General features: G+C 53.0%; 37 protein-coding genes and 1 pseudogene (1 of these 38 running past the window's edge). 33 read left to right on the forward strand and 5 right to left on the reverse strand.

The window, feature by feature from the left end:
- Window positions 1-208 precede the first annotated feature (208 nt).
- The 17 genes from AC50YL_RS33690 (at window position 209) to AC50YL_RS33770 (ending at window position 31,124) form a co-directional block, all read left to right on the forward strand.
- Window positions 209-634: a hypothetical protein gene (locus AC50YL_RS33690; protein ID WP_494837753.1), complete on the forward strand. Its 426-nt coding sequence runs from the start codon at window positions 209-211 to the stop codon at window positions 632-634.
- 313 nt (window positions 635-947) lie between these two features.
- Complete coding sequence (locus tag AC50YL_RS33695; RefSeq protein WP_494837754.1) at window positions 948-2,072, forward strand: ABC transporter ATP-binding protein; 1,125 nt, start codon at window positions 948-950, stop codon at window positions 2,070-2,072.
- A complete protein-coding gene (locus AC50YL_RS33700) occupies window positions 2,069-5,110 on the forward strand; it encodes an extracellular solute-binding protein (protein WP_494837755.1) in 3,042 nt (1,013 codons plus the stop codon). The genes AC50YL_RS33695 and AC50YL_RS33700 overlap by 4 nt, the downstream gene beginning before the upstream one ends.
- Entirely contained in the window at window positions 5,107-6,075 is a 969-nt protein-coding gene (locus AC50YL_RS33705; RefSeq protein WP_494837756.1) for a carbohydrate ABC transporter permease, read from the forward strand. Before AC50YL_RS33700 ends, AC50YL_RS33705 begins: the two co-directional genes overlap by 4 nt.
- A gap of 4 nt (window positions 6,076-6,079) precedes the next feature.
- Window positions 6,080-6,937, forward strand: coding sequence for a carbohydrate ABC transporter permease (locus tag AC50YL_RS33710; RefSeq protein WP_494837757.1), 858 nt, complete (start codon window positions 6,080-6,082; stop codon window positions 6,935-6,937).
- 26 nt (window positions 6,938-6,963) lie between these two features.
- Complete coding sequence (locus tag AC50YL_RS33715) at window positions 6,964-8,979, forward strand: SMP-30/gluconolactonase/LRE family protein (RefSeq protein WP_494837758.1); 2,016 nt, start codon at window positions 6,964-6,966, stop codon at window positions 8,977-8,979.
- A 70-nt stretch (window positions 8,980-9,049) separates the two neighbouring features.
- Window positions 9,050-11,197 (forward strand): DUF5696 domain-containing protein, encoded by a 2,148-nt coding sequence (locus AC50YL_RS33720; RefSeq protein ID WP_494837759.1) that lies wholly within the window; start codon window positions 9,050-9,052, stop codon window positions 11,195-11,197.
- Complete coding sequence (locus tag AC50YL_RS33725) at window positions 11,194-12,090, forward strand: carbohydrate ABC transporter permease (RefSeq protein WP_494837760.1); 897 nt, start codon at window positions 11,194-11,196, stop codon at window positions 12,088-12,090. Before AC50YL_RS33720 ends, AC50YL_RS33725 begins: the two co-directional genes overlap by 4 nt.
- Window positions 12,087-13,064 (forward strand): carbohydrate ABC transporter permease, encoded by a 978-nt coding sequence (locus tag AC50YL_RS33730; protein WP_494837761.1) that lies wholly within the window; start codon window positions 12,087-12,089, stop codon window positions 13,062-13,064. The genes AC50YL_RS33725 and AC50YL_RS33730 overlap by 4 nt, the downstream gene beginning before the upstream one ends.
- 119 nt (window positions 13,065-13,183) lie before the next feature.
- Window positions 13,184-14,611, forward strand: coding sequence for an ABC transporter substrate-binding protein (locus tag AC50YL_RS33735; RefSeq protein ID WP_494837762.1), 1,428 nt, complete (start codon window positions 13,184-13,186; stop codon window positions 14,609-14,611).
- A 305-nt stretch (window positions 14,612-14,916) separates the two neighbouring features.
- Entirely contained in the window at window positions 14,917-16,485 is a 1,569-nt protein-coding gene (locus AC50YL_RS33740; RefSeq protein ID WP_494837763.1) for an extracellular solute-binding protein, read from the forward strand.
- A 100-nt stretch (window positions 16,486-16,585) separates the two neighbouring features.
- Window positions 16,586-18,232: a response regulator transcription factor gene (locus AC50YL_RS33745; RefSeq protein WP_494837764.1), complete on the forward strand. Its 1,647-nt coding sequence runs from the start codon at window positions 16,586-16,588 to the stop codon at window positions 18,230-18,232.
- Window positions 18,225-20,012, forward strand: a complete 1,788-nt coding sequence (locus tag AC50YL_RS33750) for a cache domain-containing sensor histidine kinase (protein WP_494837765.1) — start codon at window positions 18,225-18,227, stop codon at window positions 20,010-20,012. Before AC50YL_RS33745 ends, AC50YL_RS33750 begins: the two co-directional genes overlap by 8 nt.
- A gap of 321 nt (window positions 20,013-20,333) precedes the next feature.
- Window positions 20,334-29,045, forward strand: coding sequence for an immunoglobulin-like domain-containing protein (locus AC50YL_RS33755; protein WP_494837766.1), 8,712 nt, complete (start codon window positions 20,334-20,336; stop codon window positions 29,043-29,045).
- 190 nt (window positions 29,046-29,235) lie between these two features.
- Entirely contained in the window at window positions 29,236-29,718 is a 483-nt protein-coding gene (locus AC50YL_RS33760) for a DUF6526 family protein (RefSeq protein WP_494837767.1), read from the forward strand.
- 354 nt (window positions 29,719-30,072) lie between these two features.
- The gene (locus AC50YL_RS33765; protein WP_494837768.1) at window positions 30,073-30,492 is read left to right on the forward strand and encodes a DoxX family protein; all 420 of its coding nucleotides are present in this window, start codon (window positions 30,073-30,075) and stop codon (window positions 30,490-30,492) included.
- 164 nt (window positions 30,493-30,656) lie between these two features.
- A complete protein-coding gene (locus AC50YL_RS33770) occupies window positions 30,657-31,124 on the forward strand; it encodes a hypothetical protein (RefSeq protein WP_494837769.1) in 468 nt (155 codons plus the stop codon).
- 162 nt (window positions 31,125-31,286) lie between these two features.
- Here AC50YL_RS33770 and AC50YL_RS33775 read toward each other — a convergent pair.
- Window positions 31,287-31,468: pseudogene (locus AC50YL_RS33775) on the reverse strand (transposase); the annotation flags it as partial.
- Between AC50YL_RS33775 and AC50YL_RS33780 the strand changes: the two are divergent.
- Both AC50YL_RS33780 and AC50YL_RS33785 read left to right on the forward strand, forming a co-directional pair.
- Window positions 31,466-32,584: a serine/threonine protein kinase gene (locus AC50YL_RS33780; RefSeq protein WP_494837770.1), complete on the forward strand. Its 1,119-nt coding sequence runs from the start codon at window positions 31,466-31,468 to the stop codon at window positions 32,582-32,584. The pseudogene AC50YL_RS33775 and the gene AC50YL_RS33780 overlap by 3 nt on opposite strands.
- A 499-nt stretch (window positions 32,585-33,083) precedes the next feature.
- Window positions 33,084-33,764 carry a serine/threonine protein kinase gene (locus AC50YL_RS33785; RefSeq protein WP_494837845.1) on the forward strand — a complete coding sequence of 227 codons (681 nt, stop codon included), beginning with the start codon at window positions 33,084-33,086 and terminating at the stop codon, window positions 33,762-33,764.
- A 257-nt stretch (window positions 33,765-34,021) separates the two neighbouring features.
- Here AC50YL_RS33785 and hxlR read toward each other — a convergent pair whose 3' ends face one another.
- The gene (gene hxlR / locus AC50YL_RS33790) at window positions 34,022-34,390 is read right to left on the reverse strand and encodes a transcriptional activator HxlR (protein WP_494837771.1); all 369 of its coding nucleotides are present in this window, start codon (window positions 34,388-34,390) and stop codon (window positions 34,022-34,024) included.
- Between the two features lie 224 nt (window positions 34,391-34,614).
- On the opposite strand from hxlR, the gene AC50YL_RS33795 reads away from it, so the two are divergent.
- The 4 genes from AC50YL_RS33795 (at window position 34,615) to AC50YL_RS33810 (ending at window position 41,053) form a co-directional block, all read left to right on the forward strand.
- Entirely contained in the window at window positions 34,615-39,279 is a 4,665-nt protein-coding gene (locus AC50YL_RS33795) for a DUF7402 domain-containing protein (protein WP_494837772.1), read from the forward strand.
- A gap of 482 nt (window positions 39,280-39,761) precedes the next feature.
- On the forward strand, window positions 39,762-40,403 hold the full coding sequence (locus tag AC50YL_RS33800) for an HAD family hydrolase (protein ID WP_494837773.1): 642 nt from the start codon (window positions 39,762-39,764) through the stop codon (window positions 40,401-40,403).
- A gap of 46 nt (window positions 40,404-40,449) precedes the next feature.
- Window positions 40,450-40,587 (forward strand): hypothetical protein, encoded by a 138-nt coding sequence (locus AC50YL_RS33805; protein WP_494837774.1) that lies wholly within the window; start codon window positions 40,450-40,452, stop codon window positions 40,585-40,587.
- Between the two features lie 49 nt (window positions 40,588-40,636).
- Window positions 40,637-41,053, forward strand: coding sequence for a hypothetical protein (locus tag AC50YL_RS33810; protein WP_494837775.1), 417 nt, complete (start codon window positions 40,637-40,639; stop codon window positions 41,051-41,053).
- A 53-nt stretch (window positions 41,054-41,106) separates the two neighbouring features.
- On the opposite strand, the gene tgl is transcribed toward AC50YL_RS33810, so the two are convergent.
- Window positions 41,107-41,811: a spore coat transglutaminase TGL gene (tgl, locus tag AC50YL_RS33815; RefSeq protein ID WP_494837776.1), complete on the reverse strand. Its 705-nt coding sequence runs from the start codon at window positions 41,809-41,811 to the stop codon at window positions 41,107-41,109.
- A 264-nt stretch (window positions 41,812-42,075) separates the two neighbouring features.
- Between tgl and AC50YL_RS33820 the strand changes: the two genes are divergently transcribed.
- The 6 genes from AC50YL_RS33820 to AC50YL_RS33845 are packed head-to-tail and all read left to right on the forward strand — an operon-like array spanning window position 42,076 to window position 47,214.
- Window positions 42,076-43,557: a class I adenylate-forming enzyme family protein gene (locus tag AC50YL_RS33820; RefSeq protein ID WP_494837777.1), complete on the forward strand. Its 1,482-nt coding sequence runs from the start codon at window positions 42,076-42,078 to the stop codon at window positions 43,555-43,557.
- A complete protein-coding gene (locus AC50YL_RS33825; protein ID WP_494837778.1) occupies window positions 43,554-44,705 on the forward strand; it encodes a thiolase family protein in 1,152 nt (383 codons plus the stop codon). The genes AC50YL_RS33820 and AC50YL_RS33825 overlap by 4 nt, the downstream gene beginning before the upstream one ends.
- Window positions 44,702-45,082 carry an FAS1-like dehydratase domain-containing protein gene (locus tag AC50YL_RS33830; RefSeq protein ID WP_494837779.1) on the forward strand — a complete coding sequence of 127 codons (381 nt, stop codon included), beginning with the start codon at window positions 44,702-44,704 and terminating at the stop codon, window positions 45,080-45,082. Before AC50YL_RS33825 ends, AC50YL_RS33830 begins: the two co-directional genes overlap by 4 nt.
- Window positions 45,079-45,429 carry a MaoC family dehydratase gene (locus AC50YL_RS33835; protein ID WP_494837780.1) on the forward strand — a complete coding sequence of 117 codons (351 nt, stop codon included), beginning with the start codon at window positions 45,079-45,081 and terminating at the stop codon, window positions 45,427-45,429. Before AC50YL_RS33830 ends, AC50YL_RS33835 begins: the two co-directional genes overlap by 4 nt.
- Window positions 45,422-46,243: an SDR family NAD(P)-dependent oxidoreductase gene (locus AC50YL_RS33840; protein ID WP_494837781.1), complete on the forward strand. Its 822-nt coding sequence runs from the start codon at window positions 45,422-45,424 to the stop codon at window positions 46,241-46,243. Before AC50YL_RS33835 ends, AC50YL_RS33840 begins: the two co-directional genes overlap by 8 nt.
- Entirely contained in the window at window positions 46,240-47,214 is a 975-nt protein-coding gene (locus AC50YL_RS33845; protein WP_494837782.1) for an NAD(P)H-dependent flavin oxidoreductase, read from the forward strand. Before AC50YL_RS33840 ends, AC50YL_RS33845 begins: the two co-directional genes overlap by 4 nt.
- Window positions 47,215-47,629: 415 nt before the next feature.
- On the opposite strand, the gene AC50YL_RS33850 is transcribed toward AC50YL_RS33845, so the two are convergent.
- Window positions 47,630-48,631 (reverse strand): quinone oxidoreductase family protein, encoded by a 1,002-nt coding sequence (locus AC50YL_RS33850; RefSeq protein ID WP_494837783.1) that lies wholly within the window; start codon window positions 48,629-48,631, stop codon window positions 47,630-47,632.
- A 126-nt stretch (window positions 48,632-48,757) separates the two neighbouring features.
- On the opposite strand from AC50YL_RS33850, the gene AC50YL_RS33855 reads away from it, so the two are divergent.
- A complete protein-coding gene (locus AC50YL_RS33855) occupies window positions 48,758-49,144 on the forward strand; it encodes a MerR family transcriptional regulator (RefSeq protein ID WP_494837784.1) in 387 nt (128 codons plus the stop codon).
- A gap of 750 nt (window positions 49,145-49,894) precedes the next feature.
- On the forward strand, window positions 49,895-53,035 hold the full coding sequence (locus AC50YL_RS33860; RefSeq protein WP_494837846.1) for a DUF4832 domain-containing protein: 3,141 nt from the start codon (window positions 49,895-49,897) through the stop codon (window positions 53,033-53,035).
- Between the two features lie 153 nt (window positions 53,036-53,188).
- Here AC50YL_RS33860 and AC50YL_RS33865 read toward each other — a convergent pair whose 3' ends face one another.
- The gene (locus AC50YL_RS33865; protein WP_494837785.1) at window positions 53,189-53,338 is read right to left on the reverse strand and encodes a helix-turn-helix transcriptional regulator; all 150 of its coding nucleotides are present in this window, start codon (window positions 53,336-53,338) and stop codon (window positions 53,189-53,191) included.
- Window positions 53,339-53,467: 129 nt separating this feature from the next.
- Between AC50YL_RS33865 and AC50YL_RS33870 the strand changes: the two genes are divergently transcribed.
- Entirely contained in the window at window positions 53,468-57,322 is a 3,855-nt protein-coding gene (locus AC50YL_RS33870) for a hypothetical protein (protein WP_494837786.1), read from the forward strand.
- Window positions 57,306-57,671, forward strand: partial view of a Hint domain-containing protein gene (locus AC50YL_RS33875; protein WP_494837787.1) — the start only. The gene runs 1,842 nt beyond the window's last position; the window shows 366 of its 2,208 coding nt (coding positions 1-366); its start codon is at window positions 57,306-57,308; its stop codon lies off the right edge, out of view. The genes AC50YL_RS33870 and AC50YL_RS33875 overlap by 17 nt, the downstream gene beginning before the upstream one ends.

The raw sequence follows: 57,671 nt of genomic DNA on the forward strand, positions 1-57,671 counted from the left end.
AACGACCGATTGCAAGCAAAACTAAACGGCCTTAGTCCGATGGAATACCGGAACAAGGCCGCCTAGTTACTTATATTATTTCCACTGTCTACTTGACGGGGTGCAGTTCACAAGATAGATCGGCTGCCTCTGTTCAGCTAACGGGAGGTTAACGCAACTTCCGTTATTCATTAAGCGTCTTACTATGAAGATAAGGAGTGGATAAAATTTGCAACGTACTTTCCATTTATTGATATTCATGGTTATGTTTGCGTCCCTTACAATTCTTGCGGGTTGCCAAGGAGAACGCAGTAAGGATACTTTTCCTGAAGTCGGGCAAAAGTTGTCCGAGAGTATAAAACAGATTGATAAACAACCTGGCATAGTTTTAACTGCGTTCGCTTCCAAATCAAAAGAGAAATTATTTAAAGTTGGAATTGAATATGACTTGAATCAAATAAGCAGTGAACAATTAAAACGAATTGTTACAGATTATCTCAGCCATGCTGCTTCAAATTCACCGCCTTCTAACAATTGGAAAGAGATGCTTAAACCGTATCAATTGCGCATTGAAAAGTTAGGTGACGCGAAAATATTTCCTGTGATAGCTGAAAAAGACATCGGATCAACAGAAATAAAATGGTTATTTGAATAAAGTAGCACCGCAAGCGAATTAAACTAACGGGTACGAGATAGCTCAATAAACGAATCGTAGCTGCCGGCATTGCCGGCAGCTTGTTTTATTTGTTGTACGCCTAGCGGAGGCATACAGCCATAAGGAGCTTGCCATTGTTCAATGGTTAAGCTCTTTTTTTTATGCCTTTCAATCGGCCATTGAAACCAGTCAGATCAATGAAGCCAAATTTTTACTCTAAAAGCTAAATCTCCCTTATTATTGTCGCGCCGCCTTTACGATAACATGAAATCTAGCAAGCCGCTGAAGAGTAAACGCGAAAGGTGAGGTTTCGGTGGGAAGAATTACGTTCAACCACGTGTTCAAGAGATACAAGGGCGAATCCCGCCCGGCTGTGAACGATTTTCACCTGTCCATTGAAGAAGGAGAATTTCTGGTGCTGGTCGGGCCTTCCGGCTGCGGCAAATCGACGACGCTGCGCATGCTGGCAGGCCTCGAAGAGATCAGCAGCGGAGAGCTGTATATCGACGATAAGTATGTCAATTACGTCTCTCCCAAGGATCGGGATATCGCGATGGTATTTCAGAATTACGCCTTATACCCGAACATGACGGTATTCGAGAATATCGCGCTGGGCCTCAAGCTGCGTAAGACGGCCAAATACGAAATCGACCTGCGGGTGAACCGAATCACCAAGATTTTGGAAATCTCGCATCTGCTCGACCGCAATCCGAGCCAATTATCCGGCGGACAGAAGCAGCGGGTCGCCTTGGGACGCGCGATCGCAAGAGAGCCGCAAGTGTTCCTGATGGACGAGCCGTTATCGAATTTGGATGCCAAGCTGAGAGCTCAAACAAGGGCGGAGATCATCAAGCTGCAGAACGATTTGAAGCGGACGACGGTCTATGTCACCCACGATCAGGTAGAGGCAATGACGATGGGAACGCGGATCGTCGTCATGAAGGACGGGGTGATCCAGCAGGTGGCTCCGCCGTGGCAATTGTATAACGAGCCCGCCAACCTGTTCGTCGCCGGTTTTATCGGCTCGCCGCAAATGAACTTTATCGCGGGAAACGTGATTCGGGATGAAGGCCGCTTCTACTTTACGAACCGGCGGATGAAGCTGCTGCTCCCGGAAAAGTTCAATGCCCGATTCGAGCGAATGGCGAGACAGGTGCGAAATGTCGTGCTTGGCGTGCGGCCCGAGCACGTCGTGCTGCAGCAAGAGCTGCCGGCGGAGGGCGAGGAGGGATTCGTTCCCTCGATCGTGCTCATGACAGAAGTGACGGGCGCGGACTCCTACGTCCATGCCGCGTTCGGAGAGACCAAGATCATCGCGCGTACCGATCCGGAGGTCGTCTATAGCGCCGAGGATTCATTGGTCGTCGGCTTCAATCCGAACAAGCTCCACTTCTTCGACGAGAATACGGGCATGGCGGTCGGAGGAGAAGAGGGATGAAGCAGCCGGGGAATAATCGCCTCAAGCGCCTATTTCAATTCTTTCGTTTCAAGCGCTTCAAGCCTCTCAATCATCTCTATCGTCTCTATCGCGGCTCCAAATCCACTCGTATCGCGTTTCGGCTCGTTCTGATCATCGCGCTCCTATTCGGCGCCATGCATTGGTTTTCCGGCAAGGATACCGTCATTTATGCTTCGAATGCAGACGCTTCGCAATTATTGAACTTTAAAGAGAAGACCGCTGAGCCGTCTTATGCCATGGCGATGCTGGATCATCCCGAAGCGGGCGCGGAAGCAGCGGAAGCGAAGCCGATCCCGATCGTTCCGGCCGATTACGCGCAGGCTGGGCCGGGAACGAAGCTGGCGTCGGGCCAAGCGGTCGGCGAATTGGATTGGCAAAGCGAAGACGGCTGGGTGGAATGGCAATTCCAAGCTCCGCAAGCCGGCTGGTACGAGCTTCATCTGGATTACAAGCCGCTTCCCGGCGGCAAGGTATCCGTTGTTCGGGGGGTTCAGATCGACGGGGGTTATCCCTACCTCGAATCGGAGCACCTGGAGCTGGAGCGGCAATGGAAGGACGCCAAATATCCGTACGACCGCAACGAGATCGGCATGCAGGTTCGTCCGCAACAGACCGAACTAAGCGGATGGGCGTACAAAGCGCTGAGCGATTATTCGGTCTCCTCCAGGCCGCTGCTGTACCATCTGGAGCAGGGGGAACATACGCTGCGGCTCGTCGGCGAGAGAGAACCGGTCGCGCTGCGCGCCATATCGTTCCAACCGCAGGCGCCGATCGTTCCCTATAAGGAATACGCGGCATCGCAACCGGCCGCAACCGCCGAAGCCGAAGCCAGCTGGTACGCGATGACCGAGGCGGAGCAGTTTCAGCGCAAATCGAGTCTGACCATCCAGACGGACCATTGGGCGGAGCCTTACATCTCGCCGGATCCGGAAGGCCGGGTCACGTACAACGTGCTCGGAGGGAACCAATGGAAGAATCCGGGCGAATGGGTCGAATGGCAGCTGGCGGTGCCAAGCGATGGCTGGTACGAGCTTGATCTGAAAAACTACCAAAATTACCGTCCGGGCTTCAAAGCTTACCGCACCATCGAGATCGACGGAAGGACGCCGTTCAAGGAATTGCTTCATTACGAATTCGATTACCATAAGGAATTCGAGATCACGACGCTGGCGGATTCGCAAGGCAAGCCTTTCCAGTTCTATATGCGGAAGGGGACGCACACGCTCCGCATGACCGCGGATTCCTCGGTATTGGAGCCGATTAATCTGGCTCTGCAGGATACGCTCGCGCAGTTGGCCGACTATGACCGGCATATCCGCCTCATCACGGGCAACTACAGCAAGTCGGCTTTCGATGCGAACATCGATTCCACCCGCACTTGGGATATGGTCAAGTACGATCCCGACGTAGCCGCGAAGCTCCAAGGCTTCATTCAAAGACTGTCTGACATTAGGGATTACATCAACGGCGTGAACGGCCGGAACTCCGATTTGTCGCAGGCGATCGAGACGTCGATCGACATGCTGAACGATATGGTAACGGATGTGAACGAGGTTCCGAACAAGATCAACGACTTCTCGACCATCCAGAGCAATATCGGAACCTGGATGTCTACTTTGACGCAAGAGCCGCTTCTATTTGACTTCGCGGTCGTCCGAACGCCGGATACGAAGACCGGACTGAAGGTACCGACGGCGCTGGCGAGAGTTCCATACGCGCTCAAGGACTTCGGACGTTCCTTCTTCATGGATTACGACTTGAGCAAGGACAACAAGGACGACGCGCTGACGATCTGGATTCAGCGGGGACGCGATTACGCCGATCTGCTGCGCGAGCTGGTCGATCAAGATTTCACGCCGAAGACGGGCATTCAGGTCAATATCAACCTGATGCCGAATCCGAACATGCTCGTCCTGGGCAACGCCGCCGGCGACGTTCCGGATGTCGCGCTCGGCATCGGCGAGTCGACGCCGGCCGACTATGCGATGCGCAGCGCGGTGGAGGATCTCTCCAAGTATCCCGGGTTCGACGACGTTGCCAAACGGTTCATTCCCGGCGTCCAGCGAGCGCTGGCCTATAACGGCGGAACGTACGGGCTTCCGGAAGTGCAGAACTTCCAGATGCTGTTCTACCGGACGGACATACTGGACAACTTGCATCTGAAGGTTCCCGATACGTGGGACGATGTCTTCAATATGCTGCCGACGCTGCAGGAGAACGGAATGACGATCAATTTCCCGAAAGCCGACTTCTCCACCTTGTTCTTCGAGAACGGCGCCGAGCCTTATTCGCCGGACGGATTGCGATCCACCTTGACGAGCGAAGCCGGGTTGAAAGCGTTCAAGCAATGGACGGACCTGTACACGAAATACAATTTGCCGATCGACATTCCGGCGTTCTTCCAGCATTTCCGCGACGGGGACATTCCGATCGGGGTCGCCGACTTCAATACGTACGTGCAATTGCTGGTCGCCGCGCCGGAGATTACCGGGCATTGGAAAATCGCGCCGCTCCCCGGCGTCAAGCAAGCAAGCGGAGAGGTGGCCCGTTGGTCGCAGCAAGGCTTGTCCGCCGCGATGATCATGAAGAAGAGCGAGCACAAGGATCAAGCATGGCAGTTCCTCGAATGGTGGACCTCGGCCGACGTACAGGCCCAATACGCCAATGACATCGAATCGTTCTATGGCATGGAGTTTCGTTGGAACACGGCGAACGTCGAGGCGATGCAATCGCTAAGCTGGCCGAGCGACGACCTGAAAGCGATCCGGGAGCAAGCCCGCTGGGCGAAAAACATGCCGGTCGTGCCGGGTTATTACTTCCTTGGCCGGGAGATGGATTTCGCGTGGAACCGCACGGTGTTCGACAATATGCCCGCGGAGGAATCGCTTGAGGAGGCGGAGCTGTCGCTCCAGCGCGAGATGAATCTACGGCAGAACGACTTCGGCATCAAGCGCGACGCGGACTTGCGCGTGCCGCAAATCGTAAAACCTTTTCAATGGGAGGAGGGGCGAAGATGAGAACAGAGCTGTCTCCCCATTTGAGCGCGAGACGATCAACCACCATGCGATTGAAATTGAACCGCTTCTGGGCGGATATTCGGCGCGACGCGTTCTGCTATCTGTTCCTGGCGCCGTTCCTGATCTGCTTCGTCGTCTTTATCGTCGTCCCGGTCGTAATGGCCGCAACGCTTGGCTTCACTTCCTACAACGGCTTCGGATCGCTGCATTTTATCGGCTTCGATAACTATATCGCGCTGTTCACGCAGGATATCGTGTTCCTGACGAAGGCTTTGCCGAATACGTTCCTGTTCGCCCTGATCGTCGGGCCTGGCGGCTATGCGCTCGCTTTCCTGTTCGCTTGGTTAATCCATCAGCTGCCGATCAAGATTCGGGATTATTACACGCTGGCCTTCTATGCGCCTTCGATGGCCGGCGCCGTCGCGTTATCCGTCGTGTGGATCGCCGCCTTCAGCGGCGACCGCGTGGGCTACGTCAATCATCTGCTGCTTTCGATGGGCTGGCTCGACGCGCCGGTCGTTTGGCTGCAGGATCCGAAATATTTGATGAAAATCATGATCACGGTCTCCTTGTGGGTGAGCTTCAGCGTCGGCTTCCTCGCCATGCTGGCAGGTCTGCAGACGGTCAACAAGGAGCTGTACGAGGCCGGCCGCATCGACGGCATCTCGAACCGGCTGCAAGAGGTGTTCTATATTACCATCCCTTCGATGAAGCCGCAGATGCTGTTCAGCGCCGTCATGACGATCGTCTCCACGCTGAAGGCCGGCAGCATCTCGACCCAATTGACCGGCATGGCGGTCACGCCCCAATACGCGGGGCATCTCATTATCAATCACATCGACGATTACGCGTTCATTCGCTTCGAGCTGGGCTACGCCTCGTCGATCGCGGTCATGCTGCTGATCGTCAGCTACTTCGCCATGCGGTTCGCCTACCGGCTGTTCGATTCGAAGGAGGAGCTGTAGACCGATGATTCGCAGACTTCGCAGAACGTCGCCGTTTCAATGGATTCTTGTCATCGTCTTTACCGCGCTTGCGGCTTTCATGTCGCTGCCGATCGTCTTCATTCTGAATCACGCCTTCAAGCCGCAGAACGAGCTGTTCTTGTTCCCGCCGCGATTTTTCGTGCAGCATCCGACGTTCGGCAATTTCGAGGCGCTCTTCCTGCATGCGGCGAACGCAACGGTTCCGTTCACCCGCTACCTCTTCAACAGCTTGGTCGTGGCGGCGATGACGCTGATCAGCGTCATCGTCGTCAGCACGATGGCGGCTTACGTCATCGCCAAGAACCGCTTTCATTTCAAGCACCTGATCATGGCCATGATTACGTTGTCGCTCATGTTCGCACCGGAGACGGTATCGATACCGCGTTATCTGATCATTAGCGGAATCGGTCTGAACAACACCTACTTCGGACATGTGCTGCCCGCTCTGGCCTCGCCGGTCGCGGTGTTTATGCTGGTCGGTTTCATCGCGCAAATTCCGAACGACTTGATCGAAGCGGCCAAAATCGACGGTTCGAGCCATTTCGGCATCTTCATCCGCTTGGTACTGCCCCTCTCCGTGCCCGCTATCGCGACGATCGCCATTTTCACGTTCCAAGGGGTATGGGGAGACGTGGAGACGTCCACCTTGTTCATGCAGAAGGAGACGATGAGAACGCTCGCTTTCTATGTGAACAGCTTGCTCAGCGGACTGCAAAACAACGTGGCCGGCCAGAATATGGCGGCAGCCGCGGGCTTGCTAATGTTCATTCCGAACCTGATCATCTTTCTGCTCTTCCAGCGGAAAGTGCTTGAGACGATGGTCCATTCCGGAATCAAGTAATTTCATCTGCAAAGGAAGTCGGAACGATGAAGAAATGGATTACGCTACTGCTGGCAATCGCGGCGTTCATGCTTGCCGAGCCCGGCAAGCTGTATGCGCAGCTCCCTTATACGACGTCTTATTACGACAGCAATCAAGCGAATTGGTTCCGCATCCAGCCGATCTACGCGCCGGCGGATGCTTATACCGCTCGCCTCGGAGAGCCGGTCGACCTGCAAGTGGGGCCGGATGATAGGGTGTACGTCGCGGATAAAGAGCTGAATCAAGTCGTCGTGCTGAACAATGACGGCTCGCTGCTGCGAACGATCGGCGATGCGAAGGGGCAAGGACAGCTCGATGCGCCTGAAGGCGTCTTCGTAACGCCGGACGGCAGCGTGTACGTGGCCGATTCCGGCAATCAGCGGATCGCCGTATTCGACGCGAACGGGAAGTTCGCGCGCGAATACAAGAAGCCGGCTACGAACTTGATGGATACCGAGCAATTCGTGCCGAACAAGCTGGTCGTCGATCGCCGCGGCGTCATGTATATCGCGTTGAACGCCTCCTATCAAGGACTCGTGCGGCTGAACGCGCAAGGGGAGTTCATGGGCTACTTCGGCGCCAATAAGGCGGAGCAGACCCTGCTGAATTGGCTGAAGAAGCACATGCTCAACAAGGAGCAATTGGCGAAGGAGAAAGCGAGTTTGCCGAGTCCGATTACGAACGTGTCCATGGACGACGACGGCTTTATCTATACGGCGACGGCGGGCGGCTTCGGCCAAGGGGCTGTCCGCAAGCTGAACGCAGGTGGCGTGGACGCCTTCAAGAACAAAACGCTCGAGCACGGCCACGGCATCGTGGACGTCGCGATCGACGCGGACGGCCTCCTGTACAACGTCGATCTGGATTCCGAGCGGATCAATCTGTACGACCGGACCGGCAAAGCGTTGTTCTCGTTCGGCTTGGTCGACAAAGATACCCAGCAATACGGCGTTCTCGGCTACCCGACCGGAGTCGGCGTGGATTCGCATGATTCCATCTGGATCTCCGACAGCCGGACCAAAACCTTGCATAAGTACGTGCGCACCGGGTTCGGCAACGATGTGCTTCAAGCGTTAGTGCTCTATGCAGACGGCAAATACGAAGCGAGCAAGTCGTACTGGGAGCGGGTTTATGCCCGCAACGATATGTACAACGGGACCTTCCAAGGCCTGGGGAAAGTGTATCTGCACGAGAACGATAACGAGACGGCGCTGACATTTATGAAGGCGGCTTACGATATCGAAAACTATTCCAAGGCGTTCTGGCAGATTCGACTGGAATGGCTTCAAAGCCACTTCGTCGCGCTGGCCGTTTGGCTGGCCGGGCTGTGGGCCGTCGTCCACTTCGGCTCGAAGGGCTTGCGCAGGCTGCTTAAAAGGCGACCCCTGCCGAATGCCTGGAACAAGCCGCTTACCGATTTGCGGAATTTCGGTTACGTCATGATTCATCCGTACCAAGGCTTTTATCGCTTGAAGGAAGCGAGAGTCGCGCCATGGATTACGATCGTGCTATTGGCGGCGGTCGTCGGAACCAAGCTGGCGTCCTTGTACGGGACCGGTTTCCTGTTCCATCCGGTCGATTTGGCCGCGATCAACCTGCGCAACGAGCTCGGACTGTTCGCGCTTCCGTGGGTGACCTGGATTATCGCGAACTATCTGGTATGCAGCGTCAAGGACGGAGAAGGCAGGCTGAGAGAAGTCATCCAGGGCAGCACGTTCGCGCTCGCGCCTTACTTGTTCTTCAGCATCCCGATCTTGCTGCTGTCCAATATCGTCACATTGGAAGAGAAGGTGATCATCGGCTCGCTGCACTCGGTGATGGTGCTGTGGCTCGCCGTCATGTTCTTCGTCATGACGCAGGTGATTCACAATTTCGATTTCGTGGAGACGATCAAAAATTCGGCCATCACCTTGTTCGCGATCGGAACGATCTGGCTGTTCGGATTCCTTATCTTCGGACTGTCCTATAACCTGTACGACTTTTTCTATCAGTTTTACAAAGAGGTGAGTTTCTATCATTAACGTTATCCGGCGCTTATCCCTTCGCGTAAAGCTGATTGCCGCCATCGTTACGGTTGCGATCGTTCTGCTGTTGATCCTGCTGTCCCGCGGCGGCGAACCGACCGCCGCGCAGACATTCGGGGAAGCGGGCATCGATGCGGCGGAGCCCGTCCATGCGCCATTGTACCCCGGCGAGCGGTGGAAACCTTCTCCGGACGCGGCGGGATACGCGCTTGTCGCCGCGAACGATAAATTTCGCTTGTACGTTCAGCCAGGCAATTTGCAAATCGCCGTAGAAGAGATCGGCTCCGGCTACCGATGGACCAGCAATCCGGCCTTGGAGCAATTAGCCAAGGAGACCGTCAAGGGACAACTGTTGTCTAATCTGAAGTCTCCGTTCGCGCTCACCTACGTCAAGACGAGCGGAACGGATCAGACCATCCGCGGGATGCTGAATGGAGAGAGTCCCGGCACCGAGGCGGTCTTGACCAAATCCGCCGTTGGCCTTCAGGTCGCTTACAGCTTCCCCGAGCAGAAGCTCGGCTTCGCGATCCAATACGAACTGACGGAAGGCGGACTGAAGGTTCGCGTGCCGACGGACGGCATTCGCGAAGAGGGAGACTATGCGCTCTTCTCCCTCGACATTCTTCCTTATTTCGGCGCCGCCGCGGCGAGCGAGGACGGGTATCTGTTCGTGCCTGACGGTCCGGGCGGGCTCATTAACTTCAACGTCGCCCATGCGGACATCTCAAGAGGTTATATCCATCAGGTGTATGGGACGGAGGTGTCGAACTCAAGCAACTGGATGCGGTCGGGAGAGCGGCGGGAGGATATCGCGTATCCCGTGTTCGGCATGAAGCGAGGGGACCACGCGTACTTAGCGATCCTGACCGAGGGCGACGATTCCGCCAACATCGCCGCGATGGCGCCCGGTGCCAAATCCTCCTTCTTCAACATTTATTCCAGCCAGATTTACCGCGAAGACTATTTGTACCAGATGAGCCGGCTGGCTGCTCCGACCAAGGCGATTCAGAAGCAGCGTCTGGATCGTGACCGCGAGCTGGAATATCGATTTCTGAGCGGGAAGGAGGCCGGTTATGTCGGCATGGCCAACGCTTACCGCGATTATTTGACGGAAGACGGGCAGTTGAAGGAGCCATTGAAGCCGGTCGATCATGTTCCGCTGTATTTGAAGATCATGGGCGGCAACTTCGAGAAGGCCTACGGACGGGTGCAATACGTGGCCGCTACGACATTTCCGCAGGCGTCGGATATCGTGGAGCGCTTGCGCAGCCAGGGAGTCGCGAACGCCAAAGTCATCTACTACGGCTGGCAGAATCAAGGGGATTACGACATGGAGAAGCGCTTCCCGATCGAATCGGCGCTTGGCGGCGAATCCGCGGCGAGGACGTTCGTGGCGAAGATGAAGGAGGAAGGCACGGACGTGCTCTTCCAGGACGACTTCCTGTGGGTCGACGAGCATTCGGCCACGTCGGGCAAAAACTACGCCATCCGCTCGATCGCCGGAACCGCGTTCATCGACGAAGGCTGGTATCTCTCGAAGCCGGCTCTGACCGTCGCGAACGCCGTCAAGACGATCGATAAGCTGAAGAGCATCGGCGTGTCGGGCATCCATTACAGCGGACTCGGCGAGATGCTGTTCAACGACTACGAGCCTTCGGGCATCGTAACCCGCCAATATACCAAGGAAGTCTATGACGGCTTGCTGGATTATACGAGGCAGACGCTCGGTTCGGCCGGCGTCTATCGGGGCAATGCCTATTCGGTCGGCGCTACGGATTATATCGATGCCTTCCCCGACGATTCGAGCCATGATTTTATGGTCGACGAGTCCGTCCCGTTCTACCCGATCGTACTTCATGGCTATGTGCCTTATTCCTTTACCGAAGGCAATCTGCGGGACGATATGGAGACCGAATTTCTCCGCGGCATCGAATACGGAGCCGTTCCTTCGTTCTTCGTCACCCATGACGATTCCCGCAAGCTGCTCAATACGGAATCCAACTTCCTGTACAGCAGTCGGTTCGGGAAGTGGGAGAACCGAATCGTGGACGAATACGGCAAGTTCGATACGCTTGCCGGCGTATTCTCGCAAAAGATCGTCAATCACGAGAAGCTGTCGTCGGACCGGTTTGCAACGACCTACGAGAACGGAACGAAAGTGATTGTCGATTACGGAGCGAAATCGTTCGAGGTGACGAAGGGAGGAGGCGCATGAGCAAGTTAAACGCGAACAAGAGGCAAGCGCGTCTCTATCACTCGAAGCGCTACGGGATCGGAATGTTGTTCATGCTGCCTTGGATCATCGGCTTCAGCGTGTTCGTCGCCATTCCGGTCGGCTGGTCGCTCTTCATGTCCTTTCATAAAGTGTCCGTCGTTCCGGGCGGATTCAAATACGTCTGGCTGGGCTGGCAAAATTACCGCGACGCCTTCGTGAAGGACAACGTGTTCCCGATCGAGCTGATTACGTACTTCGAGCAGATGCTGCTGATGGTTCCGATCATCGTTATTTTCGCATTGCTCATCTCGTTGATGCTGAATCAGCGTTTTCCCGGCAGGTTCCTGTATCGCGCGCTGTTCTTCCTGCCCGTCATCTTCGCGACCGGCCAAGTGCTTTCCGAGCTGTTCAATCAGGGGGCGGGGGACATCCCGTTCCTCGATCAATATAACCTGGAGCCGATCGTCCGGGAATATATCGGGGCCGAATTCGCCAAGACCGTCATGAGCGTTCTGGGCATCGTCATCCTCATCCTGTGGTACTCGGGCGTACAGATTCTTATCTTCATCGCGGGCTTTCAAACGATTTCGACTTCGATCTACGAGGCGGTGCGGATCGACGGAGCCTCGCCGTGGGACAGCTTCTGGAAGATCACGCTTCCGGCCTGCGTGCCGTTCATCAGCCTGAACATGCTGTACACGATTATCGATCTGTTCACGTTCCCGCTCAATCCGGTGCTGAAGCATGTCAAGGACAACATGTTCAAGATCGATACCGGCTATGGCTACGCCAGCGCGCTGGCCTGGATCTACTTCGCGTTCATCTTCGTGCTGATCGCGCTTGTCCTCTGGCTGTTCGAACGGAGCATGAAGACTAGGAGGGCTCGATCATGAGCAACGGATTATGGGTGGAGAAAGCAAGAGCCCACATGAAAGGGCTGCTCTGGAGCCGCGAGACCCAGAAGGTGAAGCATATCGTGTTGGGCCGCAGCCTGTCGGACGGCTTGCTCGCGAAGCTGGTCATTTATTTCCTGCTCTCGATCGTCGCGTATCTGTATTTGCAGCCGCTGCTGTACATGATCAGCACGATGTTCAAAAATATGAGCGATTTGCTTGATCCGACCGTCAAATGGATTCCCCGTCAGATTACCTGGGAGAATCTGTCCAAGGCGTACGAGGGCTTGCAGTATCCTGCAGCGCTGCGCAACACGGCGATGATCTCCGTAAGCTGCTCGCTTGTTCAGGTCATGATCTGCGCGATGACGGGCTACGCGCTGGCCCGTCTGGCCGTGCCGTTCAAAGGTCTCATTACGGCGTTCGTCATCCTGACGTTCCTCATTCCGCCGCAGATCATCATCATTCCGCTTTACGTCATTTTCAGCAAGCTCAGCCTGCTCAATACGATCTTCGTCTTCCTCGTTCCGGCGATCTTCGGACAGGGATTGAAGGGGGCGCTGTTCATTCTGATCTTCAGGCAGTTCTTCAACGCCCAGCCGCAAAGCCTGGAGGAGGCGGCGAAGCTCGACGGCGCCTCGACGTTCCGGCTGTTCTTCGGCATTATGCTGCCGCTCGCGCGTTCCGCCTGCTTGGTCGTGTTCCTGTTTTCGTTCATCTGGTACTGGAACATGTACTACGAGCCGTCGATGTTTCTCGCCAAAGGGTTCACGCCGTTATCGATCCGGTTGGACAATCTCGAGGACGTGCTTAATCCGTCGCTGCTCGGCCATACCGATTCCGTCCGCAATCCGGTCACGGAAAGCACGAAGATGGCCGGAGCGTTCCTGATTATATTGCCGCCCATCCTCGTCTTCATGTTCCTGCAGCGTTGGTTCGTCACCGGTATCGAGCGGACCGGGGTCGTCGAATAGCCGGACGCATCGCGATGAAGGGAGGGATGCCCGGACAGCGAAGGGCTGCATGCTCGGGAAGCGCATTTGCTTGGACAGGAATTGCGGGAAGGTAACCAAATTAGGGGAGGAAACACCGAATGAAAACCAAACGCGCGAGTACATTGGCGCTTAGCGGCGTGCTGGCATTATCCTGCATGCTGAGCGCTTGCAGCAGCGGGAGCAACGACAACAGTAACGGCAGCAATGGCACTAACAAGAACAACGGAAGCGCATCGGCTTCGGGCGGCGAGAACTCGAACGCCGACGGCGCCGCGAACGCCGCGAACGCCGCGGCCAACCAGCCGGCTTCGGGCGAGAATGATCCCGTCACCCTGAAGTTCATCTCTTGGAAGAACGGAGCCTATAATCAGCTGTACGATATGTTCCATAAGAAGTATCCTTGGATCACGATCGAGGAAGTGCCCGTTAACGGTCAGCCGGTCATGCAGGTCATCGCCGCCCTCGAAGCCGCCGGCACGCCGGCGGACGCAACGGAGATCGATACCGACCTGATCTCCTTCGACCAAGGAGGCTTGATCGAGGATTTGACGCCTTATATCGATTCGAGCCCGATATTCCAAGACACGACGCTCCCGCAAGGCTTCTTCGATACGATGACGTATAAAAACAAGAAGCTCGCCGTTCCGATGGTCGACGTGCCGATGTGGGTGCTGGTCAACAAGGACTTGCTTGCCAAGCATGGCGTCGATATGCCGAGCAATAACTGGACTTACGACGAATTCCGCGACATCGCGAAGCAAATAACGGACCCGGACGCCGGAGAATATGGCGTAACGACCCAACCCGAGATTCAAATGCGACTGCTGAGCACCAAGGCCGTTGCCGACGGACACGCGGCCAACCTGCAATATATGAACGAGGATCTTACGCAAAGCGTGATGTCCACGCCGGGCGTGATGGACGATATCAAATGGCTGCAGGAGTTCGTGACGAAGGACGGCTCGATGCAAAGCAACGCGGCCGCCGAGGCTTCCGGCAACGTCACGAAAGATTTCCTCAACGGCAAGACCGGCTTCGCGATCGGCGGCGACTGGGTGCTGCCTGACTTGAAGAAGAAGGCGCAATTCAACTGGGACGTTCTTCCGTTCCCGAAAGGCACGTCCAGCCAGCCGGGCTACTCGATTTACGGGCCGCTCTCGCTGCTTGCCGGTTCGAAGCACAAGAATGAAGCCTTCCTGTGGCTTAGCTTCCAGTTTACGACGGAAGCGCAGAAGTGGAAGATCGACCAAGGCGCGAACGCGTCCGTCGTCGATCCGGAGTTGAGCGCTTACTACGATCAAGCTCCGATCTGGCAGGGCAAGAACATCGAAGCGGTCAAAATCGCGCAGGAGAATGCGAAGATTCAACCGGGCGTTACCGTGCCTGCCTGGGGCGATTACAACTGGAACAATATTTTGAACGACGTTATTTTCGGCGACCGCAACCTCAACGACGTCATTCCGGAGACGGAAGCTTGGAACAAGAAAACGAAGGAATTGCAAGCAGCGACAGCCGCAGCCCAATAAGCAATCATGAGTGAAGACTGTCCGGGACGAATTGTCCCGGCGGTTTTTTTTTGATCATTCGGTTAAGATCTCGCTGTGTCCGCATGTCAATGGAAATGGGAAATAATCCCGATTGGACAAGAATGCCTTGTTTTGTTTTGGATCGTCTCATTGTCCATGGGCGACGGCGGCGATAAGATATGAGCGCAGAGATTAACGCGAAAACGAATCTTCGTATCGCCTCTCTATGAAAGCGCATACGCGAATTGACAGTGTAAACGTCGGCGGTGTTTTGAATTCGATCCATGCAATAGGGAGGGAAACGGATGGCCGGAAAACGTTTCGGGATCACGAAGGCGATCCCCATCGTACTATTGCTTCAGTTCGGGCTCTCGGCGTGCAGCGGCGACCGGAACATCGGAACCGCCGGTATGGAGGCCGGACCGGATGTATCGCCTTCGTCGACGTCGGTGGAGAGCAAGCCGCAAGAGCAAGAGGTGACGCTCAGCTTTTATTTTGGCGGGGACAAGAAGGCGGCGACGGACGAAGTCTGGTCCAAGGTCGGCGCGTATGTCAAATCCAAGGGCTTGAACGTCAATTTCTCCATCCATTACATTCCATGGCCCGACTATTCGAGCAAGCTGCTCGCCATGGCGGCTTCCGGAGACACGTGGGATATGAACTTCGATTCGGATAATTCGTTCCAGCAAATGGCGGCCAGAGGATCCTACTTGACGCTTAACGATTTGCTTCCCGAATACGCGCCGCACCTGTATGCCAAGTACCGGGATCGGAACACGCTTGCCTCGGCGACGGTAGATGGAGCGATCGTCGGCATGCCGTGGAATGTCAAGATGAATCAACGGGTATATGCCGGATGGCGCGAGGATTTGGCCGACAAAGCGGGCATTGTTCGCGCTCCGGGTTCGGTCCGGACGATCGGGGACGTCGATACTTTGCTGCATGATCTGAAGAAAGCGTATCCAAACGCCAAGCTGAGCCGAACGTCGGCGCTTCCGTTCTATATCGTGCGGGACGAGTGGGTGGATCTGGGCTTCCACGGGCTCGGCTTCTATCTGAACGATCCGGGCTTAACGGTCCGGGCGATCGAGCAGCAGCCCTTCTATGAAGAAGCGGCCCTGATGAGCAAGAGATGGTACGACGATCAAATCTTGAACCGAGATGTCCTGATGGACACGGATAGTGCGGCCGATCAATGGCGAAACGGCAAAATGCTTTTCACGATCACGTCCCACGAATGGGCGTACGCCGCCGATCCCGGGTTCGTCGATGCTTCGTACAAGCAGCAGATGTCGTTGATCTATCCCGAAAAGAAGTTCGTCAACCGCTCGTCCATCGCCAACGTTTTGGCGATCAACCGAAATTCCGATCGCGCCGACCGCGTATTGCGGTTTCTCGATATGATGGAGACGGACCGCACGCTGTACGATCTCGTGATGTACGGAATCGAGGGCAAGACTTACGTGCTGAACGGCAATTCCGCGCTCTATCCGGGGGACATGCAGTTCTCCACGAGCAATTATATGGATTGGGGAGGACAGTGGGCATTCTGGAATCCGCAATACATGCGGCCAACGGAGACGTATCCCGCGGGATTCTGGCAGGAAGAGACCAACTTCGCCGAACTTCCGACGAACGTACCGTCTCCGGTCGACGGCATCTTCCTGTCCGACAGCGCCATCGTGGACGAATTGGCCCAGCGGGATCAACTTTACGAGAATGCCGGGAAGGCGATCGAATACGGAACCGTGCCGCAAATCGGCCCGTCGATCGCCGCGTACATTCAGCATCAGAAGGCTGGCGGTCTTGGCTCGATCATTGCCAACGTCCAGAAACAGGTCGATCAATACATAGCCGCCCGTCATCGCGATTGAGCGGCAGGATTGTCAACGAATAGCTTATGAGTCAACGGATGGCTTAAACCGTTATCCAGGTAATATCGAGGTTGTAGACGTCTATCATCAGCGCGGGAAGGTGAAGGAATTGATCAGCGTTCTTATCGTGGACGATGAATATGAGATTCGGGAAGGGCTGCTAAAGCGGATTCCGTGGAGCGAATACGGGATCGCGGAAGTACTCGTCGCGGATGACGGAGATACGGCGCTAGAGATCGCGCGACAGACGAGACCCGACTTGATCGTCACCGATATCAAGATGAGCCGAATGTCCGGACTTGAATTTCTAGGTGAACTGCAGCAGATGAACGATTACAGCTATAAGGCGATCCTCGTCAGCGGTTACGACGACTTCGAACTGGTCAAGCATGCGATGCAGCTTGGCGCCATCGACTATCTATTGAAGCCGATTAATACGGGCGAGCTGGAGAGCATCGTGCGCAAAGCCGTCGACCTGATTATGCGGGAGAGTCTCGACAAGCACCATCATGCGCAGATGATCCGGGAGGTGCATTTTGCCACGCCCAAATTGCAGGAGGAACTGCTTCGCGAGATCGTCGAGCATGAGTATGATCCCTATCGCGAGACGAGAGTCTCGCATCGGCTGCATGCGCTCAAGCTGGAGTGGATGCAGGCGACTCCGCTCCTGCTTATGGTCGTGGAAGCCGACGACCTGAAGGCGATCGTTAACCAGAAGGGCAGCAAGGGCGAGAAAGATCTGGTCTTGTTCGGCATCGGAAACGTGGTCAGACAAACGCTGTCCGAAGAATGCCTCTTCCCGACAGCGTTGTTCAGCGATTCGCGCCAGAAGTGGGTGGCGGTGTTCGAGTGTTCGGGAGCCGAAGCGCCCGAACACTACTATTCGATCTCGCAAGTGTGCCTTCAGCGGATTAACGCATTCGTCAAAGTCAACGCGAGCATCAGCCTGAGCTCCGCGCCGAAGGAGATCAACCATCTTCATCGCCTGTACGACGAATGCTGCCAGCTGTTGGACCGCAAAGCGGCGTACGGCGGCAATCGGGTATTTACCGAAACGGAATGCGAGGCGGATAAAGAGCGGACCGAGCTTTCGATTCGGGAAACGGGCGAAGTGCTCGATCTGGTCAGGTACGGGTCGGACGAGGACATCGCCGAATCAATGAACGGGTTCGACGAGATGGTGAAGTCCTGGGAGCTCTGCAGTTTAAAAGACATCCAACAAAACATTTTCAAATGGCTGATGGGCATTTACCGCGGGGCTTCGGCGGCGGGATGGCCGGATCGGACATGGGAACGCAATCCGATCGCGCTCTGGGAGCAGCTGGAACAGTACGATAACCTCCAATCGTTGAAGGAGCAAGCACAGGATTGTCTGATGGCCATGGCTGCCGATTACCGTAAGCTGACGTCGATGTCGAGCCAGATCGTGCAGGAAGCCGAGAAGATCATTCGGACGAGATTTGCGGACAACTTATCCTTGCAGCTCATCACCGAAGAAGTGCATGTCACTTCGGTATGGCTGAGCAAGCTGTTCAAGAAGGAGAAAGGGAAGACGTTTCTTGAATTTCTAACGGAAGTTCGGATCATGAAGGCTAAAGCGATGCTTGGCGACGTCAAGCACAAGATCTATCAAGTTTCCTATCAAGTCGGTTACAAGGATCCGGTTTATTTCTCGAAGGTGTTCAAGAAGCAATTGGGCTTCACGCCGAAGGAGTATCGGAAACAACTGGGCATCACGGATGAATAAAGTTTCCTTGATGCTGTTCTCGTCGCTGCGCAACAAAATGATTCTGCTGTTCTTGGCGATCACGGTCTTTCCGTTCATCGTGTTCTCGTCGTATGCGCACACGAAGTCGGTCGAAGGGATTAAATTTGCCAATACGACCTTCTCGTTAAGCTATTTGGAACAGGCGAAAATTAACGTGGAGACGTACCTGGACCAAGTAAACGGCCAGATCAATGATCTGATCGGCAACAAGACGCTCCAGCAGCTGATGGCGCGCCCGCCGCGGAGCGCGCAAGAAGAAGGAGCTTTCGCGGTGAACATGCTGAGTATCGTCTATCAGAAAAAAATGCAATTCGATGCGATGCAGCTGCACGTCTATCCGCTCGATCCGTCCCTTTATCCAACCTATATGCGGACGCTCGGAGAGTCGCCGTTAATCGGCAAGGAAGCGTGGTTCCGGGAAGCCAAGGACAGCGTCGTGCCGTCGTGGCATCTGACGGAGAATCAGCGGAGAAACGCAAGTCCACTCCTTTCGTATGTCAAAACGTTTACGGGGCTGCACGATCGTACGCCCCGGGGCATCGTGGTCGTGGATTTGGCCGAAGATCATCTCAGGCGGTTCTTCACCCCGTCCGATCGGATGCAAGGCCAGCGGTTTCTGATCGTCGACCGGCAAGGCCTGATCTTGTTCGATTCTTCCCAGAATGAATGGACGGGCCAAACCATGCCTTCCCGGAAGCTGTTGGATCTCTACGATACGGAAACGGAAGGAACGGGGACGTTAGCCATTCATGGCGAGGACCAGTTGACGACGTTCGTTCGCATGGACAGCAAGCCGTGGACGATCGTCAGTTTGACCCCGATGGGCGCGCTCACGCATCCGGTTTCGGAGATGAACCGGGTGATGTTCCTGTTTCTGGTCGTCTATTTGATTTGCTCCATCGGTCTCGTCATCCATATCACGCTGCACTTTACGCAGCCCGTCTTCAGGCTTGTCCGTCTGATGCGGAAGCTGGAGGACGGCGACTTCGAGCTGACGATTCCGCACCAATCCCGCAAAGACGAGATCGGCTTGCTGTATCGCGGGTTTGGCCGAATCGTGCGGACAATCGAAAGCTTGATCGCGCAGTCCACGCAAGCGGAGCGCAACAAGAAGGAGCTGGAGTTCCAAGTGCTCAGCCATCAGATCAATCCGCATTTTCTATACAATACGCTGGAGTCGATCCGGTGGAAGGCGGAAAATCACGGACGATCCGACATCGGCGAGATGGTATCCTCACTCGGTAATTTGCTGCGCCTAAGCTTGAACCAAGGCAAGGACATCACGACGGTCGGACGCGAAGTCGAGCAGGTGAAGGCATACGTACAAATCGAACAAGCCCGGATCGGGAGACCGCTCCGGGTGATGTATTTTTTCGACGAAGAGGTGCTCGAGATGCCGTTCATGCGGCTGCTTCTGCAGCCGCTCGTGGAGAATGCGATTCAGCACAGCATCCGCGGCAATTTCGAGAAGGGAAAGGTGATTCTGTCCGGCTACGTGGATGAACAGGATATCGTCATCGAGGTCATGGATAACGGCAAGGGGATTTCGGCAGCGGCCTTGCAGCAGCTGGACATGATGTCAGTCGATAAGAAGACGGCGGGGCGGCACGGCGTCGGTTTGCGCAACGTGAACGAGCGGCTTAAAATTTACTTCGGCAACGACTACAAGCTGCGAATCGACACCGGAGAGGGCAAAGGGACGAAGATTACGATTCGTCACCCTGTCCGGGATGTCTCGGAGGAACCGAAAGCGCAATAATCCGCAGCGCTAACGATAATCAAGGCAATATTTGCCTGTAAAGGATAAGACTGCCTCATAGGAAATGGTTTGCAATATTCTTATAATAAGTTCAGTCAGCCATATATACAGCGTGTTGTTCTAGGAAAGAAGATCTTTGGAGACTTTTTTCTTAGAGCATGAAACCGCTAACATTTTATCGACTGTGGTTGGAAACGCTTTTACAAGGTTGGACAAATGGAGTAGTAGAGGTGATGCGACAGCGAACGTAGACTGATCGAACGTTACGGTAATTCGTTGCTCTTCCGATGCACTTGCCCTTTCTCTAAGAGTCATTACGATATGGGAGGAAAGTTAAAGATGATAAAAAGACGGTTATTAGCATCCTTGCTTGTGACAGCGATGCTGCTTACTTTGCTTTCTCCGACTAGGATAGTCCGTGCGGCAGGAGGGGATACCCCTGACGTATTTCCTCTGACCGTAAACGCAGGTACAGATGGCAATACGGCGACATACGCCGATACGCCGGACGGACAGAAGGCGTGGAGTTTGAACACCGGAACCTCAAAGAACGGGGGGCCTTGGGATAACCTCTTCACGCCGAGCGTGGCGTCTTCCGGCGAATTATCCGATTATAGAAACGGCTACTTCGCATTCGAGACGTACATTCCCAATGCGAGCTTCAAAAACATGCAAGGGAATAACTGGCTCGTCATCGTAAGCAACAGTAATCCCGCCGACGACAAATTCAACACCGATTCTCGTCTCCAGCTAGATTTAAGCGGAATCGCTAATGCTGCAGTGGGCACATGGGCAACGGTCTATGCGAAGTTATCGTCGTCAAGTACCGTAGCCGGGAATTTCAATGACGCCTGGCTAGACCAAGTAACCAGGCTGGCCATGCATCTGCAATGGGATACCAGCGTCCCTAAGACCGACGTTCTCATCAAAAACCCGCGTTTCCAAAAAAGCGCGTTAGGCACCGAGTTGTCATCGTCAACGGTTCCCGCACTTGACGTGACTACAAAAACAGTAACGGCGAACGCACCGGCTAACGGGCAAGCCGTGGAATTCGCAATAAGCGAAGACGGGGTCGCTCCCGCATCCGGTTGGGTGGATGGCGTTCAAGACGGTGATGCATATACGTATCAATTCGCCGAATTACCTTCAGCAGACACCTACTATGTATTCGCACGCGCGAAAGCAGACAACAGCTACAACTTCAGCGGTGCCTCCACAAGAATTACGGTAACGTCTATCGACGAGCAAACATTGGTAGACGGGGCTGCGGCGTCTCTGACGTGGGATACCATCAAAGGGAATAACGCTTCGGAAAATGATGTAAAATCGCAGCTTAGTCTTCCGACCTCGATAGGCACAACTCACGTAGCATGGTCTTCGGACAATGCGGCAATCAGCAACAGCGGAATCGTAGATCGTTTATTTAATAGCGGAGTAGACAAAACCGTCCTACTCGCGGCGACAATAACGAAGGGCAATGCAAGTGCTGCGAAAGCCTTTACGTTGACGGTAAAAGCGATGAAGGCGGAGGCCAACGCACAGGTTGCGACGTATTTCCCTAATGCAAACGAGGGGACGAACGCAACGACGCCGGACGGAAACGCGGCATTCAAGCTTGGCGCCGGACGGATAGGCGCGGGCGCTGAACGGATGTGGGATGCCCGCTTCATCAATAGCAGCGGCAATCAAAATTTATTAGCTTACGCGAATCAGTATTTCGTATTCGATATGTATGTTACGAGCGAGGATCTTTTGAAATTGAATGGTAACAACTGGCTTGCGATGGCGGCTGGCGGCAACAACGTGGATACCAATTCGCGTCTTAACCTGAATGTGAATGAAATCGAGCATGGAACCGCTAATGGATGGACGACCGTATATGCACAATTATCAGCAGCAAATTCTCCGAATGGTTTCAATCCCGTAAACTTGGACACGGTTCAGGCAGCCAGATTGCAAATGCAATGGCCGACTGTCCCCCAAGGCGACATCTATATGAAGAACCCGCGCTTCCAGAGCACCGCGGATTCGCCAAGACCGATTCCCGCAGCTGTCGAGACAACCGACAATATTGCGGTATCGTCGGCAGCGCCGTCGAACGGTCAGGCTGTGCAGTTCGCGATCAACACCACCGGTAACACGCCTGCAGACGGCGATTGGACGACGGGTACGCTTGATGCGGGCGTTTATTCTGCGACGTTTACAAAACCTGAAGGCAGCACCTATTATACTTTCGCGCGCACGGCTCAAAATTCGCAATATCCGTTCGCAGGAACGCATACAAGAGTCAAATCGGAGCATCTCACCGATACCCAAGCCATTGCGGACGCAGCAGCCAGTCTGACATGGGATACAATCAAGAATGCCAATACGAATCAATCCGAAGTCAGGACGGCATTGGCTCTTCCGACAACGGGGGCGCACGATACGGCTATCGCATGGTCGGCTGCACCGACAGGCATCATCGATCCTGCAACGGGCAGCGTGACTCGCGACCCTGACGAGGACATATCCGTAACGCTTACGGCGACCATAACCAAAGGCAGCGGAACGCCTGTTCAAGTACCTTTCAGTTTGACAGTGGCCAATTCATCAAATGAGCTTGCCGAAGTGTTCATCGACTTCAACGATCCTGCCACATTTACGCTATCCGGCGACAATTCGAAACTGAAAGGCGACGGTCTGGACATTAGCCTGAGCGGCGACAGCAGCCCGGTGCAAAGAGTGACGCAGAACGGTACCGGCGCCGTGAAGGTTGGCGACTTCATGTACGTCATTGTAAACGACCCTCGACTTAAGCAAGTCAACAAGGTCGAATTAGCGGTCGAATACTGGAGACCCAGCGCAACCGGCGGTATTGCATTGCACTATAACACGATCTATCCCGGCAGCTTTTCCGGATATGATGCGTATCGATCGGCGAGCATCCCGGCAACGGGGAGCGGCAACAATTGGGTGACTTCAAAAGTTGTGCTGAACGGAGCTAATTTTGCGATCGGCTTACAAAATCAAGGCGCGCACTTCCGTTTCGCTACAGCCGGAGCCATTATTAAGAGCATACGAATTACTGAAGTCCCTCCAACGGATGCAGAAGCCGTTCAGCTTGCTTCGGACGCACTGACTTGGGACGCGATCAAAGGCGCGAATACCAGACAAGATCTGGTTGAAACAGACTTGACGCTTGCGAAGACAGGTTCGACGGGAACCAGCATCGCGTGGACATCTTCCAATGACGCGGTCATCGATCACGACACCGGCGCAGTCGTGCGTCCGGCAGCCAACACGACCGCGACCCTGACGGCGACAATAAGCAAAGCTGCGGCTGCACCTGTCGTGAAAACATTTCCGATCGTCGTTCGCGGAACAGGTGCCGGAACCGACGAGGATGCAGTAAATAACATGATTGCCAAACTGACATGGGATTTGATCAAAGGCGTCAATGCTTCTACGGAAAATGTAGCGACGAACTTAGTTCTTCCGTCGATGGGCGAGAATATGACGGACATTGCATGGACGACATCCAACGCGGCCCTCATTACCGCCGCAGGCGTGATCCCGACCAACCGTCCGGACGACGGAGGTCCCGTAACGCTTACGGCAACGGTCAAAAGAGGCCCGGTTGCCGCTCCTGTCACCCAGACGAAAACCTTTGCGTTGACCGTTCCGGACAGATACGCTTACGAAAGCTACATGAGAACGGCAATCGCACAGGTAAACGACGCGAAGGATTGGGCGATCTCCGACTTTAACGTACTCGCTTACGGCGCGAAATCAGAAGAGATGGCCAAGGCGGAAGGCTTGGATCAATTCGATAACAGAGAGGCTTTCCAAGCGGCGATTAACGCGGCGTACAATGACGGCGGAGGCGTCGTCTATATTCCGGCGGGCACCTATGCGTTCCGTACGGAAACCACCGGCACCGTAAGCGTTAAGAGCTCGACCGGCAATACGACCTACGAATATAAACAAGTTTTGAATTTGCGGGCAGGCGTACAGCTCCGCGGCGAATGGGATAACCCGGATGCGGCCGGTTACGACGGTAAAACCGACGGAACCATTCTCGCCGTATACGCCGGCAAGGGCAGCGCCAATTATGACACGTATGTGGACTCCGATGAGAGAGAAAATCAGACGGGCGGCAAAAAAGTAGCCAACGTGTCCGATCGATTCGTCGACATGGAGCAGGGCACGGGCGTATCCAACCTTTCCGTCTGGTATCCCGAGCAGGATCTGACTGCCGAAACCGAGGTTGAAGTGAGGGACGAAGACGGTCAGAAGACGGGGGAAACGGAGACCATCAAGGGCATTCCGTATCCGTGGACGTTCTTCCAGCGAACAGGAAACAGCGCAACGCTCGATAACGTTACGCTCGTAAACGCTTGGGGAGGCTTCATCTCCCTGCCGAGCGAAATGCATTACGTGCTGAACAGCAAGATAACGGCGCTCTACAAGGGCATCGTGGTTCACACCTGCACGGACATCGGACGGATCGAGAACGTTGACATCGACCCGAAATACTGGGCGAATTCCGGACTTGAAGGCGCACCGTCCCTAGCGGACACGAGAGCGTACACCAGAGCGAACGCGATCGGATTCATGATGCACCGTTCAGACTGGGAATACGTATCGGGGCTGAACATTTCCGGGTATAAGACGGGGATGTGGGTCGGAAGAGAACCGGGCGGCGACGAATCTCCGAATGCGCAATTCTACGGATTGAACATCGAAGACAGTCAAACGGGTCTCTATATTGACAACGCCAACGGTTTTGGCCTGTTGATCTCGAACTCGGAATTCGGAGGCGACACAGCCGTCTATTTCAACGAGCGGTTCGAAACTTCCGTTCAATTCAACGGCGTTGAATTCAAAGGTCCGATCGTAAGCAACGCCAGAGGCGGCGTCATATCCTTCGAGGACAGCACGTTCGACGAATCCGGCGAGTACGCGCTGAATTTCCTTAACCGAGGCAATGCATTAATCAGCCAGAGCAACTTCAAGCAGGCTGACAAACATGCAACCCTAGGCGCTGATTTCGGAACGTTCAAATCGGTAAATTCCGGCTATAACCTGAACATCAAGAGCGCTGACCTTGCCGATCACATCAATAACCTTAAACTTGACGTCAAGGCTGACAGCAATAAAACCACGGTACAGATCGTGAATGATGCGGGGTATCTATTCGAACCGATTCCGAAGGACGTCAAAACGAATATCGACGTACAACCTAGACCGGCATCGAACGCAGTACTGAGACTCGACCTTCCGCGCTCGTTGACAGCCGACGCGCCGACCGTGGACATTTCCGCCCAATTGCAGGACGCGCTTGACTATGTGAAGGCCAATCACGGCGGCGGCACGGTATATCTACCGGGGGGAAGGTATCGACTGGATCATCCAATCATCGTTCCCGAGAGCGTCGAACTCCGAGGAACATGGGATGTACAGCACCATACGGCAGGCGGCGGCACGGCGATATTCACCACCTACGCCGGCGGCGACCAGGGAGAAAACGGTGCCTCTCTGATCCAGCTTAAGGCACACGCAGGTCTAAGAGGACTTAACATTACGCAAGCGAATATAACCAGCGTTAACCTTGATAACCCCGATCAAACGCTGAAAACGCCGTTTTTGGTGCAGGGACAGGGTGCAGGCGTTTATGCAATCAACTTAACGATCCCGATCGGGGATAAAGGCATCGACCTTGCTTCTTATAAAACCGACGGTCACTATGTGGATTATTTAGGCGGTACGCTCTTGAGAGCCGGCATCTGGGTCGGAGGAGGCTCGGAGGGCGGATTCATCCGAAATATGCAGCTTAATCCGCATTACTCCCTGAGACTTCCAGGAGGTCAAGGGTATACGGCGCCTTCCGGCGATGTGTACGGATTCGTGCAACGCTACCTTAGCGCGCTCAAGTTCTCGGACGTGGAAGACGAGACGATCTTCAACAACTTCGTGTACGGATCGGTCTACGGCATACACTTCCTGAAGAGAGACCTCGGGAACGGCGAATTCGCCTATCCGGGAAAATTGACGATTATCGGTCATGGCTCGGACGGATGCGCGTACTCGTTGTATGTAGAAGACGCGGACGAGAACACCAAAATCATCGCGATCAACTCGGAATTGGTGAACACGAACATCGCGACGGAGCCGGAAAGAGCGTATGTCAAAATGGGCGATGTCCCGAATACCGCGAAAATCGACCCCAACGCCGAACTTGTCCTTTACAACAGCGCGTTCTGGGGAAGCCCGAGCCTTGCAGGAGCGTTAGTCAATAACGGAATCGTTCGGTTCCAGCAAGCCAACTTCACTCAGCTGCCCGGCAACAATCCGGGTATCGACGTATTCGGCGGTAAAGCGCATGTATACTCTTCTTACTTCCAGCCGACAAAGAACGGCCAGAACAATAATGTGTATGCCCTGCTGCGCGAGACCGGCACGTCGATCGAACTTAGCAACAATTATTACGCATCCGGATTGAGGAACAGCACCCCGGCCGGCAACCCGTACGGCATTTACGGCTCGGATTTATTGGCGGAACCGTTCGTATTCGGTCTTGTCCAAGAAGGTGCGAAGAAGCAATTCGGCTTTAAGTATAATGTCGGAGGAAAAGCTTCCGCTCCAGGGATGCTGACACTCGTTGCTCCGACGTCTTATGCCGAAGGGTTTACGCCGATCAAGTTCGACTCGCTTGCGGCAGGCGAATCCGTAACCGTGGATGTACCGGATTATGTTGCAGGCTTGATCACCTTCGAGCTTCGTCTTGACGATGGCCATGTCTATACGTATACGGCTAATTTGGATGAAGCTTATGCAGAGAAGGCAAGCGCTGCCGGTTCGGAAAATCCGGCGAAAAGCGCTGCAACGCCGGCGTTTGCGATGGATTCCAAAGGTTACGTGACGATGGGATCTTGGGATGGGCCGCAAGACCTCAGCGCTGAATCGCATTTCGCTTGGGACGACGGCAATTTATACGCGTACATTGTCGTGACGGATGACGTGCACTTCAATAGCCAAAACGGCGGCAACATCTGGAAAGAAGATAACTTGCAGTTGGGTATTGATTTAAACAATCCTGCATCCGACAGCAATACGCGCAATGAGCTCGGATTCACGCTCAACAACGACAACGACGTGATTACCTATGCTTGGACGCGTCCATCGGGCGCCAATGCGCCGGCGGCCCCGATCACGGATATCGCGGCCGATATTACGAGAGACGAAGCGTCAAAAACGACGATTTACGATTTGAAAATTCCGTTTGACACGCTGCTGAAAGATCCTGCATCGAAGCTCGCGAACGGAAGAATCGGCGTATCCGTCATGTTCAACGAATCTGACGGCTCGAGTCAATCCGACGGCGGCAGAACCACCTTTGAAGTGGAAAGCGGACAATTAAAGAATTCGACTTTATTTACGGATTTGGTTCTGTTTGGCGCAGGCGAATACAATGAACGGCTTGAAACCTCGGCAAGAGCTGCCGTTGCAAAGGCGGTCGCGTCCGAGTCCGCTGCGGATATCGCGATGGCTCGCAACTTTGTCACGATAATGGCAGACGGCGAGGCGAAGACGGAGCTGCTAAACCGTATCGATGCGATCGCCCCCGCGGCTTATACCGTCACATTCAAGGACTGGGATGGAACGGTCCTGAAGACGGAAACGGTGAAGCGCGGGGAACATGCAACCGCGCCGTCGCAGCCGGCACGGACAGGGTACACGTTCGTAGGATGGAGCGTCGACTTCACGAATGTGACGTCGGATATGACCGTTACGGCGAAGTATGATGCCGTGCCGGTAACGCCGAGCAATCCAGGGAGCGTTTATGTACCGCCATCTACGAAAACGGATGTGGATAGCAACGGAAACGTAACGGTGAGCTCGACGCCAACGTTGAATAACTCGTCCAATCTTGCGCAAACCACGTTGTCTCAAAACGAGATCGACCATGCATTTGGACTGGCGGCTGACAAGTCTGCGCGGATTAAAGTGATTGTATCCGAGATTGAGCATGCGAAAGGCTATGCATTAGGGCTTCCGACCTCATGGTTCAAGGAGGACTCCGGCAGATCGATCGTTATCGAAACTCCGTTAGGCTCCGTTGTCGTGTCGAGCGCGATGCTGGACGAAGCGCTATTGCAGGGCGCCGGACAGACCGTAACCATCGTTGTTCGCCAAGCGGATAAGAGCGGATGGAGTCAACCGCTTATCGATGAGATTGGCAATCATCCGGTATTGGATCTGTCGATCTTGATGGACAACAAGGTAGTAGCTTGGAGCAATAGCGAAGCGCCGGTTACAGTCAGCGTACCGTATACGCCGACAGCATCGGAGAAGCAAAATCTCGATCAGCTTGTTGTCTGGTACGTAGACGGTCAAGGCGACGTAACGCCTGTTGCTAACGGCAGATATGACAGCGCAACGGGTCGACTTGTGTTCCAAACGTCGCACTTTAGCCAGTATGCCGTCGTATATGCAGCGCCAAAATTCAGCGACTTGGGTCGAGCAGCGTGGGCAGCCAAGGAAATCGAAGCGTTGGCCGCTAGAGGCATAGTCGAGGGTGCGTCGGCAACGACCTTCAATCCGAAGGCTGCAATCAGCAGAGGGGAATTCCTCGCCCAATTGATCAGACTTCTTGAGCTGGATGCTGCATTCACGGACAGCTTTGCCGATGTTCCGACAAGCTCGCCCTATTACCAAGAGCTTGGAATCGGCCGCGCGCTTGGCATTGTTGAAGGCGTTGGCGGGAATGCGTTCTTGCCCGATACGGAGATCAGCAGAGAAGATATGGCCGTAATCATTAAGCGTGCGCTTGATCAAAAGCCGAGCAAGCTGCCGCAAGTGTCGTCCAAGTCAATCGACGAATTCAAGGACGGCGCGAAGATAGCATCCTATGCAAGAGATGGTTTGGCCTATCTGCTTAGCGTCGGTTTAGTTCAAGGAAACGGGGACAACACCTTGAATCCGAAGGGCAGCCTGACTCGCGCAGAAGCAGCGACGATCTTGTATCGAATTTATACGCACCGACAATAAGGAACACGAAGGAATGTATAGAAGAAGCCAGAGGTCGCCCCCTGGCTTCTTCTCTTGCTGCGTTCAGGCAGAATAATGTGGCAAACAATATCAAAAAAATAGTTGACTAATTGCCCAATTGAAGACAGGTTATGGGTATGGATGGCATATAAACAAATGATGGAAAATCTAAAAAGGGAGACGATTAGCTATGATGGAGGACGTAAAAAATATTGTTACTCCGAGCACGGAGACACAAGGGTACAAAGAGAACAGAATCGGATTTCGGCGTTGGGACTGGTCCTACCACTTTGTGGCAGCTCCGCTGGCGATTGTCGTGCTCGTATTTTCGACCATAGAGCTTTTCCGAGGCCTGGGCCAGAGGGAACTATCAAGCTTAGATTGGCTTCTTTTCATACTAGCGATATGTCTTGTCTTCGCGGTTGCATGCATCCGGCGATACGCGACGAAGACGCAAGACCGATTGATTCGGATTGAGGAGAACTTCCGTCATTACCGGCTGACCGGACGATCGCTGGACCAGCGAATTTCGATATCCCAGATTATCGCCTTGCGTTACGCCGGCGATGATGAATTTCCAGCCCTGTGCGAACGGGCGGCGACCGAAGGAATGAGTCCTTCAACCATCCGTTCCGCAGTTATGAACTGGCGCCCCGACACAATGCGGATTTAATCCCATCCCAACAGAGCACATCCTGCATGCTAAAATTATACCTGCTTTTACGGAGAACGTTAGTTGAATCAGCATATAGAAACGGCAGCCAACATCGTCGCTGCCGTTTTCGCATGCCTGACAGGATGAAAACCCAAAGCCGCTCGGCAGGAGATTGCGATCGATTCCGCGAAACCGGTATGCCGCATTCGAAGGGAAACGGAGGAGAAGTACCGACTCGAGAACCGATTTTTTTACATCCGTCGTTCTGACTGTCGATCGCGGCATTTCTTATTCGTTGTATAGGTGTAAGCGATTTTAAAACGGGTGGAACGATTTGGCCATGTAGGCGCCCGTCATCCATGAGGAGGATAAATGATGATGAATATCGAACGGGAAAAACAGTTGAACTTAGAGACAGATGTATCCGGCGGCCGGTTATGGACGGCAAGGATCATGAACTGGATTGTCATTTTGTTCATGCTATTCGATGGAATCGGGAAAATCGCCGGGCTAAATTCCGCTGTAGAAGGTACGCTGGCGCTCGGGTTTACGGAGCGGCATATGACGGCAATGGGCATTTTGGGATTGATTTCGGCCCTACTATGCGGCATTCCTCGTACATCGTTCATTGGCGGGCTGTTGTTGACAGGATATCTGGGCGGAGCGGTGGCGGCTCAAATTAGAGTGGATGCCCCGCTTTTTACGAATATTCTCTTTCCGGTCTACGTCGCGATTTTGTTTTGGGGCGCGTTCTGGCTGCGGGACGAGAGATTGCGCAGACGCCTGTCGTAAGTAAAACGACCGTGCGTTGCATGAGATCGCATTGTCCAGAGACGGAACAAAACTAGCCCTTAAGCAAGTGATCAGATGTCGGGTGACAATTTGTAGCCCTAATTTAGAAACGAAGTGCGTCAATAATCGTTATATAGAATAAATTAAGATACGGAGGTGTTCTGATGGATTTGCTGAAAGGCATTGGAAAGCTGGCGGGCGATTTCACAGGCCGAGTACTTGGAGGTACTGTGCGTGTTGCCGGGGAACTTGTTCGTAGCGATTACATTAAAGAGATCGGTAATGACGTGGAAAGAGTGACGGCAAAGACAGGTGAACTAGCAGGCCAAGCAGCGAGCGGTGTATGGGATGTAGGCGCCGGTTTAATAACGGCGGATAAGCAGCAGGCGAAGACAGGATTCGATGATCTTGGAGATGCGGTCAATACTACTGTCAGAGGTGCTGGTCAAGGAATCGAATACGTGGTCGCTAGCGGAAAAGATGTTGTGACAGGCATTAAGGAGAACGATAAGCAGTTGATTAAAGATGGTGTCAAGAATCTTGGTAGAGCTGCTGCAGTATCAATAGTTGCTGTCGGCGTAATCGATATCGTTGATGGTCCGGACGCAATGGATACGTCGGAGACAGCCTAATAACCTAAATCTTTAAATGTCAGAGGACAAGAACATATAGGCATAAGAAGCCGCGAATTACGCGGTTTTTTAATTTTTAAGGATACAACTTCTTGTCGCATTTCAGGCATCGTTCCAAGCAAAAGCGCGAGACACTACAAGGCATCCAAAACTTGTTGGCAGAAGCTTCCTGGAGCCATGCTTCGTGATTTATTTATTGTTGCTGTACACTTGCCAGAAGAAAAAACACTTGGATCAATACCGGCAAAAGCCACCAGTTTCTTCGCGTGATCAAACCGATCGATTTCCCCGATTTCAGCTAAAATTGTTGCCGCAATCTTAGTACCAATGCCGGGTATCGATTGCGGGAGAGCGGAGAGAAGGCGACGGCGATCATTGCGGACGACGACAGAGCGGCCTTCAACGCCATGAAGGCGGTTAAGGATTTGGGCCTCCGCATTCCCGAGGATCTTTCCCTGTTCGTCATTTGCGGCGATCTATCGATGATGCGTCAAACAGTGCCGCCGCTGACCGGAATGGACCTGCAGCTGAATTTTCCTGTTACAGGGGAAATTCGGCTTGTTGTACTTCTATCCGCAACCTGCGTTCCGCCGCTACGTATTGCTTTGTGTGAAGGAGGCACGGCAAACGTGTTGGGAACCTTTAAGGGCTTCTATGAAGCTTGGATCGACCGTCCGAAATGGGCAGGGAAGCTGCTTCACGGAGGCAAATATCGGATTTGCCGTTTTCTCGGGATGGGAAGCTACGGGTTGACCTACTTGTGTCAAGATGTGGAATCGGGTGAGGAGATTGCTGTCAAGCAAGCCCGACCAAGCAAGGGGCAATTGGGCCGGGAGCTCCTGCGCCGCGAGATTGAGATTATGGGTCAGCTGAGGCATCCGGCCATTCCGGGCTGCCTGTCATCATTCGTCCATAACAGGCGTCTGTACATGGTGACCGAATACGTGAAGGGACGGACTGTGGAAGATTTGATTTTTGAGAAGGGAGCGGTCTTCCGGGAAAGCGAGGCGCTTGCCTTCATTCGCAGATTGATGGATATTGTGTGCTTCCTTCACGGGAAAGGAATTGTTCATCTGGACATCCGGATTCCCAACGTCATGCTGCAGGGAGAACAGATCCGCCTCATTGATTTCGGTCTGGCCTCGAGCTTGTCGGAACCGTCCCGCGTGGAGACTGGAGCGGATGAGGAAACAAGGCTGAGAAGGACCGCTGACGTGACGAGCGATCTGTACGCCATTGGCCATTTTTTGCTTTTTATGCTGTATTCCGCCTATGAACCGGACGAACCGGACGCGGATTCTGCGGCCGGATGGGAGGAGGAGCTCAGCATATCGGCAAAGACGAAGCGGATGATCCGTAAGCTGCTCCAAATCGATCAGCCCTATGCGGATGCACAAGCATTTGTACGGGAATTGGATGAGCTGCCGATGATACATGAGGAAACGGCCTCGTCGCCGTGAAACTTATACATTCCCAAAGGAAAAAAGCCGCTTAGCGCGGCTTTGCATCAGGAACTGGATCTTTTATATCTGTTTTTGTAATAGTCTTGACCTTGATTTTTGTGTCCGTAACCAGCATGTTGGCCGGATGAGTAGGAGCGGCCGCCATGGCGGTTCGTTCCACTGCTGCCGTTATAGTGTTGGTTGTGTCTGGAATGCTGAACGGAACCAAAGATTTTACGAAGCAAACGCCTGAGCATTTCTCATTCCTCCTTTGGTTTTTGTGAAATATAGCAAAGTATAAGCTTCTCTCTACTTTGCCTATATCTTCTTGAAGTGAGGAAACTTGCTTCGGCAGTCAAAGGACGGCGTAAATCGTTTCTTACGATGCCGCCAGAGGACGGCGAAGCCGTTTCTTCTTACACTTTACGAAATCAAAGACGAGTGGTTTCGAAAGCATACGCCCAAAATGGACGATGACCTTCAACCGCTGCATATATTCAAGGGGGTAATCCTTAAGATGAGTCCGAATTGGATGATGGCGGATGAACCGCTCCAATGTATGACGGTGACCGGAAGCAAGCGGAATGATATGGTTGTCATTTCCGGTTATTCGGAAGGCCTTCACTGCATTGGGGTAGGGACGGATGCGGCAGTGTTCACGTATGAGCCTGTCCCGGGGTTTGCATATAAAGTGTACTCGGATCTGGCGCTTGGGAAGAAAGCGACCGAGAGGCGTGTATACGAACGGCTTGAAGGGATTCGCTATTTTCCCCGCTATTACGGGGAGGGCCGAAACTACCTGGTAATCAGCCATGAACCGGGCGTCACGCTGCAGGATTGTCTGCTGCAGGGCATTCCGGTACCGGAGCAAGTTATTCTGGATGTGGAGGCGGCCCGCGCGGAAGTGCGCCGCCGTGGCTTGAATCCGCGCGACATTCACTTGAAAAATGTGATCCTGCAGAACGGGCGCGGTAAAGTGCTGGACGTATCCGAATATGCAGTGGAGGGTGACGACAAGCGCTGGGAGCACCTGGTATGGGCGTACCGCGTCTGTTATTCGGGCTTTGAAGGCAAGAAAGTTCCGGCCTGGCTGCTTGATGTTATCAAGAACGGATACGGCAGACTGGATCAGGCGAACCTTAGTCTTGACGATTTCGCACACCGAATCAGCCAACTGTTCTCGAAATTTCTGAAATAAGTGCGGGAAAATACAGCGCCTCTAGATTTACCCCTCTTTCTTACCTCGCTTAGTTTCTATTCGTTCTGTTAAAACACAAATGACCCGCAAGAGGGGCACTTTTTTCAAAGTGTCCCTCTTACGGGTCACAGTTCACGATGCGACAGCCTTTTTTTTGAGATTTAGCGGAAATACGAGTGCGGGAGCCAATCCGAGACTGTTCCCGAGCAAAAGAAAAAGCCCTTCGACTTCCCGGCAGGGAGCGAAAGAGCCGGGAATTACAACGAGAATTGTCCTTTAATCTTGACTTTATCCTTGGCGACGGTTTCCATATAGTGCTTACCCCAGTTGTACATGGCCTCGAGAATCGGCATCAGGCTCGCACCGAGCTCCGTCAAGGAGTATTCCACTTTGGGCGGTACGACGGGATAGACCGCGCGGTGTACGATGAGATCGTCCTCCAGTTCCCGAAGCTGGCTGACAAGCATGCGCTGCGTAATCTCGGGGATCAGCGCCTTCAACTCGCCGAACCGTTTGGTGCCTTCTTTGCCGAGATGCCAGAGAATGAGCGTTTTCCATTTGCCTCCGATGATAGACAGCGTCAGCTCTTTCTCGCAGTTGAACGTTTTCTCGCACAGGTGACCCATGACAACACCTCCGCCCTCATTATAGCGCTTAGTATACTTTTAGGCACTATGTAAGAACAAAGTGCGTGCTACCCTTATCCTGCATAACAGGATATACTCGGCTTGGAAGTTATATCCATTGATTATCGGGAGGTGTTTCGGAGCTTTATCAAGCTGACGGCAACAGCACGTTTGGTTCACGAACCGCACAAACCGAAATCTTCCATTAGGAGGCGGGTAAGGTAGTGAAAAAAGTATCGCTCCATTTCTTAATCTTTGCTGTTATTTTTTCTAGTGTTAGCCTTTCTGATTTGAAAAAGGTTCAGGCTGCGTCCACGATTACAGTCTCGCAAACCCCGTATATTATCAATGAATCCGGTACGTATAAATCAGAAACCAAGCTGACGATTATGAATTCGGACCCCGCTTACAGCGCGTGGGTCAAAATCACTGCCGCCGGTCATACCCCGTACATGGAACCGATTGGTACCCTCAACAACGGCTCCAATACCGTGAGAGTGCACGTCGTTGAGCTTATTAATGACGGCGATAGCGTAACCTTCGAGGTGTACGACAATGCCTCCGGATCAGATACTGCCCGCGAATCGACAACGGTGTCTCAGAAAAAAATACGCCACTGGACAGTATACGTAGCCCATGATTCCCACACGGATATCGGATATACGGATTATCCCGAGACATTGATCAATTCGACATGGCCGCAAGAAACAGACGCTGCGAATACGTATATCGCACAGACGGACGGTTGGGCGGAGAATGATCGGTTCAGGTACCCGATGGAGCAATCAATAAGGCTTTATGGATCGTTAAACAGCAGAAATGCCGACCAAATCGAAACCCTTAAGACGAATATCAATAATGACAGACTTCAATATCCGTCAAGCTATGTGAACACGTCCTTCGAGGCCATGAGCACGGAGGAGCTCATCCGATATTATTACTTTTCCGAAAGACACTTGACGGACAAGCTCGGGACGAAGTCAAGCGGCGTGGCGATCATGGATGATAATCCGAGTTTCTCGTGGTCCAATGTCGACGTCATGGCAGACATGGGAATTAAATATATGTTCTTAGGCTTCAACATTTATGCCGGTACGCCGAAAGTCATGCTTGAGGAGTACCCCCGCATTTTTTATGCCCAAGGCAGGAAACCGAATAACAAAGTTCTCATATACCAAGGCGCTTTGTATAATCAGAATCAAATGAAATTTCTAGGTACCGGAGTGAATAATGCAACGCCAACTACGATCGCCGATACGACCCAGGCCGTAAGCGATACGTTAATGAATGTTTTTCAGTCATCGACATATGTCGGAGATGCGGTGTTGGAGAAAAACACACCATGGTTGGATAACGGCCCGCTCCTGTCATCGGTAAAAGATCGGATCAAAGATATGAATGCCAGGGTAGATTCAGCAGGGAGACCCTATGCTTATCCGAAGTTCGTTGATTCCAATGTGAAAGATTTTTACCAATATGTCGATGCTAACTTCAGTCCGTCTATCCCTGTTTTTAAAGGAAATTATGAAAACTATTGGAACTACGGCATCCCTTCGGATGCTTACAGTGAAAGCGTCCAAAAGGATGCGCAAGACAATGTGCCGGCAGCGGAAACGTTCGCGACGTTCGCCAATCAGGCAAGCACGAATTTCAGATATCCTTACCAAAACGTGTGGAACGCCTATAATAACTTGAATTTATACGACGAGCATACATTCGGAAGCTCGGACTCCGCGGTTGATGATACTCACATTTGGAAAAGAAATAATGCCATAACGGCCAAAAACCTCTCGGACAGTATCATAAAGGATTCCTTGGCCAGTTTAAGCACGCTAATACCTACGACAGGCAAGACCATTTCGGTCTTCAATTCGTTGTCTTGGACGAGATCGGATCTGGTCAAAGTCAGGCTCTCCGATCTGCCCGCGCACTTTGATATCACGGATATCGAAACGTCAACGCAATTGAAATATGACAAATTAAGCGATGGGACCGTAGAGTTCGTTGCGCCGAACGTGCCCGGTCTTGGTTATAAGGCTTTTCGGGTAACGGCAAGAGCGAATGAACCTACATTTCCGTCGACCTTAAAGAAAAGCGATCATACGCTGGAAAACCGGTTTTTCAAGGTTGCTTTTGGCGAACAAGGGGAAATCTCAAGCATTATCGACAAGCAGCATGGAAATGTCGAAATGGTGGACCGTACATCGCCCTACAAAATGAATGAATTCGTATACGATAAGAGCGTTCTCGACTTCAACGCCCTCAAATCGGAAAGCACGGTCTACGGAGCTTCCGTTTCGATTGATGTTGGTGCCATGCAAGGACAGATGACTTCCAACGGCTTTAGCGATGGGACAGCCGGGATCCAACGAAACGTCATCCTATATGATTCTTTGCCTAAAATCGATATCGTCAATGTCGTGAATAAGATTGATGCGCCAGGGTCGTATAGAGTTACCGAGGACGAAGAAGGTTTCTTTACCTTCCCGTTGAACGTGCCCAATTTCACGCTGCGTTCCGAGATGCCGTCAGGCGATTTCAGGCCGTATGTGGATCCTAATATTAACAATCCGAAGAATGAACAGTACTATGCTTCGAGCACGGATTATCGCACCGTCCACAGATGGATCGATGCTTCTAATCCGTCAGGCAATTACGGGATTACGCTATTCCCGCAATCCGCGCCGGTTGTGGAGTATGGCAGCAGAAGATCGGGCTTGTACGATGTCGATTACAATACGCCGAAACCTTGGATATTCAGCTATGTTTACGGTAACAAATGGAGTACCAATTTCATTCAATCGCAACCGGGTCCGACAACCTTCAAGTATACGCTAATGTCTCACGCAGGGAAGAACTGGCAAGCAGGCAGAGCGGATAAATATGGCTGGCAATCGACGACCCCGCTGCAAGCGAAAGTCATCACCGGCGCACAGGCCGGGGCTGGATTCAACGGAACAAAAGGCCAATTTGTAAAAGTCAGCGCCGACAATGTCGTTATGACGACAGCCAAACCCGCCGAAGCCAACGGAGAGGGGACGATTCTCCGGTTCAATGAAACCACGGGAGTGGATACGACAGTAACCGTCGACCTGTCCTATTTCAACCCATCCTCTGTCACGAAAACCGACCTTCTGGAAAATGACAGGGCCGCGATGCCGCTTACTGGCGGTAAAGTGACTTTTAAGATCAATGGTTACGGTTATCATACAATCCGGCTCAAGTACGGTACGGCTCCTGCCCAGGTTACAGGGGTTACGGCAACGAAGGATGCCTCGGGTACGCTCGTGTCGTGGACGGATCTAACCGATAACAAACTTGCCGCCTACGAAGTCTTTAGAAGCACAAACCGAAACTTCAAGCCGGGTTCAGGCAATTACATGGGAACGACATCGGTGAATCGTTTCTATGACAAACAAGTCGTCAATGGGCTGACCCAAGCGTATTACTATAAGGTTCGAGCCGTCCGGGGAGGGCTGAAGGGGACGCCATCCGCCGCTGCGACTGCAACTAGCGGAACGAACCGTGATACTCCTGCCCCTACGGCGCCTTCAAATCTGAGCATTGATTACGCGTTTGGAAACAGGGTGTCCATATCCTGGGCTCCATCAACGGACAATCTTATGGTTAAAGGGTATAAAGTATATCGGGATGGCTTCCAGATCGCGGATGTTCTAGCAACACTAAACAGTTATCTGGATATAACCGTATTGCCCGGCACGACCTATACGTTTACCGTTAAGGCGTATGATCAAGCGGGAAACCTCTCGGCCTCGAGTAGTGCAGTCAACGCTGCAACGGCTAAAGGCTGGCAAACGCCGGGAAACATTGCTCCTCATGCTGCAGTGACAGTATCTTCTCAATTAAGTGCCCGCTACCCGGCTACGGCGGTGACGGATGGTCTGGTAGGGGATACCGGCGAATGGGCATCCTTGAATGAGCAAAACCCATGGATGCAGCTCGCATGGCCAGCCGCCGTCAAGATCAACCGCATTGTGATCTATGATCGGGCCAATACGACAGATAATGTAAATGGCGGTACGCTGACCTTCAGCGATGGCACAAGCATCACAGGGATTAATGGCATACCGCAGGATAATGGAGGAAAAGTGATATTTTTCGCTTCCAAAAATGTTACGTGGGTAAAATTTCAGGCCGTCGGAGGTACGGGACTTAATGGCGGACTTTCGGAGATGGAAGTGTTTACGACTGATTCGCCGGTCCTCCCGGTAGCGGGCATAAGCCTAAGCCCAAGTTCGGCTGAAATGGATATCAATACGGACATGGACTTGACGTCCACGATTACGCCGAGCAACGCGACGAATCAAAATATAACCTGGAGTTCCAGCAACCCTAGCGTCGCAACGGTCGTGAACGGCGTCGTCCGGAGCATCGCTGCAGGCAGCGCGGTCATTACCGTAACGGCGGCAGATGGGAACCATGAGGCTACGAGCAACATTTCGGTCATTAACAATCTCGCAAAAACGGCAACGGCGACGGCATCGTCCGACTTTAACAGCGACTATGCGGCATCCAAAGCCATAGATGGAATCACCGGCGTTCACGACAGCGGCGAATGGGCCTCGCTGGGAGAACTGAATCCATGGCTGCAACTGGACTGGAGCGGCAGTCAGACGGTCAACAAAATCACCTTCTTCGACAGAACGAATAATTTGGACTGGGCACCTGGCGGAACGCTCACGTTCAGCGATGGAAGTACGTTGACCGTTACAGGCATACCGAACGACGGCAGCGCTTATTCCGTGACTTTCCCGAGTAAGAATATCACTTGGGTGAAATTCCAAGTGTCCGGTGGAAGCGGTCTTAATGTCGGATTGTCAGAAATGAAGATTATCGATAAGGCCGACGCCGCCGATTCCGAGAGATAACGGACGGGAAGGTTGCCATCAGCTTCCGTTCGACGGACAAGGCAGGCAAGATGGACGTAAGTTGGTACCGAACGGAGTTTGCAGTCATTGTCGTAAAGTCAGATGAGGAAAAGACGGCAGCCGACATATAATCGGTTGCCGTTTTTCATTGAAGTAATGGGTGCAACAAACTCGTTGTATACGGCGGATTGGCAACGAGATTTATTAGATTGTGAGAGGAAGAAAAGTATGAAAAGGTCTAAGTTATTAGCGGTTGTTGCACTAAGTTGTTTATTGGGTAGTTCGATGACTTATGCTTCTGAAAAAAATGGTGTCTTTATTAATGGTGAACGGCAAGAACTACAAGGGGACCAACAGGATAAAAGTGAAAATTACTCTTGAAGGATCTCGAGTAAAATTATCAGTGGCTCGTCTACTTATGGGTAATCAACGGCGCGTGATGACACGCAGGGTCGCCACAGCTGACAAAGGAGAACGAAACAATGAAAAAGTACATACTCTTCGATCATGATGGTGTTCTGGTCGATACTGAATTCTGGTATTACAAAGCGGGGGAACGCGCTTTGGCTGACATTGGATTTACCTTGGATAATGATCAATACCTCCGCGACATGACCCAGTCATTGGGCACTTGGTCCCAAGCCAGGGCGGCAGGTATTGATGAACAGACCATCAGCAAGCAGCGCGAGGTCCGGAATGTCTATTATCAGGAATATCTAAGAACAGAAGCCATAGAGATTGAAGGCGTTGTTGAAACTCTAGCCGAACTGTCAAAGTACGTCCGCATGGCCATCGTGACGACTGCAAAACGTGCAGATTTTCAACTTATTCATGAAAAGCGCCAAATTAGACAATTCATGGAATTCATCCTTGTTCGCGAAGACTACGAGCGTACCAAGCCGCACCCGGAACCATACTTGACCGGCCTAAAGCGCTTCGGAGCTACCAAAGAAGAGACCCTCGTTGTAGAGGATTCAAACAGAGGGTTGAACTCAGCCGTGGCGGCTGGTATCGACTGTGCTATTGTCCATAACGACTTCACAAAAACACATGACTTCTCACAGGCCAGTTATCGAATCAAGACTCTGATTGAACTAAGGGACATTATCCTGCATGTAATCTGAGCGAAGACAGGACGGCAGCGTTGTATCGGAGGATTTCCAATACATCGTGTCGGAACGCCGCTTGCCTTTCCCGGATGCAAAATTAACGCTGCGCCGGGAAGAACAGGGGCTCATCGTATCCGCAGACCGATTCGCGCGCTGCGTAGAGCTGACGGGCGATTCGGACGGGGATGCGTTCGGCTGACAATTCGAAGACAATTATTTTGACCTGATTCAAAAAGGAGCAAATCGTGATGCACAATGAGATTATTTCTCTTATGAACAGATTAATTGCTACACCTCGCGAGGACATCATCCAAGGGACCTATGATGCGATAGAAGAGCTTGAAAGAAGAGAAGATGGTCATAATGCCATAGAACCTTTACTTAAACTACTTGAAGATAATCCTGATGTGGATTTCGGTTCGCCTGGTCCGATCGTTCATTTCGTTGAAAGGTACTATAAGAAGGGCTATGAAGAAAAGCTTATTGTTTCTCTATACAGGAGACCTACGCATCATACGCTTTGGATGTTAAACAGAATAATAAACGCATCTGAAAACGAACTAAAACAACACTATTTGAATGTTCTAAATGAGATCATCGAAAGATTCAGCGAAGACAAAACGATTGTAGAACAAGCAAAGCATTATAGTTCATTACATGAATAAGATCCCCTCGATGCGTAAAGTGCAAACGATTGCCGCCTTCGATAACTGCTTGACTAATGCCGGATATATCTCCGTGCACCGATGGTCGCACGCACCGCGTTCGGGTTAGGCCGTTCAGCTTTATTGCCGTACGGGCGTATGTCGGCCGGCGCGTATTGAGACAACGAGCCGTAAGCGGGATAGGTCAACTGGTCTACCAGGAAGGCAGATTTCGTTGCTCCCTGAACGCGGTGCCTATTCAGTGCGGCTATGATGCCGTCTGCGTTTTGGATGCCGATTCCGTGTCCGAAATAGAGATCGTCGCTCATTTTAATGACGTTCTCGCCTCGCCACTCCATTTTCTCCGGATTGACTTCCGGGTTTTTGAAGTACAATGCGTCCCCTGGCCGCGCGTAAGTACTGGAAACGTCTTCCGTAGTCAGTCCAAGGTCGCTGTCAGACTCCCATGAGTACAGGTACAGGTTCGGGAACAGCTGGTTGAACCGAGCCGTGCCGAGCGTATCCAGAACGCCTTTGTACATAATAATGATGATGGCCGTCGCACACTCGAAGCCGTACTTTTTCCCATTCGAAAAAATGTCCCCGATGCCGTCGGCCGGCGTCACGTCATCCCTCAGCTGAAATCCTCCATGATTCGTCAAATGCCAGTAAGCCCGATTGCAAAACGACGTCCGAAACGTCGCGAATTCCGCTCCGTTGCCGCTCAAGTCCTTGGATGCAGCTATAATATTCGACCGTAAAGTCGGTTCGAAATACATGTTGGCTCAGCCCCCTCGTCATCATCGCATGCCTATTCCATTGTATGGGCAAGGGATGACGCTTGTGCTTCAAGCAAACCACGTATCGGTCGGCTTGGCCGAATTACGATTAAATGTTAACCTGAAATATTTATTTTGGTTTACAATTCAAGGCCGCCGAATTATAATTCAAACCATTAGGCATCGACTTCCTTATGGAGGCACGCATCTACTCCATCGGGCGGGATTCCGAAACCAACCATCCTATTTAAGGTGTGATTGAAAATGAATCTGGCATGGCCTATACTAAACCGCGTAGCACAAGAACCGGACCGAATCGCTATCGCGCACGGGCAGAAGCAACTTACATACTCCCAGCTTATGGAGAGGGTCCAAAGGATTGCTGTCGGGTTCCGGAAATGCGGCTCCGACCGTGATAAGATAGCGATCCTAGCCCAAAATCGAATCGAGTTCGTCGAGGTTTTTATCGGTGCCGTTTATGCAGGGTTTGTGCCCGTTCTCCTGGATCCCAAATGGAATTCGTCTGAAGTGAACATAGTTATAGGGCAATGTCGGCCCAGTATGATTTTTTGCGAACAAGAACTTGCCGGAATCATATCGGAAGAACATAGCCACATCCGGCAGTTGACCTTTTCCGATGAACCGCTTGGCAGCTATGATCAATGGGTGAATTCTTGCAAGCCCGAAGCTCTCGTTGATCGAACCAATCCAACATTATTCATAGGCTTTACATCAGGGACAACGGGGATCCCGAAAGGGTATGTACGATCGCATCTCTCCTGGCTTCGCAGTTTTGAGGCCGCAAATTCCGCTTTCCATCTGGATAAGATGGAGCATGTATTGGCTCCGGGGCCGTTTGTGCATTCCTTATCGTTATTTGCACTGGTACAGACCCTGCATAGCGGTGCAACCTTTCATATTTTACAAGAGTTTGATGCTGCAGAAGTATTTAAGCTGTGTTCTTCGGTACCGGATATGATTTTATTCGTGGTACCTACCATGATTGATTCGTTATTGCAACTAACCGATCCCGGAAAAACATCCATTCGAGCGATAATCAGTTCGGGCGGAACATGGTCCGCGACGTCGAAGCAAAAGTGCCGACAGCTATTTAAAGGAGTTAAGCTATATGAATATTACGGCTCTTCCGAGGCGAGCTATATCAGTTATATGGATATTCATGCGGAAGAAATGTCCGGTTCGCTGGGCCGACCCTTCGACGGGGTGGAGATTTCGATTCGGGATGATCATTTCCAGGAGGTGCCGACGGGCACGATCGGTCAGCTTTACGTTCGGAGCGATATGGTTTTCACTGGCTACTATCCATTGCCCGAAGAGACGGAGGGCGTTTTTCGGGACGGTTGGCTGAGGACGGGAGACTACATGCATATCGATAATGACGAGTATCTTTACCTGGCAGGCCGTTCGCAAAATATGATCAAAACGGGCGGACTGAAAGTTTTTCCGGAGGAAGTGGAGGCTGTATTGCAGCGCTTGCCGAATGTTCGGGAGGTCATGGTTTTCGGCGCGCCTCATGATCATTGGGGCGAGCAAGTAACGGCCATTATTCAATGGCATGATGAACGGCGGTTAACCTTAGAAGAAGTCAAGCGATACTGCATTGCGCATCTGGCTAGTTATAAGACACCGAAGGAACTCATCACGGTGAAGGATTTTATTTATACAAACAGCGGTAAAATCGCACGTCAACTCATGAAGGATCATGCGAAAAGAGTGATGTTATGACAGATGCGGTCATTGTCATGGCGAAACGGACACCAATTGGCAGAATCGGGGGCGTGTTAAGCAAGTATGAGCCCGAGGCTTTGCTCGCTCCGCTTATTCGGCATATATTATCGGAAACGAACCTGCCGCACGGCATGATTGATGATGTGATCATCGGGAATGTCGTGGGACCAGGAGGGAACGTTGCACGCGTCGCGGCCCTTGAAGCGGGGCTTCCCGTGTCCGTACCCGGCGTAACCGTTGACCGACAGTGCGGTTCGGGGCTGGAAGCAATCAACATTGCCGCCAGGCTCATTCAAAGCGGGGCCGGCGAGATATACCTGGCAGGCGGGGTCGAGAGCGCAAGCCGTGCACCATGGAAGATGCTCAAGCCGCAAACTCCGATGGGAACCCCGCAGCTGTATACGCGTGCCCGCTTTACGCCAAGCTCCTATGGCGATCCGGATATGGGGCTGGCTGCGGAAAATGTGGCTCAGGCTTTTGCGATCTCGAGAGAAGCGCAGGATCGTTATGCTTTGGGCAGTCATCAAAAGGCGGTTCGTTCCCGGGAAACAGGACGATTTCAATCGGAAATTGTCCCCTTACAAGCGGATGGAAGCTGGATCAGCGAGGATGAATGCCCTAGAGCGGATACCAGCTTGGAAAAACTGCAAAAGTTGCAGCCTGTTTTTCTCGAGCAAGGCACCGTAACGGCTGGCAATGCATGTCCCGTCAATGATGGAGCAGCGCTTGTCCTCATCATGTCGCATGAGAAATGCAAGGAACTGCATCTGCAAGCCGTACTGCGGTTCGTGGATGCGCGAGCAGCTGGAGTAGATCCGCATTATTTGGGAATAGGCCCTGTTCCGGCTATTCGCAGCCTGTTAAGTCGTCAGCGACTGACGGTCGATGATCTGGATATCATGGAATTTAATGAAGCTTTTGCTTCGCAGGTGCTGGCCTCTTTGCAGGAGCTTCGGATCTCGCCGGACAAGGTCAATATCGGCGGGGGAGCAATCGCTTTAGGCCATCCATATGGCGCATCCGGCGCGATCCTGATTTCGCGTTTATATTCGGAAATGCTGCGGAAACCTTTTAAGCGCGGAGCAGCTGCGCTCGGGATCGGCGGGGGGATGGGTCTTGCAACCTTGGTGGAGGCAGTCGAATGAGTAGGTTTACCTTTCCGTATAATCTTACGACAGCGTCCATAATCGCGTATTCGCTCAGCATCGAGGCTCCTTTACGGAAGATGGGAGGCGTACTGATTGCTCCATCAACGATGCCGATTACGTTTTGGAAAATCGCGGAAGTTCCATGGCTGGACAAGGAAAAAACATTCATTCATGGCAGGCAGTCATTTACATATAAGACCCCCTTGCAAGCAGGCTCGCATCTTGTTTGCGAGTTATCGCTAACTAAAACGGAAAAAAAGGCAGGCAGAAGCGGAGATTTGATGTTGTATACCCATGTGCTTACATGCCTGTGCAAGGGTGAAACGATCGTAACAGCGGAAACGGTATTACTATCCCTAGGTGATCCATCATGAAAAAAAAGATAACCTTAGAAGCCATCCGGCGATACGCCGCTGCTTCCAAAGATCCGGCTGCTTTTCATTTCGATCCCGAAGCCGCCATGAAAGCCGGGTTCAAGCGTCCCATCGCCCAAGGCATGTACATCATGGGCTTGGCACATTCCATATACCTGAGCAAGCATCCGACACAATGGATCACCTCCTCTCGGATGACTTTTCTAAGCCCGCTTTTGTCGGAAACGGTAGTGCATTTTGAATTTGAGGCCATGAACGAAGAGATTCGCGTCACGGTTGCGGATGAGCATGAGGAAGTCGTAGCCAGTGGATGTTTCTCGGTGGAGGGAGGGCTGGATCGTGAATAAGACCGTCGTCGTTACCGGTGCCAGCAGAGGGATTGGGCGCAGCATGGCGCTGCAGCTTGCAAAAAGCGGTTATCGGGTGGCCGTAAACGGAACGCAGCCATCCGGCATTGACCGCGTTGTTGAAGAAATACATCGTCATGGCGGAGAAGCATCGGGTTATTGCGCAAACATTGCAGACCCGGCCCAGGTCACGGCCATGATCGAAGCGATCGTCATGAAATACGGTTCCATTGATATTCTGATTCATAATGCCGGTCATTTGGAGGATCGCAAATGCATGCAGATGACGGACGAAGAATGGAAATCCGTGATTGACGTGCACTTGAACGGCGCTTTTTATTGCATTCGGCGGGTGCTGCCCTACATGCCTGAACGAGGCGGCGATATCCTTTTGTTAACTTCGACAGCCGGGTTGAACGGTTCTGTCGGACAAGTGAACTATAGTGCTGCCAAAGCCGGAATACTGGGCATGGTGTGGACGCTCGCGGAGGAGCTGCGGCGTCGCCATATCCGAATCAATGCCATTGCCCCTGCTGCTTTAACGGATATGACCCGTCCCGTGATCGAACATCTGAAAGAAAAATATGCCCGCCGCAACGAACTCTTTCCGGCCTATTGGGACGTAGGCGATTCGGAGGATGTTGCACGCTTTGTTAACCTGCTTCTGGAGCAGTCCGATGAGAATTTGACGGGCGAGATATTCGGGATAAACGGTTCCATGGCGACGCAGTGGCAGAAGCCGACAAGAGCCTGGTCGCAGAACGATCCCGAAGCATTCTTCAAGTCGTGGAAAGATAGGAGAAGAAGAATATGAATTGGAACACGAGATTGACCGAACTATTGAATATCGACTATCCCATTATTCAAGGCGGGCTTGCCTACTTGGGGTACGCCGATCTTGCGGCGGCCGTATCCAATGCGGGAGGGCTGGGGCAGATTACGGCGATGAGCCTTCCGAATGCAAGGTTGCTGCGGAAGGAGATTTATCGCACGCGCACCTTGACGGACAAGCCCTTCGGAGTGAATTTGGCTTTAGGCATGCATGGTAATGACTTCGAAGATCGACTGAAGATCCTCGTTGAGGAGAAAGTCCCCGTGGTATCCATCACAGGCGGGGATCCGACCATGATCCTGAACATGCTGGCGCCAACGGATATGAAAACGTTGGTACTCGTGTCCTCGCGCAGACAAGCACAGAAGGCTGAACGGCTCGGTGCGTCGGCAGTCATCGCGGTTGGCCATGAAGGCGGAGGACACCTCGGACGTGATGGCGTGGGTACCATGGTACTGATACCTAGCGTAGTCGATGCGGTTCGAATTCCGGTGATTGCTGCAGGCGGAATCGGTGATGGACGCGGATGGATGGCCGCCCATGCGCTCGGTGCAGCGGGTATTCTGATGGGGACCCGTTTTATCGCGACGCAGGAATGCGTTCATGCGTCTGATACTTATAAGAGGGCTTTGGTTAAAAGTTCAGAGTCAGACACGGCGATTATTAAAGCATCCATCGGTTTTCCGGCACGGGTCCTGCGAAACGCCTTTGCCGAGCGTATCCTAGAATTTGAAAGCCACACGCCCGATTATGAAGCACTCCGGCACCTGATTAGCGGCGAGGCCAACAAACGCTGGATTCATGACGGATTGGAGGAAGAAGGGTTTGGCTGGGCCGGTCAGGCGACGGGCTTAATTCATGATGTTCCCCGTGTGTCCGAGCTGATGAAAAGAATGATTAATGAGGCGGAAACTATTCAGGGGCGCATAGGGGAATTCGTGCGAATGGGATAATTAGCTGAACAGCTCGCGGGTTACAAATATTTTTATAGGAGGCCATTTAAAATGGCAATCGTTGCACTCCCTTCGGGTCCATCGATCTTATTGTGCGAAAAAGAAAGAGGGGCTATTAGAACCGAATCCGGAGAAACAGAGCTCCTTGGAATGGATTTCGATTTCTATGACCCCAGCGGAAATATGTCAGTGGCTCATGGATGCCTCCGATAAACCTGAGAATTAAACGTACTGTCGGGCGACAAGAACGATAGCGCAATACCGCGAGGAAAGCACTCATTTTCACTGGGGTGGGGACGGGCGTTGTATGAGAGCTCTAACGGATAGGCAGCAGCGATCGGTGCGTCGACGTCCGCGGATGAAGGCATCTCGAAACGAAAGCGCAGGTACCGTGCCGGCTTGCTTAATTCATCTATCATGGGTTTGTGCTCCGCCCGCACTTAGGGAGTAAAATGACTTTGCCTGACGTTTGGCGCGCTTCGATCAGACGATGCGCCTCGGCTGCCTCCCCAAGCCGGAAGCGGTGATTAACCTGCGGTTTGACTTGTCCGGCAAGCACGTACCGGAGGAGTGCTTGCCAATCCGGAAGAAACAAGTCGGGCCGGGTACCCATAAACCCGGCGTAATAACCCGTCACGGTATGACAACGTGACGTAAGCTTTTCTGCGTCAATGATCCCGCGTTGCCCGCTGACTGCTCCGAACATGACAATGCGTCCAAGCGGTGCCAAAAAGGCGAAATTATCCGAAAAGGCATTTCCCCCCTGCATATCCAGGATCAGATCTACGCCTTTTCCTCCCGTAGCTTCGATTATTTGATTCTTCCAATCCGCGTGGCTGTAATCGATTCCCACATCTGCTCCAAGCGAAAGAGCAAAATCGAGCTTCGTTTGGGAACTGGCCCCCGCGATAATCTGCCCTGCTCCAAGTACCTTGGCCAATTGTACGGCCATATGTCCTACGCCTCCCGCGGCAGCCTGAATGAAGAGGCGTTCCGTAGGCTTCAATCGCCCCAAGGTGGCGACGATCTGATAGGCGGTAATCCCCTGGACGGGAAGCGCCGCCGCTGCGATCGGATCGATTCCATCGGGAATCGGGAGGAGCAAGGCCGCAGGTACCGCCACATACTCGGCATAGCCGCCTCCTCGCGGTAGCAATGCAATGACCCGAGTCCCGACAGGGAGGGAAGCAGCGTCTTCTCCTCTTTCAACTACTCTTCCTACGATTTCTACTCCCGGCGTCAACGGTAGAGGCGTCTGTTCTCTAGCGGAATTACGACGCCTTGAGATATCCGTGTAGTTGACGCCTATCGCTTCGGTTTGGATTAGCATTTCTCCTTTATTCGGTTTCGGGATATCCGTTTCTTCTAATTTCAAAACGTCCGGCTCGCCGTATTCATGCATGCTTATGATTTTCATGTTCATTATCCTTTCTTAGTCGTTTTTTGGTTTCTTTCCAACATTTTGACATCATGCCGCTCGACGTTTAGAGTATAAACGATAAAGTATACTTGAAGGTCAATACCTTTTTTTGAGGAGACCCCCATGAAAATTCATGCGTTGGCGCAAAAGACAGGTTTAACGGCTCCTACCATTCGATTTTACGAGAAGGAGGGGCTACTGGATGAACGTCATGTACAGCGAGGAGAAAATAACTATCGCGACTATTGCGAGGAAGCAGTCGAACATCTTCGGATGATCAAAAAGATTCAGGCCGTAGGGTTTTCGATAGCCGAACTGAAAGAATTGATTCAGGCTGATGTAGCCAAAGCGCTTCCCCTGTCAAGGATCGTCGAGCTTCTTCGCCAAAAAATACGGGAGATCGAAAGGAAACAAGACGAATTGGAGCAAGTTCAAAGGCATCTCAAACGGATGTTAGCAAACAATATGGCGTTGATGGAAGCTGAAGAATTGAAGCACGAAATTGATTAATCATATCGTGAACTGCACCCCGATTGCTAGGCACGTTCTAGCATTCGGGGTGCGGTTTTTTAATTTTATAAAAACAGCCTTTTATTTGTATCTACAGTCACGGGAATGCGCGGCAATTAACGTTTGCGGCAAATATTAAGATAACACGGATATTTTGCGTTAATTTATTGTTGACAATTTGCAGATAATTTCGTAAATTGAGAACAGAATTTGCAGCAAATATTAACAGTTTTGCGCGTTTTGTTGAAGCGGCAGCCAGGCCAAGCTCATGCACTTGGCTGTTGCCGGCGTCGGCGGCATGGAATATCCATTAGCCGCTTCATCAAGCCGCACATGAATCCGGAAGGAGGAGATAAGCCCCCGTAAATATTCACGCCCGGCCTAATTCCGAATAACTGCCAACAAACGGAGGACGCTTACTTACGTAGAAGACAGCTAGAGTAAGCCAACGTTTATCGATTCTCAACAATGAGTACGCTTACATCGAATGAGAGGTTAAGGGAGGTTAGGAAAATGTTCACAACGATCCATGCGCGGCGGTGGTTAGGCGCGGCATTAGCGGCTGTTCTCGTTTCTTCTCTGGCTGTTTCGGGAGTTTGGGCGAAAGCCCCCGATGCTTCGGCCGGAGCTGGCGCAGGTTTTGAGGGAAGACCGGAACAATGGGCAGCCGTACCTCATGCTTCAACGAGTTTGACGCAATCCTTGCAAGGGATTAAAGCGGTACAACAGGATGGGAAACTGCAATTGCTGGTGCAAGGGCCCGGCTTGGAGAGCCAGGGCGTCTGGTATATCGATACGGATGGCAACGACAAGACCGGGTCGGCCGTTTCGATATGGAACAACAGCTCCGGGATCGACGCGAAAATTTCGGACGGCAAGATATGGCGTGCCGTTGACGGGAGCTGGAATGAGGTTGGAACGGTCCAGCAAACCGTAAAAGGCGATGTTTTGGAAGCAGAGGCTGAATTGAGCATTCTGGGCGATGGAGTACCCGCTACTATAAGGGTAGGCTTCGCCTTGGCAGGCGATCAATACCTGCCGGCTCCGGGGAAACTGATGCTGACTGTCCCGCCGCCGTCCGGCAACGTGTTCGGACCGGATGTGAACGTGACCGTTGATGCGGATGCGTCGGATTGGACGGGCGTAGAGCCGGCCGCCATGTCCGCTGACGGCCAGACTTCGCTGTACGCGGCGGAAGATGCCAACAGTCTGGTGCTGCTGGTGAAAGGCAACATGGCGGAATTCAACGACATTTATCTGGATACCGACCGCAGTGCCGATACCGGATACACCGACGTGGGATGGCCGGAATTCGGCGGCAATTGGCTAATCGAAAACGGTGCGCTGTTCCAAAGCACGGGAGCAGGCTGGAACTGGGCGCCGGTCAACGACGCGGTCCTGGAGTACGAGCAGAAGGACGAGAACGGGATCAAGACGGTGGAATACCGCATTCCGTTTACGAATATCGGCTTGACAGGGCCCAAGGCGTTCTCGATCGGGTTTACGTCCAATGACATTACGGTACCGGACAGAACGCGTCCGGCCCCGCTTGTGGCCCCTCCGATTCCCAAAATAACGGTGGACGGCAGCTCCGATGAGTGGAGTTTACTGCCTATGACGGCCCAGGGGGAAGCATCCGTTTCCGCGATGAAGGCGTTTGTGAAGGACAAGCAATTGTATGTCTTGGCCCAGGCTGCATCCTTCGATGCGGAAACGAACGTATTCATCAATAGCGATAATGACCCGGATACCGGTTACCTCGGCTGGGAGTTCAAACGCACCGGGGCCGACTATCTGATCCAGAACGGCAAGCTGCTTCGCAGCACCGGCCCGGGCTGGACATGGGAAGAGATTGGTCCGGTGGACTGGAAAGTGTCGGATACGGTAGACGGTTCAGGATTTCATAACCTGGAAGCTCGCGCCGACCTGTCCGCATACCCCGATGCAGGCAAATCGATGCGCGTGGCGATAGGCGTGGGAGAGAATTATGCGCCGGCCAAATCTTCCGATGGCGAATATGCCCTCGCTTCCGGCGGCAGCGGCGCGCCGATCGTGATCGACGGCGCAGCCGGCGATTGGGCATCCATCGATAATTCAGTTGCCGGAACGGGTGAATCCCTGGAAGCAAACGCGGCTCAGGATGATTCCAAGGTCTACCTGCTTATCGACAACGATGCCGTGGATACCCGGAACATGTTTTACCTGGATACCGACAATAACGCTGCAACGGGCTTCCGCGGCACGGGCTGGGATGACCTGGGTGCAGACGCCAAAATCATGTATAACAAGCTGTACCTGTACAACAAGAAGAACGGGGAGTGGAAAGATGCCGGTCCCGTGCGTGCGGAAATAAACGACGGCTACGCTCTCATATACTTCTATCAGGATCAAATCGGCAGAAAAAGCGCCAAACCTATGAAAATTGGCTATACCGGCAAGGAAGTCTATCATCTTCCCGCAGCGGGAGGCCACTCTCTCGCCCTTCAAGAGGCAATACCGGTCAAGAAGCATAACGACGACTTTGTGCCGCAAGAGCGGTTTGAAGTCCTGGATAACCCCTTCATGGGCTGGGCCGGATGGGGCGATGCTACGGAACCCTTGCCACAGCCCCACAAGCTCGTTTACGCGAACATTAACTGGCGGGATCTGGAACCGGTGAAAGGCACTTTCGATTGGGCCGGGGTGGAGCAAAAGTTCCAGTTCGCAAAATGGCGCGCCGAGGGCAGCCGGTTGATACTGCGATTCGTGCTGGACGATCCCGGCAACGATCCGGAGATGGATATTCCGCAATGGCTGTATGACGAATTGGTGCAAGCGGAAGGCGAAAGCGGCGCCGGCAAATGGTACGATACTCCGTCTTCCGTAGTCGGAAAAGGGTTTGCGCCAAACTACAGCAGTCCGCTGCTCATTCAGGAGCATGGACGGGTCCTCGAAGAATGGGGAAAACGGTACGATAATGACCCGACGGTCGCATTTATTGTGATCGGCAGTCTCGGTCATTGGGGAGAATTTCACAATTGGCCGGAAGAAGTATCCGGCAAATTCCCGAGCGTGAAGGTGTCGGACCAATATGTGCAGCAATACATCGACGCGTTCCCTCATAAGAAAATCGGCATGCGAAAGCCATACCCGATCGCGGCTTCCAATCGGCTTGGATTGTTCAACGATGTGTTCGGCAGCAAGGGCGCAACCGACACTTGGGTGAATTGGACCGTCGACGGCTGGAATGAAATCGCTCCGTATGTGGAGGAGGGCGAAGATCCGGCAGCTGCGCAAGCCGCATCGAAGATGCCGGATTTCTGGAAAACCGGTTATTCCGGCGGGGAATTTTATAATGGAAATCCGTTATTGTCCCTGGGCGACGACACGATCATGGAGACATTGCGCGAAACGAGGGCAAGCCATACGTCCTGGTTGGGACCTTCTTCACCGGCTAAGTATCAGCTGGGCGAGGACATCACGGAAGGCCAACAAGCCAATATCGATTTGATGCACAACACCATGGGGTACAGGTTCGTGCTTGAATCGGTCGCGCATGACAAGAAAGCCAAAGCCGGTAAATCCCTGGAAATCCGCATGAAATGGAACAACAAGGGCGTGGCTCCGTTCTACTTTGAATGGCCGCTTGCGCTCGCGCTCGTCGATTCCCAAGGGAAGCTGGTATCGGGAAGCATTCAGCGAGTGGGGACCGAGGACGTGACCGAATGGCTCCCGGGTCGCCGCGATGTCAATATCGGCTATACGCTGCCGCGAAATCTGCATCCGGGAAAATACGCCTTGGCCGTCGCGATTCTCGATCCGGACACCGGGCTTCCGGGCGTTAACTTGGCTACCGAAGGCGCGCGAAAGGACGGCTGGACAACGTTGGATTCCTTCCAGGCTACCCGTTGATCGTCCTTGCCGTCATTGCCATTATAAGCAACACACGCATTTCCGGGTGTCTCAGTTAACATGGGTTGTTATCATGTAAAGGCCGCGAAAATCGCGGCCTTTTGTGTTTAGGGAAAAAGTTCAACGCAAGATGTTCTACTGCAGGGGTCTGAACTACAATGATTTTGATCCTTCGAACAAATTGTCTAAAAAGATCTTCTTCACGACCTCTCGCCGGCTCCTTACTCCTACCTTGTCGAAAATGTTGCTCGGATGCTCCTGTACGGTATGCGTTGAAATGGAGAGTTTAAAAGATATTTCCACCGAACAAGTCCAACGAGATTTTTTCCGGATCGTAGGGGTCCTCTTACATAGAATTACAATTTTTGCAAATCAGAATGTGTATACTCGCTTTAGCAGTAAAATATTCAAATAAGAGGAGGAGAAATTGTGTTGGCTTATCGCAAACTGCATGCGGGCAACGCTTACCGATTCAAGGTGCTGCTCGGAGGCGAAGAAACGGTGCATAACCGGATCTTGGACGCCGATCACTTCGTGGACGAGGGACATGTGTTGCATTTCGAAGGCTTGGGAGATCCCGCGAAAGGTTTTCATTTCAATGCTATCCATGTCGAGCCCAAGAATATTCGCATCAGCAACGACGGTCGTATGTACACGTTCAAACAGCAAGCAGGAAATCAGCGCATCAGCGGCCATTTCGAGTTTGTCGGCAAGACCGGATACGGCCATATTACAATGGGCAACGCCGGTTATGCCGTACAATTGCATCCGTGGGCCGTGCCGTTCGACGTGGAAATTTCAATGAATGCGGGCGCTTATTATTCCACGGCTAAAAATGCCCTCGTATGGGATCTCGGCAGCGACGCTTGGAAAGGGGCCGACTGGTCGCCTCACCAAATGCTCTTCTCCTACGACGTATACGACGAGAGCGATCCAATCATCGGCGACATCAAAATCATCGAATGCCGGTTTAACGACGTCGGAAGCACGTCAAATCCGCCTGCCTTCATGGAGCTGACCGGCAACGCCGGCTATACGGCTACGATGAGCAGCAACAACTTGTTGTCCATCTCCGCGGTCAATCCTCCGGATGCTCCGTACCGGGCAAACGAACCGATCCTCTCGGCGTTTCCCAAGCTTGCGAATTTTAAGTTCGACGCCATCGGATTCCAATTTACCGGCGCGTACCGGGACAAGAACAATAACGTCTACGCCGTGAAGGGTCGCGGGCAAGAGCTGCTGTCGGGTGCATACGCACTGGAAAATACCGATTCCGTTCTTTCGATTTACGGCGGTCAAATGTACGTAGAAGACAAGGCCGTCGCCCAGTCTTATCAATCCGGGAACCGGATGTACTGGCGCGGACTCGCTTCGAATGATCCCGAGCTGCCAGCATCGGGTTACGTTGAACTGTCAAGCGACCGGGAAGCGCTCAGCGGGTCGATAGAAGGCAAACGAACAGCCGCCCGTCTGCTCCAAGCGGCGACGCCGCCCGTGCTTCTTAATTCCGGCAACACGGGAAAGCTCGACGTGTACGGCCTCATTGGCATGAATCCGATGATCGCAGATCAGAATGGCAATCATTACGACGTCGTCGGAAATAAAGCGATGAACGACTACCGCGATATTATCCTGACCTACATGGATAAACAGCTGCGTGAAGATTTCGTTGTCGGCGCTCCCCCCAGCCTCTCGCCGGAAGTGCGCGATATCGCGAACGACAATCCCGCCGAGAACGCCGCCTTTTACAAGAAGCTGCAAGTTCCTTTTCTCGTTCAAGCATTGGCGCCTTCGACGGTTGACCAAGCTAAATATTTAAACGGCGCGCGCGCCGGCAAATTACTGAAGAGGGAAACGGCCAACAACAACGTGTATAAACGCCATTCGGACGCGTTGTATCGACATCATTGGCTCTCGACATTCGGCAACATCGTCGATTACTTGAACGATCAGCAGCATACTGACCATACGGCGGACATCGACCATATTTTCGCGCAGCTGACGGAATACGTGAATAAGCAACTGGAAGGCGCGGTCGACAAGGATCGGCAAAGCCGCCTGGACGGCATCGTAAAGGAATTGGACGTGCTGAAAGCGTGGACGCATTCGAAGCATGCGTATTGGGCACTTCAACTGTACTATTACTTGACGAAGTATTGGATGCCCACGCTGCAAGCAAAGCTGAAGGACGGCAACGTATCGCAGGACGTGACGCAGCAGATTCGGGTGTTCTCGGCCCTGTTCAACATCTTGGAAGGAACCGGAAACAATCCGGCGCCGAACGGCAAAACGTTCAATCAAGCGTTCATGGAGACGCTCAGGGCGTTTCAATTGATGGCGGTCCTCCCGCAATACGTCGATTACGGGGGAGATTCCGAGTATTTCTGCGAAGTGTTGGACAGCATTTTCCAACAGTTCATAGACACGTACGGCAACGACAAATCCGATCCCGAGATCGTCAAACAAACCGAAGTGATTCAGGAATTCCTCAACAATCGCCAATTGACGAAGACGTTCGTGGACACCATGGTCCAGTCATTAAGAACGCTCGGCAATAACGCGAGTTGGGCGGCAATCGCCAATAAGTTCGAGGTCGACTGCCAGACCGTGCTTCGCGACGTCCCGAACGTGCTCGGCAAAGCGCGGGTCGTCCTGCTCGGCTCGGCATTGGCGGGTTTCATCCTGGTGTTCTCGCTCGGCGATTATAATTCGCTCACCGGCGAGCAGAAGACGGCGTTTATCGCGGCTTCCGTCAACGTCCTTGCCAATATCCTCGTATCCATATCGCAAGGCGCCATCCGGCTTTACTCGCTGTGGGACGATTTCGGCGGCGTATGGAACGGGATTAAGATCTTTTGGGGTTACGAGCAATATTTGGCTGAGCTCCCGAGCGTTACGACAAGAGTAACGAGCGGATTTACCGAGTGGTTCGTACGATCCCAAGGCGAAACGATGGATTTGATCGATGTTTTCAACCCCGACGGGACGGCGTTCTTTTCGAAGCTCGAAGTGGCGTTCGGCCGCAATATGAACGAGTTCATGTCGCAAACGTTCGGGGCGGCGATGGCCGTCATCGGGCTCGTGCTCTCGGCCATAGATCTGGCGCATACCACCGATCCGCTTGCCATTGCGATGGATAGCCTCATGGTCGCGGCAACCAGTCTTCAGTTGATCGCCACCGTAGGCGGCTGGGTGCTCGCCGCATTCGGCGTTACGGAAGGCATTATGGTCAATATGTGCGCCATGCTTGGCGCCGCCGGAGCCATCGCCGCCATAGCCGGCATGATCGTGATGATCGTCATGTCGATCCTCCGGAAGGATCCGCCGAATCCGCTGCGGGATTTCGTTAACGACCAAGCGGATAAAGCGAAGCTCAAAATGCCGAACCTGGCCGAGGCCGACTACTTCAACGTCGTACCGGACAAGGACGGCAAAGCCTATTCAGGTATCGCGATCCATGCGTCCGACGTGTATTTGCAGTTGAAAGCGGTAGGCGACCAGGCGTCGACAAGCGCGATCACGCATAAGCCCGACACCGTGTTTTTTATGAATACGGACGAAGACGGCCTTTCCAAAATTTTCGCGCAGCTTCCGGATGCGAGCAACAAACCGCAAATCGTATTGCTTGGCGTGAACGATAACGGCCAAATTACTTCGCAGCTTGCACCGGTTCCGCCGAAACAACAAGCCGACGGCACGTACGATGCGGTCGAGCGGGCCGCATACGAGAAGAAAGTTCGGCAGCAGCAGTGGAATTGTCTCTGTCAGGGCGGATCCGACTACTTCAAGGATAAGGAGAAGGATGACAAGCTGCTGATGGAGGCTTCCTTCACGCTTCAGAATGCGGAGTCTCGGCAGTATTTGGCGCTGCAGCAAGGGGCGGCATCGATGTCCGCGACTGCCGTCAACCTCACCCTCTCGATGGAGCGTATCGGACCTGGGGCGTTCTCGTATTTGCCGGCGAAACTCCATCTATTCACGAACTCGACCGACTTCAAGGCGATTCCCAAATTCACGTCGCCTTACTCGGGTCCCGTGACGTGGTCGATTACGCCGCCGCTCCCGAACGCTTTCGAAATGCTGACCGACGAGAGGAACGGCGGCGTCATTCGCCAGAAAGCGGGCGTAAAAGCGCCTGCGTTGGCCATCGCGACATATACCGTTACGGTCAGTAGCGAGATCAACGGCCAAACCTACGCAAGCGAGACGACGTTGTCCATCGAAGTCGTTGCAGCGGCGCAGCTTCAAAGCTTATTCGGAGGTGGGCGAATTGTGCCCGGACATTAGCGCGGCGATCGGCGCGGAGCTGGATTTGTATTTCGCCTATGCGGAATCGCCGGTCCCGCCCAGTACGAGCGTCGTAACGCAGGATTTCGCCGCTTACTTGCGCGCCAAGCTGCAGGAGCCTTATCGGAGCGTGTTCTTCGGTAACGGGCTTCACGTGCCGGCTTGGTGCGACGGCCTGGAAGCGGCGATCCCGGGCGACTACGGTTCATGGGCGCAGACGTTAATGGCGCAAGCCGTATATAACAGCGTATCTTCGGTGCGAAGCAATCTGGATTATGAGGGAATCAAAAGCGCCGTGCACGACTTCAACACCGAATTTGACGGCTTCGCGACGAACTTATACGTTCAT

The organism is Paenibacillus sp. J22P277 (assembly GCF_059383675.1).

Coding starts and splice junctions, on each gene's coding strand:
- AC50YL_RS33710 (WP_494837757.1), top strand. CDS start 6,080: ATGATTCGCAGACTTCGCAGAACGTCGCCGTTTCAATGGATTCTTGTC.
- AC50YL_RS33740 (WP_494837763.1), top strand. CDS start 14,917: ATGGCCGGAAAACGTTTCGGGATCACGAAGGCGATCCCCATCGTACTA.
- AC50YL_RS33820 (WP_494837777.1), top strand. CDS start 42,076: ATGAATCTGGCATGGCCTATACTAAACCGCGTAGCACAAGAACCGGAC.
- AC50YL_RS33760 (WP_494837767.1), top strand. CDS start 29,236: ATGATGGAGGACGTAAAAAATATTGTTACTCCGAGCACGGAGACACAA.
- hxlR (WP_494837771.1), bottom strand. CDS start 34,390: ATGGGTCACCTGTGCGAGAAAACGTTCAACTGCGAGAAAGAGCTGACG.
- AC50YL_RS33855 (WP_494837784.1), top strand. CDS start 48,758: ATGAAAATTCATGCGTTGGCGCAAAAGACAGGTTTAACGGCTCCTACC.
- AC50YL_RS33785 (WP_494837845.1), top strand. CDS start 33,084: ATGAGTCCGAATTGGATGATGGCGGATGAACCGCTCCAATGTATGACG.
- AC50YL_RS33770 (WP_494837769.1), top strand. CDS start 30,657: ATGGATTTGCTGAAAGGCATTGGAAAGCTGGCGGGCGATTTCACAGGC.
- AC50YL_RS33715 (WP_494837758.1), top strand. CDS start 6,964: ATGAAGAAATGGATTACGCTACTGCTGGCAATCGCGGCGTTCATGCTT.
- AC50YL_RS33810 (WP_494837775.1), top strand. CDS start 40,637: ATGCACAATGAGATTATTTCTCTTATGAACAGATTAATTGCTACACCT.
- AC50YL_RS33750 (WP_494837765.1), top strand. CDS start 18,225: ATGAATAAAGTTTCCTTGATGCTGTTCTCGTCGCTGCGCAACAAAATG.
- AC50YL_RS33755 (WP_494837766.1), top strand. CDS start 20,334: ATGGGAGGAAAGTTAAAGATGATAAAAAGACGGTTATTAGCATCCTTG.
- AC50YL_RS33765 (WP_494837768.1), top strand. CDS start 30,073: ATGATGATGAATATCGAACGGGAAAAACAGTTGAACTTAGAGACAGAT.
- AC50YL_RS33845 (WP_494837782.1), top strand. CDS start 46,240: ATGAATTGGAACACGAGATTGACCGAACTATTGAATATCGACTATCCC.
- AC50YL_RS33735 (WP_494837762.1), top strand. CDS start 13,184: ATGAAAACCAAACGCGCGAGTACATTGGCGCTTAGCGGCGTGCTGGCA.
- AC50YL_RS33725 (WP_494837760.1), top strand. CDS start 11,194: ATGAGCAAGTTAAACGCGAACAAGAGGCAAGCGCGTCTCTATCACTCG.
- AC50YL_RS33835 (WP_494837780.1), top strand. CDS start 45,079: ATGAAAAAAAAGATAACCTTAGAAGCCATCCGGCGATACGCCGCTGCT.
- tgl (WP_494837776.1), bottom strand. CDS start 41,811: ATGTATTTCGAACCGACTTTACGGTCGAATATTATAGCTGCATCCAAG.
- AC50YL_RS33830 (WP_494837779.1), top strand. CDS start 44,702: ATGAGTAGGTTTACCTTTCCGTATAATCTTACGACAGCGTCCATAATC.
- AC50YL_RS33705 (WP_494837756.1), top strand. CDS start 5,107: ATGAGAACAGAGCTGTCTCCCCATTTGAGCGCGAGACGATCAACCACC.
- AC50YL_RS33700 (WP_494837755.1), top strand. CDS start 2,069: ATGAAGCAGCCGGGGAATAATCGCCTCAAGCGCCTATTTCAATTCTTT.
- AC50YL_RS33730 (WP_494837761.1), top strand. CDS start 12,087: ATGAGCAACGGATTATGGGTGGAGAAAGCAAGAGCCCACATGAAAGGG.
- AC50YL_RS33825 (WP_494837778.1), top strand. CDS start 43,554: ATGACAGATGCGGTCATTGTCATGGCGAAACGGACACCAATTGGCAGA.
- AC50YL_RS33850 (WP_494837783.1), bottom strand. CDS start 48,631: ATGAAAATCATAAGCATGCATGAATACGGCGAGCCGGACGTTTTGAAA.
- AC50YL_RS33800 (WP_494837773.1), top strand. CDS start 39,762: ATGAAAAAGTACATACTCTTCGATCATGATGGTGTTCTGGTCGATACT.